Origin of the sequence: Streptomyces sp. NRRL B-1347 (genome assembly GCF_000720325.1) — a bacterium.
Lineage (GTDB): Bacteria > Actinomycetota > Actinomycetes > Streptomycetales > Streptomycetaceae > Streptomyces.
Map to the genome: position 1 here is coordinate 170333 of NZ_JOJM01000007.1, position 57671 is coordinate 228003.

Below are 57671 nucleotides of genomic sequence, written 5' to 3' on the forward strand. Positions count from 1 at the left end.
CGACGCTCACCGTGCCGGTGGCCACGCAGGCGGTGGCACTGCTCGGCCTGTACGCGGCGGGCGACTCGCGGGCGGTCGCCACCGTGATGCTCGTGTTCCTCGGCGCGTCGCTCGGCCCGATCTTCATGGCCACACAGAGCCAGGTCATGTACGTCGCGCCGGGCCGCACCGAGACGGCCATCGCGGCGAACAGCGCCGCGTACAACTCCGGGGTGGCCGCGGGCGCCCTCGCAGGCGGTCTGCTGCTTCCCCTCGTCGGCGTCCGGGGCACGTTCCTCGTCGGCGGTCTGATGACGCTGGCCGCGCTCGCGCTGCTCCTGGAGGAGCACCTGCCGCGCGCGGCGCCACAGGCGGCAGTCCCTGCGCACGAGCACGAGGACGCCGACGCACGGCCCTGAACGCCGGGGCCCGGGGCGCCAGGTGCCGCCCCGGGCCTTGTACTCAGGCTCCCGCCGGCACCCGCCGGCCCCACCCGTCGCGGTGGATCGGCACCCGCGTGCCGGTCAGCGACACGCCCGTGCCGCCGCGCCGTACCGCCACCACCTCGGCGGCGATGGACAACGCGGTCTCCTCGGGGGTGCGGGCGCCGAGGTCGAGGCCGATCGGCGAGTGGAGCAGGGCCAGTTCGGCGTCCGTGACGCCCGCCGCGCGCAGTCGGCGCATGCGGTCGTCGTGGGTCCGCCGCGACCCCATCGCGCCGACGAACGCGACCGGGAGCCGCAGGGCCACCTCCAGGACGGGCACGTCGAACTTGGCGTCGTGCGTGAGCACGCACACCACCGTGCGGGCGTCCGTCCCGGTGCTCCGCAGATAGCGGTGCGGCCAGTCCGCGACCACCTCGTCGGCCTCGGGGAAGCGCGCCGGGGTGGCGAAGACGGGCCGGGCGTCGCACACCGTCACGTGGTAGCCGAGCAGCTTGCCGGTGCGGACGAGGGCCGCCGCGAAGTCCACCGCGCCGAACACGATCATGCGCGGGGGCTCCACGCTCACCTCGACGAGCAGCGTCACCCCGCCCGGGCAGCGCGAGCCGTCCTCGGACACCTCGACGGTCCCGGTGCGCCCTGCGTCGAGCAGCGCGCTGGCCTCCGCCGCCGCCGTGCGGTCCAGGGCCGCGCCGCCGCCCGTGCCGCCCGCGGACGTGCCGTCGGCGCGCACGAGCAGGGCGTGGCCGAGCAGTCCCGCCGGGCCCCGGGCCACCCGGACCAGTGCCGTGGGCTCGCCGTCGCCGACCCGGGCGAGTGCCTCCGCCGCGACCGCGCGGTCCCGGGACTCCGCGGCGTACGGCGTGACCAGGATCTGGAGGGTGCCGCCGCAGGTGAGGCCGACGGCGAAGGCGTCCTCGTCGCTGTAGCCGAACTCCTCCACCACCGCCTCGCCCTCCTGGAGGGCGCGCAGGCACAGGTCGTACACCGCTCCCTCGACGCAGCCGCCGGAGACCGAGCCGACGGCGGTGCCCTCGCTGTCGACGGCGAGCGCGGCACCGGGGCCGCGCGGGGCGCTGCCGCCGACGGCCACCACGGTGGCGACGGCGAAGGCGCGGCCCTCGTCGGTCCAACGCCGCAGCTCGTCGGCGACGTCAAGCACGGCCGTGCCCGTTCCCGTCCGGGGCGGCACCGGCTGCCGCCAGGAGGACGCGGTCGGGCCGGATCGGCAGGTCCCGGTGGCGCACCCCGGTCGCGTGCCACACGGCGTTGGCGATCGCCGCCGCCACGCCCACGATCCCGATCTCGCCGACGCCCTTGATGCCGACGGGGTCGTCCTCGTCCACGTCCTCGACCCAGTCCACCTCGATGTGCGGTACGTCGGCGTGCGCGGCGTAGTGGTAGCCCGCCAGGTCGGCGCCCACCTGGGTGCCCGACGCGGCGTCCCTGCCCGCCTCCTCGTGCAGCGCCATCGACAGGCCCCACGTCATGCCGCCGACCAGCTGGCTGCGCGCGGTCAGCGGGTTGACGATCCGGCCCGCGGCGAACATGCCGAGCATCCTGCGGACCCGTACCTCACCGGTGGTGACGTCCACGGCGACCTCGGCGAACTGCGCGCCGTAGGAGTGGCGTTCCTTCCGGGCGAGGGCCGCGAGCACGTCGCTGGTGTCGGAGCGCGCCGTGAGGCCCTCCGGCGGTACGGCGCCGCCGAGCGCGAGGCGTTCCCGCAGCTCGCGCGCCGCGAGGGAGACGGCCCAGCCCCAGGAGCGCGTGCCCATGGAGCCGCCCGCGAGCCACGCCAGGCCGAAGTCGCTGTCCGCGATGCGCACCCGCACCCGGTCCAGCGGCACCTCCAGGGCGTCCGCGGCGATCTGGGTCAGCGCGGTCCTGGCGCCGGTGCCGACGTCCGCGGCGGTGATCCGCACGGTGAAGGTGCCGTCGGGCTCCGCCGTCACGGCCGCCGTGGAGGGGGCGGCCCCCGCGGCGTACGTGGCCGACGCCGTGCCGGTGCCGATCAGCCAGCGCCCGTCGCGGCGGACGCCCGGGCGCGGGTCGCGCTCCGCCCAGCCGAAGCGCCGGGCGCCCTCGCGGAAGCAGGCGACGAGGTTGCGGCTGCCGAAGGGCAGTCCGGAGACGGGCCCGACGGCGGGTTCGTTGCGCGCGCGCAGCGCGATCGGGTCGACGCCGCACTTCTCGGCCAGCTCGTCCAGGGCGCTCTCCAGGGCGAACGAGCCGGGCGCCTCACCGGGCGCGCGCATGAACGTGGGCGTGGGCACGTCCAGGGGCACCACGCGGCTGACGGAGTGGTGGGCGTCGGCCGCGTACATCACGCGTCCGTACGAGGCGCTCGGCTCGACGAACTCGAACAGCGTCGACGTGGCGCTGTGCCCCTCGTGCCCGAGGGCCCGCAGCCGCCCGTCGGGGTCCGCGCCGAGCCGCACGCGCTGGGTCGTCGCGCTGCGGTAGCCGATCACCGAGAACATCTGCCGCCGGGTCAGGACGACGCGCACGGGCCGGTCGAGGACCGTCGCCGCCATCGCGGCGGCCACCTGGTGCGGCCGCAGGCCCTTGCAGCCGAAGGCGCCGCCGACGTGCTCGGACCTGACCCGCACCGAGTCCAGGTCGAGCGAGAACAGCCGGGCCAGCTCCTCGGCGATCCAGCGGCTGCCCTGGTTGGAGTCGACGACTTCGAGCCTGCCGCCCTCCCAGCGGGCGGTCGCCGCGTGCGGCTCCATCGGGTTGTGGTGCTCTTCCGGCGTGGTGTACCGCTCGTCCACCACGACGGCGGACGCCGCGAGTTCGGCCTCCACGTCACCCTTGGTGACCTCGTTGGGCCCGCCGAGCACGCTCTGGGGCGTGTAGGCGTCGGCGTGCCCCGCGTGGAAGCCGATGTCGTGCGGCTCCTCGGCGTAGCGCACCTGGAGGGTCTCGGCGGCCTCGCGCGCCTGCTCGGAGGTCTCGGCGACGACGAGGGCGACCGGCCAGCCCGCGTACGGCACGCGGTCGTGCTGGAAGAGTCCGACGACGGGGTCGGGCGGCCCGATCGTGCCCACGTACCCGGCGTCGACGCGCGGGGCGTCGCCGTGGTGCAGGACCGCGAGGACGCCGGGCAGCCGCAGGACCGGCTCGGTGTCCACGCCGAGGACGCGGCCCCGGGCGACGGTGGACAGGACGAGCCAGCCGTGGGCGAGTTCGCCGAACGGCAGCTCGGCGGCGAAGCGGGCGGCTCCGGTGACCTTGTCGCGGCCCTCGACGCGGGTGTGGCCGGTGCCGACGGCCCCCGTGGCCGCCGTGGCGCGGGTCGCGGTGGTCATCGGCCCGCCTCCTCGGCGAGTTCGGTCAGGACGGCGACGACGAGGTTGCGCATCAAGGTCACCTTGTATCCGTTGTGGGGCAGGGGCTCGGCGGCCGCGAGTTCGGCGTCGGCCGCGGCGGCGAAGGCCTCGGCGCTCGCCGGGCCGCCGGTCAGCGCCCGCTCGGCGGCGTGCGCCCGCCAGGGCCGCGACGCGACCGCGCCGAAGGCGAGCCGCACCTCGCGGACGAGGCCGTCCCGCACGTCGAGCGCGGCGGCGAGCGAGCCGATCGCGAAGGCGTACGAGGCGCGTTCGCGCACCTTGCGGTAGCGGGAGTGCGCGGCGACCGGGGCGGGCGGCAGCGTGACGCCCGTGATCAGGGCGCCGGGCGGCAGGGCGGTCTCCTGGTGCGGCGTGTCCGCCACCGGCAGGTAGAAGTCCGCGAGCGGCAACTCGCCGGGACCGTCCAGGGTTTCGTACGCGACGACGGCGTCGAAGGCGGCGAGCGCGACGCCCATGTCCGAGGGGTGCACCGCGACGCAGTGCTCGGTGGCGCCGAGGACGGCGTGGTTACGGTGCTCGCCGCGGACGGCCGGGCAGCCGCTGCCGGGCGTCCGCTTGTTGCAGGGCTGCGCCAGGTCGGTGAAGTAGGCGCAGCGGGTGCGCTGCAGGAGGTTGCCGCCGACCGTGGCCATGTTCCGCAGCTGGCCGGAGGCGCCGGCGAGCACGGCCTGGCTCAACGCCGGGTACCGGCGGCGCACTTCGGGGTGGGCGGCGAGGTCGCTGTTGCTGACGGTGGCGCCGATCCGCAGGCCGCCGTCGGCGGTCGGCTCGATCCCGCCCAGGGGCAGTTCGGTGACGTCCACGAGGCGCTCGGGGCGCTCCACGCCCGCCTTCATGAGGTCGACGAGGTTGGTGCCGCCCGCGAGGAAGCGCGTGCCGCTGTCGGCGCCGTGCAGGGCGACGGCGCCGGGCACGTCCGGGGCGCGCAGATAGCCGAACTCCCTCATGCCACGGCCTCCTTGTCCGCGCCGACGCTCTCGGCGGGGGCGTCCTGCGCCTCGGCCCCTGCGGCCTCGGCCGCGCGCTCGACGGCCCGCACGATGGACACGTAGGCGCCGCACCGGCACAGGTTGCCGCTCATCCGCTCCCGGATCTCCTCGGGGGTCAGCGGCGGCACGGCCACGTCGGGCCGCACGTCGGCGGTCACGGCGCTCGGCCAGCCCGCCGCGTGCTCGTCGAGCACCGCGAGGGCCGAACAGATCTGCCCGGGCGTGCAGTACCCGCACTGGAAGCCGTCGAGGTCGAGGAACGCCTGCTGCACCGGGTGCAGTCGGCCGTCCTGCGCCACGCCTTCGATGGTGGTGACCTCGCGCCCCTCCGCGGCCACCGCGAGCTGCAGGCAGGAGACGGTGCGGCGGCCCTCGACCAGCACGGTGCAGGCGCCGCACTGGCCCTGGTCGCAGCCCTTCTTGGTGCCGGTCAGGTCGAGGCGCTCGCGCAGCACGTCGAGCAGGGTGGCGCGGTGGTCGACGGGCAGCGTGTGCTTCGCGCCGTTGACGGTGAGCGTGATGACGCTGGACGTCGCGGAGGGTGCCGAAGGGGGTGGAGCCATGGTCAAGCCTTCTTTCGCGTACGCGGTGGTGGCGCGCGCTCGCGGCCGGGGCGTGCCCCGGCCGACGGGACGTGCTTGAGCTGGTGCGGCCTGCGGGAGAAGCGGTGGTGCGGGGGCGCCGGGCCGGTCCTCGGCCCGGTCGAACGGCGGGGCGGGCGCTGGCAGCGGACGACATGAGGGCATACATCCAGCCACTCTGCCGCTATGGTGAGCACAAGCGGACAACTGTCCGTTGCCTCCGAACCTAACGGACAGCTGTCCGCTTAGCAAGGGCTGTCCCCACGGCAGTCCCGGACGGCCGGGATCCCGGAAGGACGAGGGGTGCACGAGAGGAAGAACGCGCCGCTGCGCTCGGACGCGCAGCGCAATCGCGCACGCATCCTGGAAGTGGCCCTGACGGAGCTGACGCGGGCGGCGGACACCCCGCTCAGCGCGATCGCGAAGAAGGCCGGCGTCGGGCAGGGCACCTTCTACCGCAACTTCCCGAGCCGCGAGGCGCTCGTCCTGGAGGTGTACCGCTACGAGGTGGAGCAAGTCGCCGACACCGCCGCCCAGTTGCTGGAGACCCGACCCCCCGACCAGGCCCTGCGGGAGTGGATGACCCGCCTCGCCCGGTACTCCATGACGAAGGCGGGCCTGGCCCAGGCGATGGGCAAGGCCACCGCCTACGGCAGCTTCGCCGCCCTCGGCCACGGCCCGCTCACCTCCGCGATCGCCCTGCTCCTGACCGCCAACGACGCGGCGGGCACCATCCGTCCCGGCCTGACCCCCGACGACTTCCTGCTCGCCATCGCGGGCCTGTGGCACATCGATCCGGACAGCGACTGGCAGGCGCGCGTGGACCAGCTCCTCGACATCGTCATGGACGGCCTGCGCGCGGGGGCGCCGGGCCGCTGAGGACACCCGTCGGCACCACCCGCTATCCCAGGAAGCTCAGCCGCACCTGGCGGTCGGGGTTGTCCTTGTTCGTGTCGACCAGACAGACGGACTGCCAGGTGCCGAGCTCCAGGCTGCCGCCGATCACGGGGAGCGTGGCGTGCGGGGCCACCAGGGCGGGCAGGACGTGGTCGCGGCCGTGGCCCGGGCTGCCGTGGCGGTGCTGCCAGCGGTCGTCGGCCGGCAGCAGGGTGTGCAGCGCGGCGAGCAGGTCCCTGTCGCTGCCCGCGCCGGTCTCCAGAACCGCGATTCCGGCGGTGGCGTGCGGGACGAAGACGTTGAGGAGGCCGTCGCGGCCGCGGGCCGCCTCGCGCAGGAAGCTCGCGCACTCGTGGGTGAGGTCGACGACCGTCTCGTCCGAGCCGGTCGCGACGTGCAGGATGCGGGTGGTGAAGGCGTCGGGCATGCCTCCCATCCTGCACCAGCACCCGGCCACGGCACCGTCGGACACCACGCGGACTTTCCGTCAGGTGATACGGCGCGTCCGGTCCGCGAGACACCATTGACCGTGTGCGGCCGAGATCGCTACGTTCGGCCGCATGCGTTCAGCTCTGCTCACTTCGCGCGGTCACATCGACCTGCTGCGGGTGGCCTCCTCCGCGTGTCGCCGCGACTGCTGACGCCTTCTCACCTCCGCTCGCCCGCGCACGCTCCGTCCGCCGTCGCCGCGTTCTCCCCGACCGCGTGACCCTGGTGACCGCGTGACCGTGCGTCGCGTCGCCGCCGCGTCCTGACGCGCCCCGACCCCGCTCCCCGCCGCTGCCCCGCACGCGCCGAGCCGGGTCACCGGGCCGCGCCGCGCCCCTCCCCCGCCCTGGAGCGCCATGAGCATCAGTCACGCCCCGCCGCCCCCGACACCTGACATATCCGGAAAGTCCCCGCACGAGAGTGCGGAGTCCGCTTCCGGGGCCCTGCCGGACCTCGTCGCCCTCGTCCCCTCCTCCGCCCGCCGCACCCGCGTCCCCCGCTGGCTGCGCCGCACCACCGGGCCCGTGCTGCTGCTCGCCCTGTGGCAACTCCTCAGCGCGACCGGGGCGTTGAGCCCCGACGTGCTCGCCTCGCCGGGAACCATCGCCCGGGTCGCGGGCGACCTCGTCGAGGACGGGTCGCTGACCTCCGCCATGGGGGTCTCCTTGCAGCGCGTCGCGATCGGCCTGCTGCTCGGCACGGCGGTCGGGACCGGACTGGCGCTGGTCTCCGGGCTCTTCCGGATCGGCGAGGACCTCGTGGACGCGAGCGTGCAGATGCTGCGGACCGTGCCGTTCGTCGGCCTGATCCCGCTGTTCATCATCTGGTTCGGGATCGGCGAGACCCCGAAGATCGCCATCATCACGCTCGGCGTCTCCTTCCCGCTGTACCTGAACGTGTACGCGGGCATCCGGGGCGTCGACGCCCAGCTCATCGAGGCCGGCGAGTCGCTGGGGCTCTCCCGGTGGGGGCTCGTGCGGCACGTGATCCTGCCGGGCGCCCTGCCCGGCGCCATGACGGGCCTGCGCTACTCCCTCGGCATCGCCTGGCTCGCCCTGGTCTTCGCCGAGCAGATCAACGCCGACGCGGGCATCGGCTTCCTCATGGTCCAGGCCCGGGACTTCCTGCGGACCGACGTGATCGTCGTCTGCCTGATCGTCTACGCCTTCCTCGGCCTCCTCGCCGACTTCGTGGTCCGCACACTCGAAAGGCTGCTGCTGCAATGGCGACCGACGTTCACCGGCCGGTGACCCCCGCCGTGCCCGCCCCCGCCGCCGTCCGCGTCGAGGGCCTCACCCGCACCTTCGACGGCCGCCCCGTCATCGACGGCCTGCGCCTCGACGTGCGGCCCGGCGAATTCGTGGCGCTGCTCGGGCGCAGCGGCTGCGGCAAGTCCACGCTCCTGCGCGTCCTCGCCGGGCTCGACCGGGACATCGAGGGCACCGTCCTCGTGCCGCGCCGCAAGGCCGTGGCGTTCCAGGCGCCGCGCCTCATGCCCTGGAAGCGGGTGTGGCGCAACGTCGTCCTCGGCCTGCCCGGCAGGCCCGACCGGGCCGTCGCCGAGCGCGCCCTGGCCGAGGTGGGGCTCGGCCACCGCTCCCAGGCCTGGCCCAAGACGCTGTCCGGCGGCGAGGCGCAGCGCGCTTCGCTGGCCCGCGCCCTGGTGCGCGAGCCCGATCTGCTGCTCCTCGACGAGCCGTTCGGCGCCCTGGACGCGCTGACCCGGGTCACGGCCCAGCGCCTGGTCGCCGAGCTGTGGCAGCGGCGCGGCTGCGCCGTCCTGCTGGTCACCCACGACGTGGAGGAGGCGGTGCTGCTCGCCGACCGCGTCCTCGTCATGGACGAGGGCGTCATCGCGCACGAGCAGCTTGTCGACCTGGACCGGCCGCGCGACATCGCCGACCCCCGGTTCGCCGCGCTGCGCGCCTCCCTCCTGGAGCGCCTCGGCGTGGACGCGCACACCGCGCTCGCCGCCTGACCGCCCGCCACCCCGGCCGCGGCCCCTCCGCCGCACCGCCCCTCCCCCCCTCGCGCCGCTCCGGCGCGCCCCGCGACGTACTCGTAGAAGGGACCCCCTGCCCATGCGACGCCGACGCCTCGCCCCTGCCCTGCTCCTTCCCCTGGCGCTGGCCCTCGCCGCCTGCTCCGGGTCGTCGTCCGCCAGTTCGTCGACCGGCGGCCTCGGCGGGGGCAACACCGACGGCAAGGGGTCGCTCACCCTCAACGTCGGTGACCAGAGGGGCGGTTCGGAGGCCGTCCTGCGCGCCGCCGGTGAGCTCGACGACCTCACGTACAAGATCAAGTGGTCGACGTTCACCTCGGGCCCGCCGCTCCTCGAAGCCGTCAACGCCAAGGCCGTGGACCTCGGCGCGGTCGGCAACACGCCGCCGGTGTTCGCGGCGGGCGCGGGCTCGAAGATCACCGTGGTGGCCGCGAGCCACGGCACGGCGCACGGCGAGGCCGTCGTCGTGCCGAAGGACTCGGGCCTGAAGCGCGCGGCCGACCTCAAGGGGAAGTCCGTGGCGGTGGCCCAGGGGTCGTCCGCGCACTACCAGCTGATCGCCTCCCTGAAGAAGGCCGGGCTCTCCCTGGCGGACGTCCACGTCAAGTACCTCCAACCGGCCGACGCGCTCGCCGCGTTCACCGGCGGCAAGGTGGACGCCTGGGCGGTGTGGGACCCGTACACCTCGCAGGTCCTGCGCGCCGGCAAGGGGCGGATTCTCACCGACGGCGACGGCCTCGTCAACGGCCTCAGCTTCCAGGTGGCCGCGCCCGGCGCGCTTCAGGACGAGAAGAAGGCCGCCGCCGTCGCCGACTACCTCAAGCGGCTGCGCAAGGCGCAGAACTGGGTCTTCGAGCACCCCGAGGCATGGGCGAAGGTCTGGGCGAAGGACACGGGCCTGCCGTACGAGGTCGCCCTCGACTCGGTGAAGCGCACGCACGGCACGCGCGTCCCGGTCGCCGTCGACCGCAACGTCATCACGACCGAGCAGGCCATCGTCGACACCTTCGCCGATCTGAAGCTCGTCCCGCGCCGCGTCGACTTCCGCGACTTCACCGACACCCGGTTCAACGGCTCGCTGCCGCCCTCGACCACCGAGCCCCGCACGTACAAGGAGTCCTGACCATGACCGTCCACCTGCACTGGTTCCTGCCGACCGGCGGCGACGGCCGCACCCTCGTCGACCGGCACGCCTACACCGACGGCGGCATCACCCGCTCCCGCGTCACCCCGGTGAGCGGCGTGCGGGCCCCCGACATCGAGTACCTGGCCCAGATCGCCAAGGCCGCCGAGCAGCTGGGCTTCGAGGCCGTGCTCACGCCTACCGGCACCTGGTGCGAGGACGCCTGGCTGACCACAGTGGCGCTCGCCAAGGACACGGAGCGGCTGAAGTTCCTGGTGGCATTCCGGCCGGGCGTCCTGTCCCCCGTGCTCGCCGCGCAGATGGCGGCGACGTACCAGCGCATCACCCGCGGCCGGCTGCTCCTGAACGTGGTGACCGGCGGCGACTCGACCGAACAGCGGCGCTTCGGCGACCACTTGGACCACGACCGCCGCTACGCCCGCACCGACGAGTTCCTCTCGGTGGTGCGCGGGGTGTGGAGCGGCAAGCCGTACGACTTCGACGGCACGCACTACCAGGTCGAGGGCGGGCTCACCGCGCTGCCGCCGGACCCGCTGCCGGAGATCTTCTTCGGCGGCTCGTCGGCCGCGGCGGGCCCGGTCGCGGCGCGCCACACCGATGTCTATCTGACCTGGGGCGAGCCGCCCGAGCAGGTGAAGAAGAAGATCGACTGGATCCGTGGTCTCGCCGAGGCGGAGGGGCGCACGGTCCGCTTCGGCATCCGCCTGCACACCATCTCCCGCGACTCGCCCAAGGAGGCGTGGGCCACCGCGCACCGCCTGCTCGACGACCTCGACGCGGACACCGTGGCCGCCGCGCAGGAGGCGCTCGGCCGCAGCGAGTCCGTGGGCCAGCAGCGCATGCTCGCGCTGCACGGCGGCTCCCGCGACGACCTGGTGGTCGCGCCCAACCTGTGGGCGGGGGTCGGCCTGGTGCGCGGCGGCGCGGGCACCGCGCTCGTGGGCAGCCACGCGGAGGTCGCCGACCGCATCGAGGAGTACCACGCGCTCGGCGTCGAGCACTTCGTCTTCTCCGGCTATCCGCACCTGGAGGAGGCGTACTGGTTCGGCGAGGGCGTCATCCCCGACCTGGCGGCCCGCGGCCTGCTCTCCCGCATCCCGGCCTCGCCCCTGGCCGGGGTCCCCGCCGCCAACGGCCGCCCGGCGTCGGCGCCGGGCGGGGCTCCGCTCCTGGTGGCCGGGGGCCGCTGACCCCGCGGGAAGATCCAGGACCCGGCCAGGGTTAGTAGAAGCGTGAACGACATCGGGGTGCGAGACGCGGACGTGACGGACGTCGACGTGGTGGTCGTGGGCGCGGGGCAGGCGGGCCTGTCCAGCGCCTACCACCTGCGGCGCAGGGGGTTCGAGCCGGAGCGGGACTTCGTCGTGCTCGACCACGCGCCCCGGCCGGGCGGCGCCTGGCAGTTCCGCTGGCCGTCGCTTACGTACGGCAAGGTGCACGGCATGCACGCGCTGCCGGGCATGGAGCTGACCGGCGCGGACCCCGCGCGCCCTTCGTCGGAGGTCATCGGCGCGTACTTCACCGCCTACGAGCAGCGCTTCGACCTGCGGGTGCGGCGCCCCGTCGACGTGCGCCGCGTCAGCGAGGGCGACGGCGGCCGGCTCCTGGTCGAGACCTCGGCCGGGACCTGGTCGACGCGCGCGCTCATCAACGCGACCGGCACCTGGGACAAGCCGTTCTGGCCGCGCTACCCGGGGCAGGAGACCTTCCTCGGGCGGCAGCTGCACACGGCCGTCTACCCCGGCCCCGAGGCGTTCCGCGGGCAGCGCGTCGTCGTCGTGGGCGGCGGCGCATCGGGCACCCAGCACCTGATGGAGATCGCCCCGTACGCCGCCGGGACCTGGTGGGTGACGCGGCGGCCGCCCGTGTTCGCCGACGGCCCCTTCGACGAGGGGCGCGGGCGCGCCGCCGTCGCCCTGGTGGAGGACCGGGTCCGGCAGGGCCTGCCGCCCCAGAGCGTGGTGTCGGTGACCGGTCTCGCCGTCACGGACGCGGTGCGCGAGGCGCGTGCGAACGGCGTGCTCGACCGCCTTCCGATGTTCGACCGGATCACACCGACGGGCGTGGAGTGGGACGACGGTCGGACCGTCGAGGCCGACGTCATCCTGTGGGCGACCGGCTTCCGGGCGGCCGTCGACCACCTGGCGCCGCTCCGGCTGCGCGAGCCCGGCGGCGGCATCCGCATGGACGGCACGCGGGCGGCCGCCGACCCGCGCGTGCACCTCGTCGGCTACGGCCCGTCGGCCAGCACCATCGGCGCGAACCGTGCGGGGCGCGCGGCGGTGCGGGACATCGTGCGGCTGCTCGAACGGGAGCCGGTGCCGGCCTGACCCGCGCTCAGCCCCCCCCTTCGGCCGCCCTCAGCCGTCAGCCGTGCTCAGGCGTGTGAGGGGGTCGGCGGCCGGTGTCCATGCGTGTCGCCCGGCGGGACGGCGAGCGCGTCGCTCAAGTGCAGGGCGACGTCGAACGATTCGACCACGCCCGCCAGGCGCAGCACCTTGCGATGGAAGGGGTCTTCCAGAACGACGGTGAGCCGCAGCTCCCTGCGCCGCGTCGCGGCCCGCGCCTGGCAGAGCAGCGAGAGGCCGCCGCAGTCCAGGAACGTCACCTCGCTGAGGTCCAGGATCACGTCGTGACGGCAGGTGAGGGTCAGCTCGGCCAGACGGCCGGTGAGCCGCTCGGTGGCGTAGATGTCCAGCTCTCCCCAGAGCGCGATGACCAGCCGCTCCCGCCGCACGTGGGAGCGGAGGCCGAAGGGAAGGCTGTCGTCGTGCATCGTTCCCCCTCGTGGCGCCCTTGAGCGCGGATACGGGGTGTGGTGGCCTCCGCCTCCGGGCCACGGACGAACGGCCTGGAGCGAGGACCAGCCACATCGATTGCGGTTTGTGCGGTGAGCTGGCGCCACCGGGTGCACGGGCGGCGCGGTGGTGCCTATGGCATACCCGACAGGCGCAAGATAATGCAACTCCCCTGCATTAAACCTGTGTTGGCCGAGATGGCCGAGCCCCGGCGCGTGCGGCCACGCCGGGGCTCGGTGGAAGCAGAGCGTCCGCCAGGGGGCGAGCGCGATCCGCCAGGTCAGCGCCCGAGGGCCGGGCGCGGCTCAGTGCCCGCCGCTCGCCCGGAAGCCGCGCGGCACCAGCCACACGACGAGCAGGGCGACCGCCGTCACGATGCCGACACTGACGTACGCCGTGGTCGTCAGGGCGGACTCGAACGCCGCCCGGGCCGCGTCCAGGAGGCGGTCGCCCGCCGTGCCGCCCAGCGTCCCGGCGGCCTCGACGGCGCCGCCGATGGATTCCCGCGCGGCGGTGGGACGGCCGTCCATGTGCCCGGCGTAGGCGGTCGCGTGCAGCGAGCCGAGCAGCGCGACGCCGAGCCCGATGCCCAGTTCGTACGCGGTCTCCGACACGGCACCGGCCTGCCCGGCGCGTTCGGCGGGGACGGCGGACACGAGGACGGCGGCGGACGCGGTGACGGCGAGTCCGTCGCCGAGGCCGAGGGCGACGAACACGACGGCCACCACGCCGTAGGGCGTGGGTTCCGGTGACAGGGCGAGCACCAGGAAGCCGACGACGAGGCCGCCGAGGCCTAGCGCCATCACGGCCCGCACGCCGCAGCGCTCCATGAGCCACGGTGTGATCAGCGAGCCGACGAGCATCGCGCCGGCCGCGGGCAGCGTCCGCAGCCCGGCACCGAACGGCGAGTACCCGTGGACGTACTGGAGCCAGAGCGACATCAGGAACAGGGCCGCGCCGATCGCGAGCATGGCGAGGAAGATGGCGAGCGCCGCGGCCGTGAACGCGCGGCGCGTGAACAGGCGCACGTCCAGGAGCGGATCGGTGAGCCTCAGTTGGCGCCGGGTGAACACGGCGAGGAGGAGCACGCCCAGGGCCAGGATGGCCAGGTCACCGACGGCGAGACCGCCCTTGGCGACGTGCTTGATGCCCCAGGCGAGCGCGATCACGCCGACGACGGAGAGCGCGGCACCGGGCCAGTCGAGCGAGCCGTTGCCCACGCTGCGGAACTCGGGCAGGAGCTTGATGCCGGCGACCACGGTCACGACGACGATGGGCACGTTCACCCAGAACGCCGCCGACCAGCCGTGCGTCTCCACGAGCAGCCCGCCGACGAGCGGGCCGACGGCGGCTCCCGCGCCCGCGACCGCGGCCCAGATGCCGATGGCGAGGGTCCGTTCGCGTGGGTCGGTGAAGACGCCACGGATCAGCGACAGCGTCGACGGCATGACCATCGCGCCGCCGATGCCGAGCAGCACGCGCCCGGCGATGAGTTGCGCGGGTGTCGCGGCGGTCGCGGCGACGACGGAGGCGAGGCCGAACAGCACGAGGCCGGTCAGGAAGAGGCGTTTGCGGCCGAACCGGTCGCTGACCGCGCCGGAGGTCACGAGCAGTCCGCCGAGGACCAGGCCGTAGATGTCGATGATCCACAGCTGTTGCACGGCGGTCGGCCGCATGTCGTCGATCAGTGACGGGAGCGCCACGTTGAGGATGGTGGCGTCCATGGCCACCAGGAGCAGACTGGCGCACAGCACAGCGAGTGCGGCCCAACGTCCCGGAGCGGGCGTCGGGCGGCTTTCCGCGGCGGGGCCTGAGGAGTTCAGGTCACGGGCCACGGGATATCTCATCCCTTCGGGCCCCGCGCACACGTGTGGCGGGCGGGGCAGATGTGGTGCGAGCGCCGGTGTGGCGCTCGTAGCCGAGTATGAACTATTCCCCTTATAGCCGCATATGCGGGGTGGCCGTACAGGCCGAGCGTCACAGGACGAGGGCCATAAGCAGACGTGCTGGCTCGCAGCAGATCCAGCTGTTGGACTTCTGTACCGGCGCCCCCGACCGTGGAAGGACACGACATCAGCCGCACGAAGCGTCAGCGGCACCTCACTTCACGGGAGCGAAGCCCATGAACAGCCATGTCCTCATCGCGGGCGCGGGCATCGGCGGCCTCACCGCCGCCCTGAGCCTGCACGCCGTCGGGATCGGCGTCACCGTCGTCGACAGCGTCCGCGAGATACGGCCGCTCGGCGTCGGCATCAACCTCCAGCCGCAGGCCGTGGGGGTCCTCACCGAGCTGGGCCTGGGGGACGCCCTCGCCGCCGTCGCGATCCCGACCGCCGAGCACCGGTACGCCGACTCGCGGGGCGAGCCGATGTTCGCGGACCCGCGAGGGCTCGCGCGGGGGTACCGCTGGCCCCAGTACTCCATCCACCGCGGCGAGTTGCAGATGCTGCTGCTCGACGCCGTGCGCGAGCGGCTCGGCGCGGACGCGGTACGCACCGGCAACCGAGTAGAACGCTTTATCCAGACCGAGGAGGAGGTACGCGTCCGGGTCACCGACCGGGCCACGGGGGCCGCCTCGGTCCTGAGCGCCGGGCTGCTGGTCGGCGCGGACGGGCTGCACTCGACGGTCCGTGCCGCTCTCCACCCCGAGCAGGGCCCGCTGCTGTGGTCGGGGGTGCGGATGTGGCGGGGCGTCCTGGAGACCGAGCGCTTCGTGACGGGCCGCTCGGCGGTCATCGCCACGGACGGCCCGCGCCCCGACGGGAAACACGACGCGCAGTTCCTGGCGTACCCGATCTCCCGCCCGGCCGACGACCGCGGCCGGTCCCTGCTCAACTGGGTGGCCCTGGTGATCGTGGCCGAGCCGGGGCCGCTGGACCCGGCGGCCGCGGACTGGAACGCGCCGGCGCGCCCCGAGGACGTCCTGCCGCACTTCGAGGGCTGGCGGATCGGCGGCCGCTCCGTCCACGACCTGGTCACCGGCAGCGAGTTGCTCCTGCGCTACCCCATGGTGGACCGCGACCCGCTGCCGCGCTGGGGCGAGGGCCGGGTGACGCTGCTCGGGGACGCCGCGCACCCCATGTACCCCGTGGGCGCCAACGGAGCGACGCAGGCCGTCATCGACGCGGGCGTCCTCGCCGAGCGCCTGGCCGCCGCCGACGACCCGCGTACGGCGCTCGCCGCGTACGAGACGGAGCGCCGGGAGGCCACGACCCGCATCGTGGAGGCCAGCCGCCACATGCACGCGTCCGCACACTCCGGCGAGAGGGCCATCGACGCCATCACCTCGGCCTACCGCGCGGCCACGGGCGGCTGACCGGTTCGCTCACGCGTGTCGAGCGCCCGTGCCGCCGCCGGCGCCACGTGGCGCAGCGCCTTCTGCACCTGCTCGACGCCCGCGGTCTGCGAGAGCTGGTCCTGGGAGAGCGCGACGACGTCCAGGAGGCGGCCGTCGACCTGGACGCGGCCGATGCTGTTGATGATCCACAGGCCGGTCCGGCTGCGCGGCAGCCAGCCGTCCTTGGCAGGGTAGGTGGTGCCGGGGTCGGCGATGGTGTGCACGCCGCCCTCTATCTGCTCCTTGTCGAGGGTGCTCATCAGGTGCAGCTGGTACGTCCGCGACGGGCGCGAAAGGGGCGAGTCGGTTCGGTGCAGCACGTCCAGGAAGCGGAGCTGGTCGCCGACCGTGGTGGTGGTGAGGCCCCACAGGCCGTCCTCGCCGGGCGTGGTGTCCTTCATGCCGAGCCGCTGGTAGACCGCCGCCATGCCGGAGCTGCCGCCGACCAGCGGCCACAGCGCGGTGGCGGGCTCGTTCTCGCTCTGCCGGATCATCGGCGTGACCAGGGCGGTCTCGCGCTCGGTCAGGGGCCGCCGCTCGTCCTGGGACCTGAGCAGGAGCGCGGCCAGGATGTGCGACTTGACGACGCTCGCGGTGTGGAAGCGGAAGCCGGTGTCCCCGACGGTGGCGACGGCGCCCGTGGTCACGTCCCGGACGCCGATGGCGACCTGCCCTTCGGGGCGGGGCAGCGCGGTGGCGTACGCGGAGGAGACGGCGTCGCGCAGGACGGCCTGCGCCGTGGGGCGCCGGGGCTCGGCGGTCACCGGGGCGTCCGCCGTGTCGGCGGACGCCGTCGTGGTGGGGCTGAAGGCGCCCCAGGCCGCCCAGGCGAGGACGGCCGCGGCCCCGGCCGCCCCGACGGGGACGTACCACCGCCGACGGCGGTGACGTCGCTGGTCGGGGGCGTGCTGGGGTACGGGCATGACGCGAGGGCTCCTGCTTCGGGGGGAAGAGGAGCACTTTAACCGGACAGATCAGATATGGGAAAAACTCATACGATATGTCCCGATCAGGGCAGATACAGGGTGTACAGGAGCTTGTTCGGCACCACGGGCGGGGTGCCCTGGAGCACGCCCGTGGTCGCGTTGTCGACGAGGCCGCGCTTCACCTGCGCCGGGGTGTCCCCGGGGCGGAAGGCGAGGTGCAGGGCCGCCGCTCCCGTCACGTGGGCGGTCGCCATGGACGTCCCGCTGATGGTGTTGGTCGAGCTGTCGCTGTCCTTCCAGGCCGACGGGATCTGCACACCGGGCGCGAAGAGGGACACGCACTGGCCGTAGTTGGACGAGGAGGCCCGGCGGTCGGCGCGGTCGCTCGCGCCCACGGTGATGGCCTCGGGCAGCCGCGCGGGCGAGGTGGAGCAGGCGCCCGTGGACGAGCCCGCGCTGCCCGCCGAGACCGCGTACGTGACGCCGGAGCGGATGGAGTTGCGCACGGCGTTGTCGAGGACGTCGCTCGGCTGGCCGCCGATGCTCATGTTCGCCACGGCGGGCCTGGCCTTCTGGGCCGTCACCCAGTCGACGCCCGCGACGACGCCCGCCGTGGTGGCCGAGCCCTGGCAGTTCAGGACCCGCACGGCCACCACCTTGGCCTGCTTGGCGACGCCGTAGGTCCGGCCGGCGGCGATGCCGCCGACGTGGGTGCCGTGGCCGTGGCAGTCGTTGCCGTTCTGGCCGTCGCCCACGGTGTCGACGCCGACCGAGGCCCGCCCGCCGAACTCCTGGTGCGTGGTGCGAAGGCCGGTGTCGATGACGTACACGCTGACGTCGGGAGCGGTGGTGCGGTACGTGTACGTGCCGGACAGGGGAAGGCGGCGCTGGTCGATCCGGTCGAGGCCCCACGGGGCGTCCGGCTGCGTTTCGTCGAGGGCAGTGGCGCCGAGGCGCACGCGCGTGTCCTGGCGGACGTACGAGACCCGCGGGTCGGCGGCCACGCGCTCGGCCCGCGCGCGGCTCATCGTCGCGGAGAAGCCGTGCAGGGCGGCCCGGTACACGTGCCCGAGCCGCGCCCCGCCGGCCCGCCCGACGAGGTCGCGCGCCACGTCGGGCACGGCGCTCCCCCGCGTGTCCTTCAGGACCACGAGCCAGCCGTCCGGCACGGCCGTCTCCCCGGCCCCGGCGAGGCGCAGATCGCCCGGCGTCGCCGGGGTTCCGGGCGGGGCGGCCCCGGTAGCGGACGCGGCACCGAGCTGAAGGCCCGCGGCGAGCGTCGCGGCGGACAGGACGGCCGCCGCACGGCGGCGCGTGGTTCTCTTCATGATCGTGCACCTGAACCTTTCGTGGGGGGGGGGGCGGAACTGGACCTCAGGAACACGTACCTGTCGGCCGCGTGCGCGTCACGACCTCGCTGATGCCGGTGGTCGCGTCGATCCACACCACCTGGCTGCCGGGGCCCGCGGCGGCGGACAGCTGCTCGCCGCGGTTGCAGGAGACGCGGCCCTTGCGCGTGGCCGGGTCCTTCGGGTCGCCGCTCGCGGCGAACTGCCAGAGCTTGGCCAGCGTCTCGTTGCGCCACGTCGTGTCGGGCAGCCGGGCGCCGACCGTCACCGCCTCGTCGGAGGCCGTCAGGTCGTACGCGTTCAGCGCGCCGGGCGCGTCCTCGGAGCTGAGGTCGACGATGTGCGAGCCGTCGATGTCCGCGCGGCGCACGGCGGTCGTCCCGTCGCCGCGGACGGCGTCCCGCAGCCAGAACACGTGCCGGGCGGTGACGGCCGTCGGGCCGAGGCCGGTGCTGCCCGGCACCTGCTCGACCACCTTGTTCTCGCCGGTGGCGACGTCGACGAGCCGCGTGGTGTACGCGTACTCGGCGCGCACCCGGCGCCGCTCCTGGTAGGCGACCTTGCCGTTGCTCACCGACGGGAAGGAGGCGCGGTGGTAGGTTCCGCCACCGATGCTGCCGCCGTTCTGCGGGTCCTTGAGGCTGAAGTACTTCACGCCCTGGCGGCCGCCGTGGTTGTAGTAGGAGAAGGTCACGACGTCGCCGTCGACGTCCACGGCGTCGGCGACGCCCCGGCTGTTGTGCCAGAGCTTCTTGACCGGGCCGCCCGCGAACGGCCGGGCGAGGATGTCCACGCCGGTGGGGCCGTGCGCCTGCCACACCACCGTCCGGCCGTCGGTGGCCGGATTGACGTGGTAGCGGCCGTCGTTGGGGCTCATCAGCTTGGCCTGGCCACGGCCGTCCGCGCGCCCGGCCCACACCGAGTACGGCTCGGAGCCCGCCTCGTCGGACTGGGACGCGGTCCACAGGCCGCCGCCCGAACCGAGGCGGGTGTCCTGGGTGTTGACCCGGTCGAGCAGCGTGTCGGAGTCCACGCCGAGGGCCAGCTCCCAGCCGGGCACGATGCCGTGGGCGTTGAAGGCGCGCTGGAGGGCCTTCAGCTGTCCCGCGTCGGCGTTGAGGTCCCCGGCGGCGGCGAGCACCGCGGCCCGGCCCTCGGTGAAGCCGTCGAGGGGGGTCAGGTACTGGGCGAGCGCCCGGTACACGATCTTGTCGGTGAGGGTGTCGCCGAGGTCCTCGCGGGCGTCCCAGAGCGCGCCGCCGAAGATGGTGGAGTTGAGGTGCACGCCGCCGTTGTCGGTGCCGAAGCCGACGCCGAGGAAGTGCTTGGCGGTGTTCCGGCCGTCGCCCAGGTCGCGGAAGGCGCACGCGCGCGGGGACTTGGTGCGGCACAGGCGATCGCCGACCAGGCCCGAGTCGGGGTGGCCGGTGGGGATGCCGTAGGCGTCGGCCTCGATGGCGTTGCCGAAGTAGTCGGCCATCGCCTCGTTCAGGGCGCCGGACTGGCCCGCGTACACCAGCGCCGCGGTGTGCTCCACGACGCCGTGGGTCATCTCGTGGCCGACGACGTCCAGGCCCGCGGACAGCGGCCGGTACTCCTCGTCGCCGTTGCCGTAGACCATCTTCTCGCCGTCCCAGAAGGCGTTGACGTACGGGTGTCCGCCGTTCGTCACGCCCACCAGGGAGTTGACGGTCATGCCGTGCCCGTCGAGGCTGACGCGGCCGTGCTTGTTCTTGAAGTAGTCGAAGACCCGCGCGCCGCTCCAGTGCGCGTCCACGGCGCCCGCGTCGGTCGCGTCCCTGCCGAAGGCGGTGGTGGGCGAGCCGAACTCCTGGATCCCCGGCGGCCACTGGCCGATCACCTCGCCGACGGACTTGTCGCGCGCGTCCCAGGTGGACAGGGTGCGGCCCCAGCCCTCGTCGTCCGGGATGCGGGTGGTGTCGCGCAGCACGTACTGCTCACGCCAGGTGTCGCGCTCCACGTCCAGGGCGACGGACGTGCCGTCCAGCTTGACGCCGGAGCCCTGCTCGCGCGGCTCCGCCCGCGCCCGTACCGCGGGGCGCGCCGCGGGCACCCCGCCCGCCGCGCCCGGTGCCGTGCGGCCCCCGAACGTCTTGATACCGCTGTACTGGAGGACGGGGTACCCGGCGCGCGCGTCGACGTAGACCTCGCGCAGCACGGGTTCGCCGGTGGCCGGGTCGGTGCCGCGCACGGTGACGTGGTGGGTGAGGACGCCCTCCCCCTTCGGCAGCACGACGAGGCCGCGGGCCGTGCCCTTGAGGGGTGTCTCGCCGTCGTCGGCCGCGTCCGTCCCGGCCTTGCGGGTGAAGTTCCCCGTGGTCAGGTCCGTGAGCACGCGGTCGACGGCCCGCTCGACGGCGACCTCCGCACTGACCTCGGGCGTCGTGTTCGTCCGCAGCCCGGTGAAGTACTTGCCGGAGGTGCCGGTGACGACGCGTTCGCCGCCCTCGTTCTCCATCCGCACGACGTACTGGCCGCCCAGGACGGCCACGCCCCGGTGCTTCTGGTGGAGCCGCACGGTCTCCTGGCCGCCCGCCGCCCTGCTGGTCCGCGCGGACTTCAGGTCGCGGTCGGGGTCGGCGATCCGGTAGCGGCTCTCCTTCTGCTCCAGGTGCGCACGGGCGGCGTCCGCCGCGCTCGCCGCCCTGGGCGCCTTCTCCCTGATGCCGTCCACCAGGGCCGGAGTCTTCGTCTCCTGCCCCGGAATCACCTCACCGGGGCTCGGCGGCGTCCTCCCTCCGGGCGCCGCCCCGGCGGGAGCCGTCGAAACCACGAGTGCGGCGGCGCTGATCAGCGCCGCCGCACCGGATAAACCACCCCGCCGCGCCCTGGATCTCCTGGCTCTCCCCACGCGGACGCTGCGCTCGCGCATCCTTCCCCATCCCCCTCGCCGACCGGACCGGCGGCGTGTGCGCCGTCAGGAGGGCCATGGAAGCGGCGATGCGACGAGCCATCAATGGGGCGCGGGGGCGCGAGGACGACTTCCGGCCTACGCGAACGCACCTCCCCCGCCGGTCATCGGTTCCTGTTGAACTCCGCCACGTTGCGCTGCTGCTCCTCGTAGTTCGCGGTGAACCGGGTGTCCCCCGGCTTCACCGTCACGAAGTACAGCCAGTCCCCGGGGGTCGGGTTCGTCGCGGCGCGCATCGCGGCCTCGCCGGGGTTGCCGATCGGGGTGGGGGGCAGGCCCATGCGGGCGTAGGTGTTGTAGGGGCTGTTGAGCTTGGTGTCGCGGGTGGTGGTGTTGAGCGTGGAGCGGTTGAGGGCGTAGTTGATCGTGGAGTCCATCTGCAGCGGCATGCCCCGGTCGAGGCGGTTGTAGATGACGCGGGCGACCTTGCCCATCTCCTCCTTGGAACCCGCCTCGGCCTCGATCATGCTCGCGATGGTGACGGTCTGGTAGACGTTCACCGCGTTCCGGTCGGCGCCCGCGGTGACGTGTCCGCCGCTGAACCGCTTGTTCGCGGTGTCCACCATGTACGACAGGACGGACGCCGGGGTCGACTGGGAGCTGATGGGGTACGTGGCCGGGAACAGATATCCCTCGGGGTTGCCGCCCGCGTCGCCGGGCAGTTTCAGGCCCGCCCGGTCGACGGCCTTCTTCGTGGTGCCCTTGGAGACCTTCAGGGCCGTGTCGACGGCCTCGTACACCTGGCTGGAGCGCCAGCCCTCGGGGATCGTCAGCGTCCTGGGCCGCGCTTCTACTTCGTCGTCCGGGAGCAGCAGCGGGACCGCCACGGCGGTGGCCGCCGCGACGGCTCCGGTCGCGATCAGGGCGATCCGGCCCCGGCGCGTCAGCCGGAGCGCTCCGCGTTTCGTGCCCCGTGGCGGGGTGGTGGTGTGCATGCGGGCACGGTAACCCGCCTTTTGTCATATTTCCGGCATATCTCTACGTCGCCGGCTCCAGCCGGGCGTCCCTGCGGACGAGGGCGGCGTAACGCCCGTCCCGTTCGAGCAGCTCCTCGTGGGTGCCGCGCTCCACGGCGCGTCCGGCGTCGAGCACCACGATCTGGTCGGCGCCGCGCACGGTGGACAGGCGGTGGGCGATGGTGAGCGTCGTCCTGTTGGCCGACAGGGCGTCGATGGCCTGCTGCACGGCGTGTTCCGTACGGGTGTCGAGGGCGCTCGTGGCCTCGTCCAGGATCAGGACGGGCGGGTCCCGCAGGATCGTGCGGGCGATGGCGAGGCGCTGCTTCTCGCCGCCGGAGAAGCGGTGGCCGCGCTCGCCGACGACGGTGTCGTAGCCGTCGGGCAGGGCCGCGATGTGGTCGTGGATCTGGGCGGCCCGCGCGGCCTCGTGCAGCTCCTCGTCGGTGGCGTCCGGCTTGGCGAAGCGGAGGTTGTCCGCGACCGAGGCGTGGAAGAGGTACGTCTCCTGGGAGACGACGCCGATGGTGCGCGCGAGGGTGTCGAAGTCCAGGTCGCGCACGTCGACGCCGTCGAGCGTGACGCGTCCGCCCGTCACGTCGTACAGGCGCGGCAGCAGATAGCTGAGGGTGGACTTGCCGGAGCCCGTCGGGCCGACGACGGCGAGGCTGCCGCCCGCGGGCACGGTGATGTCGATGCCTTCGAGGACGGCGGCGCCCTGCGGGTCGTAGCGGAACTCCACGTCCTCGAACCGGACCTCGCCCTTGACGCGGTCCAGGTGCACGGGGCGGTCGCGCTCGGTGATGTCGATGGGCAGGTCCAGGTACTCGAAGATGCGCTGGAAGAGCGCGAGCGAGGTCTGGATCTGCACACCGGTGGAGAGCAGGCTGACCGTCGGCCGGAACAGCCCCTGCTGGAGCGAGACGAAGGCGACGAGCGTGCCGATGGAGACGGTGGGCCCGCCCATCTGGAAGGTGAGGCCAGCGCTCCAGTAGAGGACGGCGGGCATCGCGGCCATGACGATGGTGATCACGGCCATGCGCCAGCGCCCGGCCATGTTGGAGCGCACCTCCAGGCTCACGAGGTCGGCGGACTCGTCGGCGAAGGAGCGCGTGAGCGAGTCGGCGCGGCCCATCGTGCGGCCGAGCAGGATGCCGCTGACCGAGAGGGACTCGGTGACGGTGGCGGCCATCGCGGCCATCTGCTTCTGCCGCTCGGTGGCGATCTTCTTGCGCTCGCGGCCGACGCGGCGGCTGATCCACGCGAACAGCGGGAGCAGCAGCAGGGAGACGACGGTCAGGCGCCAGTCGAGGGCGAGCATGGCGACGACCGTCGCGATGACGCTCGTCAGGTTCGAGACGAGGGAGGTCGCCGTGGAGGTGACGGTCGCCTGCATGCCGCCGATGTCGTTGGCGATGCGGGACTGGACCTCGCCGGTGCGGGTGCGGGTGAAGAAGGCGAGGGACATGCGCTGGAGGCGGCCGTACACGGCGGTGCGCAGATCGTGCATGACCTGCTGGCCGACGGTCGTGGAGATCAGCGTCTGCAGGACGCCGAAGACGCTGGTGACGACCGCGCTGAGGATCATGCCGAGGGCGAGCAGGCTCAGCAGCCCGGTGCGGCCCTGCGGGATCGCGGTGTCGAGGATCTCCTTGAGGAGGAAGGGCGTCACCACCGAGACCAGGGACGCGGCGCACACCAGCAGGCCGACGACGGCGAGGCGGGCGCGGTACGGGCGGAAGAGGCGCAGGATGCGGCGCAGCTGGTGGGACTCTTCCGGCTCGCCGGAGCGCGGGCTCCGGGCGGGTTCTTCGTGAGGCATGGGCTCCTACGGGACGTAGCGGGACGTCGGCGGCGGTGCGCCGGCGGGGACGGGACGCGCCCACGAGCACGCGACGCGTTCGGCGGGAAGCCGGTGGCGCGTCGGCGGGGACGCCGGGCACGGCTGACGCTCCGGCGGGACGCCGGGCGCGGATGGCACGTCGGCGAGGTCGCCGGACGCGGGTCGTGGGCCGCGCACGGACGGGATCACCGGACGCGGGTCGCGCACGGACGGGATCGCCCGACGCGCGTCGCGCGCGGATGACATCGCCGGGCGCGGGTGGCGCACAGTCGAGATCGCCGGCTGCGGGTGACGCGCCGGCGAGGGCGACCTTGGGAGCATAGCTCACTGTTACCTATACTCACAATGCACTAGGTCCTGTACTGTTTCGGCATGAGCACATCGGACACCGACGGACTCCTCGCCGAGCAGCTGCTGCGGCTGACCCGTCGGCTGCACCGCATCCAGAAGCGCCATCTGGAGCCCATCGGCATCACGCCCGCGCAGTCCCGCCTGCTGCGCACCCTCGCGCACTACGACACGCCGCCGCGCATGGCCGACCTCGCCCAGCGCCTCGAAGTCGTGCCGCGCGCCGTCACCAGCCTGGTCGACGCCCTGGAGGCGAGCGGCCGGGTGCGCCGCGCCCCGGACCCGACCAACCGCCGGGTCATCCGCATCGAGCTCACCGACGGCGGGCACGAGGCCCTGCGGGAGCTGCGCGGCGCGCGCCGGGCCGCCGCCGAGGACATCCTGGCTCCACTGGACGCCGCCCAGCGCACCCAGCTGGGCGGGCTGCTCGACGCGCTGTTCGAGGTGCCCGAGAGCCGCCCCTGCTGACATCCGGGCCGGTGTGCCGCCGCTGACCGGCCATGACCGGTGGGTGGCCGCAGCCGACGACGCCGAGGAGAGGCCATGCCCCTGCTGGAGCCCGATCCCGAAGCACTGCGCCCCGCCCCGAACGGCCGCACGCCGTCACCCGACCGGGTCCCGGAGGAGCGGGCGGGCGGCACCCCGGAGCCGCTGCGCGGCGACCTCGTCGCGCTCCTGGGCGCCGACAAGGTCCTCACGCACGTCTCCGACCTCGTCCGGTACGCGTCGGACGCCAGCCCCTACCGCTTCGTGCCGCGCGTCGTGGTCATCGCCGAGGACATCGACGACGTGTCCACCGTCCTGTCGTACGCCCACGGCAAGGGCCGCGAGGTCGTCTTCCGGGCGGCCGGCACCTCGCTCAACGGACAGGCGCAGGGCGAGGACATCCTCGTCGACGTGCGCAGGCACTGGGCGGGGATCGAGGTGCTCGACGGCGGGGCGCGGGCACGGATCGGCCCCGGCACGACAGTGGTGCGCGCCAACGCCACGCTCGCGCGCCACGGCCGCGTCCTCGGCCCGGACCCGGCGAGCGCGATCGCCTGCACCATCGGCGGCGTGGTGGCGAACAACGCCTCCGGCATGACGGCGGGCACCACCCGCAACTCCTACCGCACGGTGGCGTCCCTGGCCTTCGTCCTGCCGTCCGGCACCGCCGTCGACACCGCGGAGCCGGACGCCGACGCGCTCCTCGCGCACGCCGAACCGGCCCTGTGCGCGGGCCTGCTCGACATCAAGCGCGAGATCGAGGCGGATCCCGCGCTCACGGCCCGCATCCGGGCCAAGTACGAGATCAAGAACACCAACGGCTACCGCCTGGACGCGTTCCTCGACGGCGCGACGCCCGTGCAGATCCTGCGCGGCCTCATGGTCGGCTCCGAGGGCACCTTCGGGTTCATCTCCGAGGTCGTCTTCGACACACTGCCCCTCGACCGATGCGTGTCGAGCGCCCTGCTGTTCTTCCCCACGCTGCCCGCCGCTGCCGCCGCCGTGCCGCTGTTCAACGACGCCGGGGCGCGGGCCGTGGAGCTGATGGACGGCAACACGCTGCGCGCGTCCGTGCGCGTGCCGGGCGTCCCGGCCGACTGGGCGGGACTGGCCAAGGACACGGCGGCGCTCCTGGTGGAGTTCCGCGCTCCGGACGAGGCGCGCCAGGAGGCGTACGAGACGGCGGCCGCCGAGGTGATGAAGGGCCTCGCACTCGTCGCCCCGGTCGCGTCGGTGACGAACGCGTTCACGCGGGACCCGGGGGTGATCGCCGGCTACTGGAAGGCCCGCAAGGCGTTCGTGACGGCCGTCGGCGGTTCGCGGCCCGCCGGGACCACGCTCATCACCGAGGACTTCGCGGTGCCGCCCGCGCGTCTCGCGGACGCCTGCGAGGCGCTGCTCGACCTGCAGACGCGGCACGGCTTCGACGCGGCCGTCGCCGGGCACGCCGCGCACGGCAATCTGCACTTCCTGCTCGCCTTCGACGCGGCGGAGCCCGCGGACGTGGCGCGGTACGCCGCGTTCATGGACGACTTCTGCCGCCTCACCGTGGAGCGCTTCGACGGCTCCCTCAAGGCCGAGCACGCCACGGGCCGAAACATCGCCCCGTTCCTGGAGCTCGAATGGGGGCCGAAGGCAACGGAGTTGATGTGGCGCACCAAGCAGGTCATCGACCCGGACGGCGTCCTTGCGCCGCGCGTCGTCCTGGACCGTGACCCCAAAGCACATCTGCGGGGCCTGAAGACGATCCCCAAGGTGGAGCTGATCGCCGACCCCTGCATCGAGTGCGGCTTCTGCGAACCGACCTGCCCGAGCGAGGACCTGACGACCACGCCGCGCCAGCGCATCGTGCTGCGCCGGGAGATGATGCGCCAGCCCCCGGGCTCCGGCGTCGAGGACGGCCTCGTCGCGGCGTACGGGTACGACGCGGTCGACACCTGCGCGGGCGACTCGACGTGCAAGCTGGCCTGCCCCGTCGGCATCGACACCGGCGCCCTGATGAAGTCCTTCCGGCACGCCCGCCACTCGCCGCGCGAGGAGCGCGTCGCGGCGCTCACCGCGCGCCGGTTCAAGGAGGTCGAGGCGTCGGCGCGGCTCGCGCTCGCCGCCGCCGCGACGGTCCGCGCGGTGGCCGGCGAGCGGACCGGCGACCGGCTCCTGACCGCCGTGACCCGCGCCGCCCGCAGGGCCGTGCGCCCCGATCTGGTGCCCGAGTGGCTGCCCCGCCTGCCGGGCGCGGCCGCCCGGCGCCTCCCGCGCACCGCGCGCGTGGGCGCCGCCGCCGTCTACTACCCGGCGTGTGTGAACCGCATCTTCGCCGGGCCCGGCGCGGTGCCCCTGGCGCAGGCCGTCGTCGCCGTGTCGGCGCGCGCGGGCAGGCCCGTGTGGATTCCGGACGACGTGGCCGGGACGTGCTGCGCGACGATCTGGCACTCCAAGGGCTACGAGACCGGGAACCGCGTGATGGCGAACCGCGTCGTCGAAGCCGCCTGGGGCTGGACGGCGGGCGGCGCGCTGCCGCTCGTGGTGGACGCCTCGTCCTGCACGCTCGGCATCGCCCACGAGGTGGTGCCGTATCTGACGGCCGACAACCGCGCCCTGCACGAGGAGCTGACCGTCGTCGACTCCGTCGTCTGGGCCGCCGAGGAGCTGCTCCCGCACCTGACCGTCCACCGGACCGTGGGCTCCGCCGTGCTCCACCCCACCTGCTCCATGCGGCACTTGGGCGACGAGCCGCAGCTGCGGGCCGTCGCCGAGGCCTGCGCGGACGAGGTGGTCGTGCCGGACGACGCGGGCTGCTGCGCCTTCGCCGGGGACCGGGGCATGCTGCACCCCGAGCTGAGCGAGTCCGCCACCCGCGCGGAGGCTGCGGAGGTCGCCTCCCGGCCCTACGACGCGTACCTCTCGGCCAACCGGATGTGCGAGGTGGGCATGGAACAGGCCACGGGCCGGGCGTACCGCTCGGTCCTGCTGGACCTGGAGCGGGCCACGCGGCCCTGACCGCGCCCCTTCGTCGCCCCGGCCCCTCCGTCGCCCCGGTGGAGAAAAGTCCAAGCCCTCGGCCACCGCTGCCCCTTGCGTCCCGTGCGCACCGCCATCAAGGTGGGCCCCGCCCAGTGACATGGCACTGTGACGACGGAGGTCCGATGCACGACGAGAACGCGACACCGGCACCTGACGAATCCACCGACGGTCACTCCCGGCGCGCGGTCCTGCGCACGGCCGGAATCGCGGGGGCCGGGCTCGGGCTCGGCACGTTCGCGGGCGGCGGTACCGCCCAGGCAGGTACGCGCGAGGCGGCCGAAGGCCCGGCCGCCGCGCCCACGCCCGCCCGCAAGGGCAAGACCATGATCGGCGTCCCCTTCGAGGGACGGTCCACCGTCCGCGTCGGCATCGTCGGCCTCGGCAACCGCGGCGGCGGCATGATCGACCTGTTCCTCGCGCAGCCGGGCGTGCGGGTCGTCGCGCTCTGCGACCCGGCCAAGGACAAGACCGCGGCGGCCGCGAAGAAGGTCGTCGCCGCGGGCCAGCCCGCCCCGGCGACGTACACCAACGGAGACAACGACTTCGAGAAGCTCTGCGCGCGCGGCGACGTCGACTTCGTGTACGTGGCGACGCCGTGGGACTGGCACTACGAAATGGCCAAGGCGGCCATGCTCAACGGCAAGCACGTCGGCGTCGAGTGTCCGCTCGCGCTGCGCCTCGATCACCTGTGGGAACTCGTCGACCTGTCCGAACGCACCCGCAGACACTGCATGCAGCTGGAGAACTGCTGTTACGGCAAGAACGAGATGCGCGTGCTGCGCATGGCGCACGCGGGCAAGTTCGGCGACCTGCTGCACGCGGCGGGCGCCTACAACCACGACCTGCGCCAGCTGATGTTCGACCCCACCTACTACGAGGGCCCGTGGCGGCGCCTGTGGCACACGCGGCTGCGCGGCGACCTGTACCCCAACCACGGCTTCGGCCCCACCGCCAACTACATGGACGTCAACCGCGGCGACCGCGCCACGCACATCTCCAGCTTCGGCACGCCCGCCCTCGGCCTCGCCGAGTACCGCAAGGCGCACATGCCGCCGGGCGACCCGAGCTGGAAGGAGACGTACATCGAGAGCGACCGGACCATCAGCCTGGTGCAGACTGCCAAGGGCCGGGTCATCCGCCTGGAGCACGACGTCTCGACCCCGCACCCCTACAGCCGCGTCAACAGCCTCGGCGGCACCAAGGGTGTCTTCGAGGACTACCCGGCCCGCATCTACATCGAGCCGGACCACACCGACGACCGGTGGGGCGACTTCTCCAAGTACGCCGCGGAGTTCGACCACTGGCTGTGGAAGGAACACGCCAACCCGCCGGGCGGGCACGGCGGCATGGACTACCTCCTGGTGTTCCGCCTGATGCAGTGCATGCGGCTCGGCCTCGTCCCCGACTTCGACGTGTACGACGCGGCGACGTGGACCGCGCCGGTGCCGCTGAGCCACGCCTCCATCAAGGCGAAGGGCGCGCCGCAGGAGATCCCGGACTTCACCCGGGGCCTGTGGCGGAAGGCGCGGCCGGGCCTGGACTCGGAGAAGCCGAAGGAGGCGTGAGCGGGGCCTTGTAGCGGGGCCTCGTAGCGGGGCCTTGTAAGGGCGGCTCTCAGGACTTGAGGGCCGCCCTGTCCCCCATCACCACCACCGGGTGCCGCTGCGGGTCCAGGGTGCGCAGCAGGTGCTCCATGCCGGACTTCGACAGGCTCACACAGCCCGACGTGCCGCTGCCGTGGTCCATGTGCAGCCAGATGCTGCCGCCCTTGGACTGGCCCTGCGGGCGCGTCGGGTCGTTCGGCGGGGTGCCCTTGACGCGGTTGTAGTCGATCGCGATGACGTAGTCGAAGTCGTGCCAGTGCGTCTTGGGCCAGTAGTGCGGGGCCTGGAGGGACGCCGTCCGCGTGTACGGGAGCCGCGCGCCGGGGTCGGCGAGGACACCGCCCGCGTCGCTGAGCGTGAACACGCCCACCGGGCTGCGCTTGTCGCCCTCGCGGTGGTCCGGGGTCCAGCCCTTCTTGCCGTTGTGGGCGGGCCAGCTCCGCGCCTTCTTCCAGGTGGCTCCCGCCTTGGTGTACAGGACGACGGTGGCCTTCGCCGAGTCCTTGTCCTCGCCGTAGACGGCGACGACCTGGCGGGCGTTCTTCGGGATGCGGGACTGCAGCCGGTCGCCGACGTCGGGGATGCGCTTGAGCTCGGCGGCGTCCTTGGCCGCACCACGGCCGCCACCCTGCGCGGAGTGCGCCGCGTCGCCTCCGTCGCCCCCGTCGTCGCCCGAGCCGCCGCAGGACGTCAGGACGACTGAGCAGGCGGCGGCCGCGGCCACCGTTCGCACCACACCGGCTATACGCATGCGCTCCATGGTCGCACCGGCTTCCGGAGCACCTCGACGACGCCCCCGTCCCGCCCGCAGGAATGGCCGACTCTTTGCCGGACACCGGAAAATCGTTTGCTTCGGGCCACCGTGCGAGGCGAACCTTGCACGGTTTGTTACCGCGTTCGCCACGTCCTCCGGCACGTGTCAGTCATCGCCACGCGTACCGCACCGAAGCTGGGATCCCATGCACATTCGCGATCTTCCGTACGCCGATCCGGGCGAACCCGACGCCCGCTCCGGCCCTCGCTTCCTGCTGTGGCTCGGCCGCAACCAGCTGGGCGGCCAGCTGAAGTCCCTGGGCTGGGGTCTGCTGCACTTCCTCGGCATCGCCGCGCTGCCCTACATGGTCGGCCTCGCCGTGCAGGCGGTGATCGACGGCTCGGGCGCACGGCTCGCCCTCGCCGGCGGCGGCATCCTGCTCGCGGGGCTCGCCGTCGCGGGCGGCGACACGATGCTCCACCGCACCGCCGTCACCAACTGGATCACCGCGGCGGCCCGTGTGCAGCAGCTGCTCGCCCGTAGGACCGCACGGCTCGGCGCGGCCCTCACCCGGCGGGTCGCCGCCGGTGAGGTCGTCGCGGTGTCCACCGGGGACGTGGAGAAGATCGGCTGGTTCGTGGAGGCCCTGTCGCGGTTCGCGGCGGCGGCCGTGGCCGTCCTCGTCGTCTGCGTGGGCCTGGTCGTCTACCAGCCCGCGCTCGGCGTCGTCGTCGCCGTCGGCATCCCGGTGCTCGCGCTCGCCGTGCTGCCGCTGCTGCCCCGCGCCACCCGCCGCGCCGACCACCAGCGCGAGAAGGCCGGACGGGCCACCGAGCTCGCGTCGGACACCGTCGCCGGGCTCCGGGTGCTGCGCGGCATCGGCGGCGAGGAGCTCTTCCTGGAGCGCTACCGCCACGCCTCGCAGGAGGTGCGGGTCGCCGCCGTGCGCAGCGCGCGCATGTGGGCGGTGATCTCCGCCGTCCAGGTCCTGCTGCCCGGCCTCCTGCTGATCGGGCTCGTCTGGCACGGCGTGCACCTGGCCCGCGAGGGCCGCGTCACGGTCGGCGAACTCGTCACCGTCTACAGCGCGGTGATGCTGCTCAACTACCCGCTGCGGCACTTCGAGGAGATCGCCATGGCGTACTCCTTCTCGCGGCCCTCCGCGAAGCGGGCGGCCCGGGTGCTGTCGCTGGAGCGTACGACGGGGGCCGAGGGGACGGAAAAGGGCTCGTCCGCGACGTCCACCGGAGAGGCGGCGGACCCTGCCGGAGAGCCAATGGCACCCGCCGGAGAACCGGTGGCACCCGCCGGAGAACCCGTGGCACCCGCCGGAGACCTCTACGACCCGGCCACGGGCCTGCTCGCCCCGGCCGGACGGTTCACGGCCGTCGTCTGCGGCGACCCGGACGCGGCCGGGCGGCTCGCCGAACGCCTCGGCGGGCACCCGGCCTTCGAGACGGACCTGCCGTCGGTGCGCCTCGGCGGCGTACCCCTCGACGGTCTGCCGCTCGACACCGCCCGCACCGCCGTCCTCGTCCAGGACAAGGACCCGGTGCTGCTCTCCGGAACGCTGCGGTCGCTGCTGGACGTACCGTCGTCCGGGGCGGTCGGTCCGGGGCGGGCGCTCGCCGCCGCGCAGTGCGCCGACGTCCTCGACGCGCTGGTGCAGGGCTCCGTGGCCGACGATCCGATGGCCGCGCACCTCACCGAGCGCGGCCGGTCCCTGTCCGGCGGCCAGCGCCAGCGCCTGGCGCTCGCGCGGTCGCTGGTCACCGACCCGGAGGCGCTGGTCCTCGACGAGCCGACGTCCGCCGTCGACTCCCACACCGAGGCCCGGATCGCGGACGGCCTGCGCGAGCTGCGCGCGGGCCGTACGACGGTGGTCCTCACCTCGTCGCCGCTGCTCCTGGACCGCGCCGACCGCGTCGTGTTCCTGCACGAAGGCGAGGTCGCCGCCGTCGGCGTGCACCGCGAACTCGTGGTCACGCAGCCGAAGTACCGGGCGGTCGTGACACGGGAGACGGACGAGGAGACGGCCGAAGGAGCGGCGGCCGTGCGGGCCGGGCACCGTCCGGCCGACGACGGCTCGGGCCCCGCCGCGCCGCGAGCCCGCGTGAACACCATCGACATCGAGGAGACGGCATGATCGGCCTGGCGCCGCCGGAGTACGACCCGGCGGCCCCGACCACGGCGGAGACGCTGCCCGTCGGCGCCCCCGCGACCGTACGCACCTATGTGCGCGAGCTGCTGCGCAGGCACCGCAAGGCCTTCGTCCTGCTGGTCGTGGTGAACACGCTCGCCGTAACCGCTTCGATGGTGGGCCCCTATCTGCTCGGCGGCCTCGTCGAGGGCGTGTCGGACGACGCGCGGGAGCTCCATCTGGAGCGCACCGTGGGCCTGTTCGTGCTCGCGCTCGTCGTGCAGGCCGTCTTCGTGCACCAGGTGCGGCTGCGCGGCGCGATGCTCGGCGAGCGGATGCTCGCGGACCTGCGGGAGGACTTCCTCGTCCGGTCCGTCGGACTGCCGCCGGGCGTCCTGGAGCGGGCGGGGACCGGTGACCTGCTGTCACGCATCACCACGGACGTCGACCGGCTCGCCAACGCCATGCGCGAGGCCGTGCCGCAACTGGCCATCGGCGTGGTCTGGCTGGTGCTGCTCGTCGGCGGGCTCACCGTGGCCGCGCCGCCGCTCGCACCCGCGCTGCTCTTCGCCGTGCCGCTGCTCGTCGTCGGCTGCCGCTGGTACTTCAAGCGGGCGCCGTCCGCGTACCGTTCGGAGGCCGCGGGGTACGCCGCCGTGGCCACCGCGCTCGCCGAGACCGTCGACGCGGGCCGCACCGTGGAGGCGCACCGGCTCGGCGCGCGCCGCGTCGAGCAGTCGGAGCGGCGCATCAAGGAGTGGACGGCCTGGGAGCGCTACACGCTCTATCTGCGGTCGGTCCTCTTCCCCGTCGTCAGCGCCACGCACGTCACCGTCCTCTTCTCGGTGCTGATGATCGGCGGCTGGTTCGTGCTGCAGGGCTGGATCGGCGTGGGCCAGCTGACGACCGGCACGCTGATCGCGCAGATGCTCGTCGACCCGATCGGCATCGTCCTGCGCTGGTACGACGAGCTTCAGGTGGCGGGGGTCTCGCTGGCCCGGCTCGTGGGCGTGCGCGACATCGAGCCGGACGCCGGTGACGCGGGCGTGGTGCCCGACGGGCGCGAGGTCCTCGCGGACGACGTGCACTTCGGCTACCGCAAGGACGTCGACGTGCTGCGCGAGGTGTCGCTGGCCGTCGCGCCCGGCTCGCGGGTGGCGCTCGTCGGCCCGTCCGGCGCGGGCAAGTCCACGCTCGGCAGGCTGCTCGCCGGGATCTACGGTCCGCGTACGGGCCGGGTGACGCTCGGCGGCGCCGAACTGGCGCGGATGCCCGCGGAGGGCGTACGCGCGCACGTGGCGCTCGTCAACCAGGAGCACCACGTGTTCGTGGGCTCCCTGCGCGACAACCTGCTCCTCGCCAGGGCGGGCGCCGAGGACGCCGAGCTGTGGGCGGCCCTCGGCGCGGTCGACGCGCACACCTGGGCCGGGGACCTCGACCAGGGCCTGGACACGGAGGTCGGCTCGGGCGGTCTGAGCCTGACGCCCGCGCAGGCGCAGCAGGTCGCCCTGGCCCGGCTCGTCCTCGCCGACCCGCACACGCTGGTCCTTGACGAGGCGACCTCGCTCCTCGACCCGCGGGCGGCCCGGCACCTGGAGCGCTCGCTGTCCCGGGTCCTGGAGGGCCGCACGGTGGTCGCCATCGCGCACCGCCTGCACACCGCGCACGACGCCGACGTCATCGCGGTGGTGGAGAGCGGCCGCATCAGCGAACTCGGCAGCCACGACGAGCTGGTGCGCGCCCAGGGGGCGTACGCGGCGCTGTGGAAGTCCTGGCACGGGTGACGGGGGCGCGGCGGCGACGGCTGGGCGGGGGCCCGGTGCGCACCGGGCCCCCGTCCTCCCCTCCTCGGCCGTGCCGCGCGCGGCACGGCCCCTCGACATGGTCATGGGAGTCGCCGACCCGTACGCGGTCACCGGGGCCGCTGTCGCGGCGGGGGTCCGCCCGCTCCTCCCGGGGGAGGTAGAGGAGCGGGCGGACCGGTCTCAGGCCGTCGTGCCCGCGTCCGCGGGCCGCCGCACGAAGCCACGGGCCGTCGCGTTCGCGACCCGCGGAAGCGTTTGTTCCGCAGCACCCGCCACGGCCTCGCGGCCAGCGCGGGTTCCTGCGCTTTCAACGACATCACATCCGCCCGGTCCGGTGGGGAGAAGTGCGAGAACTTCCTGTGTCGAGGATCATTTCGGAGGTCGGCCGCGGATTCGTCGCGCTCGTGCGCCATAGCGGTGTCGCACCGACTGGAACCATTCCGGAAGTCCGCTACCGGAACCCTTCGACAGGCGCGCGAGAAACGCCCGACAACCACCCCTCTTATGCGGCATGAAAGTACTAACAGGAGGTCGAACAGCAGCCAACACCCCGGGGTCCGATTCAGGCCGCCGGGCCGATGAGGTGGAATCCTCCGGCTTGCCGCCGCAATATCCCAGGCCCGGCCGGGTACGGGCGGCACGTACGCGGCCCGTCGTCACGCCCGCCGTCACGCGTGGCCAGGTGCCGGTCGCGGGCCTCGGCGACGGTGCACCCCATGGCTTCGACGGCCGTCGGCCCTTCCTTCGCGATCCCGCATTTGATGGCCGAATCGTGGCCTTCGCGATACGGGGGATGTCGATTTGCGCCGATTCCGTGGATGTGTGACCGCATACACGAAGGGGTTGGCAAGTGAATCCTTGTCAGTTACGGTGATGCTGCTTCAGTCGTTCGTTCGAGCGACTCCAGAGGGCGGCGGCTCCCCTTTCGGCGCCCGCGCCGCTCTTTCAGCGCCTGCGCGCCTTTCACCGGCTCTTGGATTCTCCGGCTCTTGGATTCTCCGGCTCTCAGGTTCTCCACTCCTCGGTTTCTTCACTCCTCGGGTTCTCCAACGCTCCGGTTCTGCAGCGCTCCAGCTCTCGGCCTTTCCGGATTCACCTTTTCCGGATTCACCTTTGCACCGGTCCTTCGGCGCCTGGTCTCCGATTCACCGGGTATTCCATTCCCCGAGTCTCCGATTCCCTGGTTCTGCCGCGCTCCGCATCTGCGGTTCTCAGGATCTCCAGCAGCGGCGCCCTGTCGCGGGGGCGCTCTCCGGCTGCGCCAACTCCCCTTCCGCAAGCAGCGGTTTCACCGCCGTACGTCCGTACGGCGGTGTCCACGACGGGCGACGCGCGGCAAGCAGCGAGCAGCGGGCGGCGCTTTCGCAGGAGGGCGGGAAGCATGGCGGCATCGGTCGGAGAGCGCAGGCAGGCTCTCCTCGCCCTGTCCGTGGGTGTCTTCTGCATCCAGCTCGATTCGTTCGGCCTGAACCTCGCGCTGGCGCGGATCGGCCGCGATCTGAACGCCGACGGGTCCGGACTCCAGTGGGTGATCAGCGCGTACCTGCTGTCCACCGGCACGCTGATGCTCGGCACCGGACGCCTCGGCGACCTCTACGGGCGACGGCGGCTCCTGGTCGCAGGCCTCGCCCTGTTCGGCGCCGCCTCCCTGGCGTGCGCGCTGGCCGCGACGCTGCCCGTCCTCGTCGGCGCCCGGGTGGCGCAGGGCGCGGGAGCGGCACTGATCATGCCGGTCGGTCTGTCACTCCTTACCAACGTCTACCCGAGCGACCTGCGCGGCCGCGCCACCGGCTGGGCCCTCGGCATCGGCGGCATCGCCACCGCCTGCGGGCCGTTCGTCGGCGGCGCCCTCACCGAGGCGGTGTCCTGGCGGGCGCTCTTCTGGCTCAACGTCCCGCTCGCCGCCCTCGGCGCGCTCTGCGCGTCACGCACCGCTGAGAGCACATCCGCGAGCAGGTCCGTCAGCACGGCCGAGAGCAGGTCCGTGAGCCCGCCCGCGAGCACACCCGCGAGCACACCCGCGAGCACGTCGGAGACCACGTCCGAGAGCCGCGACGTCGGCGCGGCCCGCATCGTCGACCTGCGGGGTCTGCTCACTGCGACCGCCGCGCTCGCGGCGCTCGGCGTCCTCATCGACCGCGGCCCGGCCCTGCCCCGCCCCGTGGCCCTCGGCGGGGTCCTGGCCGTGGCGGGTCTGCTGTTCCTGTTCATACGGCACGAAAGGGCCGCCCCGCAGCCGCTGGTGCGGCTCAGCCTGTTCCGCAACGGACCGTACGTGGCGCTCACGCTCGCCGGGGCCGCCGCCAACACCGCGACCGTCCTGTTCCTCTACGTCGTCCCCCTCACGCTCCAGGGGCAGTGGGGCCTCTCGGTGGCCTCGGCGGGCGTGGCCTTCCTCGCCCCGGCCCTCGCCCTGGCGCTCGCGGGCCCGCTTGCCGGGCACGCACCGGCGCAGGCCGCGGTGCCGCTCGTGCTGAGCTGTCTGGGCGCGGGGGCGCTCGCCCTCGGCTCGCTGTCCGTGGCCTCCTCGCTGCCGACGTTCCTCGCCACCGCCACCGCGTGCGGCGCGGTCCTCGGCGTCGCCAACTCGCTGACCCTGATCGCCACCCAGGCCGTCATCAGCCCCGACCGCGCCGGGGAGGCCTCCGGCGTCACCAAGACCGCCCTCACCGTCGCCGCCGGCCTCGGCGTGGGCCTCGCCGGAACCGCCACGGATCAGACCGACACGCTGCTACGGATCACGGCGGCGGGCTGTGGCGCGGTGTGCCTGCTGATCGGAGTGTGGCGGGCACACGGAGCATGGACGGCGAGAGCACACCCCGGGAGCACACCGTCGGACAGGCCGGCGGCTAGCACCGAGCCGGGACCTGGACCTGAGCCGTGAGCCCACAGTCAGGCCCTGCCCCAGATCGCGCACAGCCGCAGCGCGGGACGCCCGGCGAACCGGACGCCCGACGACACCGCTGTCGGCGCCTGGGCCGGGCCGCCGCGCCGTCGGCCCCGTCTCAGATGAAGTTCATCGCGACCGCGCCGCCCGCTCCCCCGAGCAGCATGAACACCGGCATCAGCACCTTCAGCTCGATCCAGCTCCCCGCGCGGAACCGCAGCGCCCGCGGCGGCCCGATCGGGTACCAGCGCTTCCTGCCGATCGGGATGGGCCACAGGATCGGGCAGCCGGACACGGTCAGCGCGTCCCCGATGTCGTGCACCAGGGCGCCGAGCACCACCGGAAGCCCCAGCCAGAGATATTCCTGGCCGTCCCCGGTGAACAGCCAGTCCGAACCATTGCCCGGTTTGTCCAGAACTCCGGCCATGATCCAGGCACTGGTCGCGGCGAGCAGCCACACCAGCACGTCGCTGCTGGACCCGCGCGCCGCCCGCCACAGCAGTCCTTCGATGGCGAGCACCATGTGCACGAAGAGCAGGGCGAGCACCGCCCACCGGCCGCCGAAGACCGCGAGCGCCGACGAACCCGCGCCGATCAGGACGGCCCACACCCAGGTGTGGGTGAGCGTCCGGTGCCCGCCGGAGCGGCGCGGATCGCCGGGCTTGCGCGTGGCGCGGTAGACGGAGTACGAGAGCTTGTCGACGATCTCGCACAGGCCGCGGGAGACCGGACCGAAGGCGCGCGAGATGGTCGCCGACCTGTGGTCGAGGTCCGGGGCGAGCGCCGCCCCGGCACAGATCAGGGCGCCGACGAGCAGAACCGGCCAGGGCATCGAGTGCCCGGCGGCGGTGGCGGCCGCGCCGACCCCCAGCCAGGCCGCCGCCCCCGACAGTGAGTGTGCCGGTCCCATCATTGCTGCCGCCCGCCCCATTTCCGTTGTCCCGATGCCCCGTTGACGACCCAGCGTAGCGTTCATGATCTTCGTGCGGTCGTCCGGTTCCCTGATCCGGGCAGCGGGGAGGCAAGATGGGGGTGTGACCCTTATCGATCAGCTGCCGCAGGACGCCGACCCCGATGCCCTCTACGAAGCCTTTGAAGGCTGGGCCCAGGAGCGCGGCATCACCCTCTATCCCCACCAGGAGGAGGCTCTGATCGAGGTCGTGTCCGGCGCGAACGTGATCGTGTCGACACCCACCGGCTCCGGCAAGAGCATGATCGCGGCGGGTGCGCACTTCGCGGCCCTCGCGCGCGACGAGGTCACCTTCTACACCGCCCCGATCAAGGCCCTGGTGTCGGAGAAGTTCTTCGAGCTGTGCAAGCTCTTCGGCACCGAGAACGTCGGCATGCTCACCGGCGACGCCTCCGTGAACGCCGACGCGCCCGTCATCTGCTGCACCGCCGAGGTCCTCGCCTCCATCGCGCTGCGCGACGGCAAGGACGCCGACATCGGCCAGGTCGTCATGGACGAGTTCCACTTCTACGCCGAGCCCGACCGGGGCTGGGCCTGGCAGATCCCGCTGCTCGAACTGCCTCAGGCGCAGTTCATCCTCATGTCCGCGACGCTCGGCGACGTCGCCATGTTCGAGAAGGACCTCACCCGTCGCACCGGCCGTCCCACCTCGGTCGTCCGCTCCGCGACGCGCCCGGTCCCGCTGTCGTACGAGTACCGCCTCACGCCCATCACCGAGACGCTCACCGAGCTGCTCGACACCAAGCAGGCCCCGGTCTACATCGTGCACTTCACGCAGGCCCAGGCCGTGGAGCGGGCGCAGTCGCTGATGAGCATCAACATGTGCACGCGCGCCGAGAAGGACCAGATCGCCGAGCTGATCGGCAATTTCCGCTTCACCACCAAGTTCGGCCGCAACCTCTCGCGGTACGTGCGGCACGGCATCGGCGTCCACCACGCGGGGATGCTGCCCAAGTACCGGCGTCTCGTGGAGAAGCTCGCCCAGGCGGGCCTCCTGAAGGTCATCTGCGGCACCGACACGCTCGGCGTCGGGGTGAACGTGCCGATTCGCACCGTGCTGTTCACCGCGCTCACCAAGTACGACGGCAGTCGTGTGCGCACCCTGCGCGCCCGTGAGTTCCACCAGATCGCGGGCCGCGCCGGGCGGGCGGGATTCGACACGGCGGGCTTCGTGGTGGCGCAGGCGCCCGAGCACGTCATCGAGAACGAGAAGGCGCTCGCAAAGGCGGGCGACGACGCGAAGAAGCGGCGCAAGGTGGTGCGCAAGAAGGCGCCCGAGGGCTTCGTGGGCTGGACGGAGAACACCTTCGAGAAGCTCATCGGCTCCGATCCCGAGCCGCTGACCTCCCGCTTCCGCGTCACCCACACCATGCTCCTCGCGGTGATCGCCCGGCCAGGCAACGCCTTCGAGGCGATGCGCCGCCTCCTCGAGGACAACCACGAGCCGCGCAAGCAGCAGCTGCGCCACATCCGCCGCGCCATCGCCATCTACCGCTCGCTGCTCGACGGCGGTGTCGTGGAGAAGCTCGACGAGCCGGACGCCACCGGCCGCATCGTGCGCCTGACCGTCGACCTCCAGCAGGACTTCGCCCTCAACCAGCCGCTGTCCACCTTCGCCCTCGCCGCCTTCGAGCTCCTCGACCCCGAGTCGCCGTCGTACGCCCTCGACATGGTGTCCGTCGTCGAGTCCACGCTCGACGACCCGCGCCAGATCCTCGCCGCCCAGCAGAACAAGGCCCGCGGTGAGGCCGTGGCACTGATGAAGGCCGACGGCGTCGAGTACGAGGACCGGATGGAGCGGCTGCAGGACATCACCTACCCCAAGCCGCTGGAGGAGCTCCTCTTCCACGCGTACAACACCTACCGCACCAGCCACCCGTGGGTCGGCGACCATCCCCTGTCCCCGAAGTCCGTGATCCGGGACATGTACGAGCGGGCGCTGTCCTTCACCGAATTCACCTCCTTCTATGAGCTCGCCCGCACCGAGGGCATCGTGCTCCGCTATCTGGCGAGCGCGTACAAGGCCCTGGAGCACACCATCCCGGACGACCTGAAGTCCGAGGACCTCGAGGACCTGATCGCCTGGCTCGGCGAGATGGTCCGCCAGGTGGACTCCAGCCTCCTGGACGAGTGGGAGCAGCTCGCCAACCCGGAGGTCATGACGGCCGAGGAGGCGCAGGAGAAGGCCGACGAGGTCAAGCCGGTCACGGCCAACGCCCGCGCCTTCCGCGTGCTCGTGCGCAACGCGCTCTTCCGCCGCGTCGAGCTCGCCGCCCTCGACCAGGTGGACGAGCTGGGCGAGATGGACGCCGAGTCCGGCTGGGATGCGGACGCGTGGGGCGAGGCCATGGACAAGTACTGGGACGAGTACGAGGACCTGGGCACCGGCCCGGACGCACGCGGCCCCAAGCTGTTGCGCATCGAGGAGGATCCCGAGCACGGTCTGTGGCGCGTCCGCCAGACGTTCGCCGACCCCAACGGCGACCATGACTGGGGTATCAGCGCCGAGGTCGATCTCGCGGCCTCGGACGCGGAGGGCCGCGCCGTCGTCCGGGTCACGGACGTCGGCCAGCTCTGAGCTCCCCACGTTCCCGGACAGAAGTCGAGGACTTCCCATGAACAACCCCGCGGACCGACTGGTCGACCTGCTGGACCTCGAGCAGATCGAGGTGAACATCTTCCGCGGGCGCAGTCCCCAGGAGTCCTTGCAGCGTGTCTTCGGCGGGCAGGTCGCCGGGCAGGCGCTGGTCGCGGCCGGGCGCACCACGGAGGGCGACAGGCCGGTGCACTCGCTGCACGCGTACTTCCTGCGCCCGGGCCACCCGGGCGTGCCCATCGTGTACCAGGTCGAGCGGGTCCGTGACGGGCGCTCCTTCACCACGCGCCGCGTCACGGCCGTCCAGCAGGGCCGCACGATCTTCAACCTCACCGCCTCCTTCCACAAGGCCGAACAGGGCGCTTTCGAACACCAGCTGCCGCCGCGCATCGACGCCCCCGACCCGGAGTCGCTGCCGACGGTCGCCGAGGAGATCAAGGAGCATCTGGGCGCGCTCCCCGAGCAGCTGGAGCGCATGGCCCGGCGCCAGCCCTTCGACATCCGCTACGTGGACCGGCTGCGCTGGACCGCCGAGGAGGTCAAGGACGCCGAACCGCGCAGCGCGGTGTGGATGCGTGCCGTCGGCCCGCTGGGCGACGACCCGCTCGTGCACACCTGCGCGCTCACGTACGCGAGCGACATGACGCTCCTGGACGCCGTCCGCATTCCGGTGGAGCCGCTGTGGGGCCCGCGCGGCTTCGACATGGCCTCGCTGGACCACGCCATGTGGTTCCACCGTCCCTTCCGGGCCGACGAGTGGTTCCTGTACGACCAGGAGTCGCCGATCGCGACGGGGGGCCGCGGCCTGGCGCGCGGGCGGATCTACGATCGTGACGGACGGCTGCTCGTATCGGTCGTCCAGGAAGGTCTGTTCCGCCCGCACGCGCCCCGCCACCTGGGTGGCCGGTCGGACGGCTGAGTCCGGCAGCGGGCCCCGCCCCCGAGGGGCAGGAGGGTCGGTTCGGGCGACGGGACACAGGTGCCTCCTCAAGCGGGGGGACGGTGCCGGGGACGGGAGCGCGACATGATCGACAGCAGCGGCGCGGGCCAGGTCGGTGGCACGGACGGCCAGGCGGGCAGCGGCCGGGACGAGACACTCGCCCGGGCCGTGCGGCTACGGGAGAGCGGCAGCCGTGAGGAGGCCCGCGCCCTCCTGCTCGCGCTGAGCGAGCGCCACCCCGACGACCCCGAAGTCGCCTACCAGACGGCCTGGGTGCACGACACGCTCGGCCTCGAAGCCGAGGCGCTGCCGCACTACGTGCGCGCGATCCGGCGCCCCGGCCTGTCCGACGAGGACCGCCGCGGTGCGCTCCTCGGCCTCGGCAGTACGTACCGCGTGCTCGGCAAGTACCCGGAGGCCGTGGCCACGCTGCGGGACGCGGTGGCGGAGTACCCCGACGACGCGGCGCTGCGGACCTTCCTCGCCATGGCGCTGTACAACACCGGCCAGGCCCATGACGCCATGACGATCCTGCTGAACCTGCTCGCCGCCACCAGCCCGGACCCGGACGTCGCCGCATACCGTCCCGCCATCGAGCACTACGCCAAGGACCTCGACGCGACCGTCTAGCGCCACGGCCCGCCCTCGCACCGCCGCTGTGCGGTCAGCCTTCCGGCCGGCCGCGCCTGCGGCGCAGCCACCTCAGCAGCCCGCGAGGCTCCTCCTTCCCGTCCGCTCCCGACACGTCTTCGGTGACGGCGGGTGCCGGTGGCTGCTCCGACGCGCGGTGCGGGCGCGCGGTGGGGGTGATCGGCGGACGGCCCGGCCGCGGTGCGGGCCGGTGCCGCCGCGCTTCCGCAAGACCCAGGCTCAGATTGGCCCGCAGCCAGCAGATCTCATCGGGGTCGTCGGCGGTGGTGATCCGCTCGACGATGTGGGTCGTCGGGGATTCGGGGGCGGCCTGGGTGAGCGGCTGGGGCCTGAGGCGGTGCAGATAGGCCCGCTCGTACGGATCCCTGACGAGTTGCGCGAAGCTCATCGGGTCCAGGAAGGAGGCCGTCACGGCGACGCGCTCCCACGGGTCCTCCGACTGCCGCAGCAGAAAGCCCACCTGCCGACGGCGCCAGTTGCGCGCCCGCAGGTCCAGGCCGCTCGTCAGCTGTGCCCGCATCGCGTCCGGCGCACGGCCGGTGAGCAGCGGGGCGTTGGCCTCGCAGGCGGCGAACTCGCGCAGCTCTTCCGCCAGATAGAGCCAGACGACGGCTCGATAGCGGTTCAAGTAGAACTTCACCGGCGTCAGCACCCCCGTGCGGGCGAGCCGGGTGAAGCGGGCCTGGGTGATGTCCAGCAGGGCCGCGCCCTCGGCGGTCCCCACGGCCTTGACGCCCTCGCGCAGGGACTCCGGGAAGCCGGGTGTCTCGCGGACGCGGTCGATCTCCTCGCGGCTGACCCGGCGGCGCACGCCCGCGGGGTCGGCGACCGTACGGACCCGGCCCAGCATCACGGCCAGCTCGAACTCGCCCCGCTTGAGGCCCAGTTCCCGCGCGGCGCGGCTGCGCGCCAGCGGCGCCGACCGGCCGGCCGGAGTCGTCGGTGGCGCGGCCGCTTCCGTGGGTGTGGTGGACGCGGGTTGCGGAATGGTCTGCGTGTCGCCAGTCATGGCGGTTCTCCCCCGTGCTTGGTCACTGCTTCTGGGAAAAACCGTAGCCCGCGCGGCCCATCTCCCGCTCGGCCTGTGGATAACTCTGCCCGCGCCCGTGTTCGCGCAGGTCAGACACTGGTCAGCCGCAATTCACGTGCAGGTCAGAGGTCTACGACCGGTGTCCGCTCCGGATGCCGGGCGTCTACGCCCAGGTGCTCCCCCACGCGGTTCACCAGCAGTGTCATCTCGTACGCGACCTGGCCTATGTCGGCCTGCGCCGAGCTGAGGACGCACAGACAGCTGCCCTCACCCGCCGCGGTCACGAACAGGACGGCGTCGTCGAACTCGATCATCGTCTGGCGTACGTTGCCCGCGTGGAAGTGGCGGCCTGAGCCCTTCGCCAGGCTGTGCAGGCCGGACGACACCGCCGCCAGGTGCTCGGCGTCCTCGCGCGGCAGGTCCGAGCTCGCCCCCGTCACCAGGCCGTCGTTGGACAGCACCAGCGCGTGCCGCACGTGTTCCACGCGCTTCGTCAGGTCGTCGAGCAGCCAGCCCAGGCCCGTGTTCTGCGCCATGGTCCCTTCTCCCCGTGTGTCGCTCCCCCTGGCTGGAGGATCTGACCTGCCAGCCTTCACCACCTCCGGCGTCCCGGCAAGCATGATGGGGACATGGCACAGAAGATGACTGACGAGCAGTGGCGGGCCTTCGTCTCGCAGGGCACCCGCACGGCCAAGCTGTCCACCGTCCGTGCGGACGGCAGCCCGCACGTGGCCCCGATCTGGTTCCTCCTCGACGGCGACGACCTGGTGTTCAACACCGGGAAGGACACTGTCAAGGGGCGCAATCTCGCACGCGACGGGCGTGTGGCACTGTGCGTCGACGACGACGCGCCTCCGTTCGCCTTCGTCGTCCTGCAGGGCAGGGCCGAGCTGTCCGAGGACCTGGAGCAGGTGCGGCACTGGGCGGCCCGCATCGGCGGGCGCTACATGGGCGAGGACCGGGCCGAGGAGTTCGGCGCGCGCAACGGCGTGCCCGGCGAGCTCCTCGTCCGGGTGAGGATCGACAAGGTGCTCGCTCAAGGGGCCGTCGCCGACTGACGGCGTGCGCCGTCCGCGGCGTTGCCGGTGTGCTGCGGCACGACCCCGCCGCCTCACCTGCCCGGCGGGCGGCCCGTCAGCCCACCGAGTCGAGCAGCCGGGCGGTATGCCGCCGCCCGGCGTACTCGACAAGCCGGATCAGCACCTCCTTTCCCGAGTCCCGGTCCCGGGCGTCGCACAGCACCACGGGCGTGCCGCGGTCGAGGTCCAGGGCCCGTGACACTTCGTGCGCGCCGTACGTCCGGGCGTTCGCGAAGCAGTTGACCGCCACGACGAAAGGGATGTCGCGGTGCTCGAAGTAGTCCACGGCGGGGAAGCAGTCCTCGAGCCGCCGGGTGTCCGCGAGGACCACGGCGCCGAGGGCTCCCTGTGACAGCTCGTCCCACAGGAACCAGAAGCGGTCCTGTCCCGGGGTGCCGAAGAGGTACAGCGAGAGCCCGGATCTGATGGTGATGCGGCCGAAGTCCATCGCGACCGTGGTCGTGACCTTGCGGTCCACGCCGTCGGTGTCGTCCACCGACTGCCCCGCCTCGCTAAGGAGTTCCTCCGTCCGCAGGGGCCGGATCTCGCTGACGGCACCGACCAGGGTGGTCTTGCCCACGCCGAAGCCTCCGGCGACCAGGATCTTCAACGCCAGGGCCGTGTCGTCAACGGTCTCGTCGGGCGTGGCGTCAGAGCGCTCGGAGCCCATCGATCACCTCTCGCAGAATCGTCTCGTCAGGTAGCTGGGCGGGCGGCACGGGCCGTCGCACCTGAACGCGGCCCCCCTCCAGGAGGTCGCCGAGCAGCACCCTGACCACGCCCACGGGCAGGTCGGCACCGGCGGCGAGTTCGGCGACGGACTGGGTTTCGGCGCGGCACAGGTCGAGCAGCACCCGGTGTTCGGGGCCGAGCGCCACGTCGTCGTCCGGCTGTGTGGCGTCCTGGGTGAGGCTGACCAGGGCGATCAGGTCGAACCGCACCCCGCTGGACGCGGGTCGGGTGCGTCCACCCGTCATCGCGTACGGACGGACCAGGGGCCCCGCCTCGCTGTCGTACCACTGGCTGCCGTGCCGTCGCTCGGTGCCGTCGCTGTTGTCGGTCATCGCTTCTCGCCGCCTCGGTCATCCGGTGCTCGGTGGCGGCTCGGAGAAGCGCGCGGGGGTCGTCAGATGCGCCCCCACGCGCTTGACCATGCGCGCCATCTCGTACGCGACGAGGCCGATGTCGGCGGTGACCGTGCTGAGGACGGCGAGGCAGGAGCCGTCGCCCGCCGCGGCCACGAACAAGAAGGCGTCGTCCATCTCGACCATCGTCTGGCGCACGCCGCCCGCTCCGAAGTGCCGTCCCGCACCCTTCGCGAGGCTGTGGAACCCCGAGGCGACGGCGGCCAGGTGCTCGGCGTCCTCGCGGGTGAGGGCCGTCGAGGCGCCGACCGCGAGTCCGTCGTTGGACAGCACGACCGCGTGCCGCACGTCGCCGACGCGTGCCACCAGGTCGTCGAGGAGCCAGTCGAGTTCGCCGGACCGGTTCGCGGTGAGGCCGGTTTCCTGGATCATGCGGGGTCTCCTTCGCTGCTGTCGCTGCCGGGTGGGCGCCCGCCGCCGCGGGCCCAGCCGGCCCGGTAGGCGGCCAGTTGACTCCGTACGTGCTCGGGGCTGCGGTCGTCGGCGGATCCGGGGCTCTCGGTCGCGGGCGGGCGCTTCCGCAGCTGTGGGGCGAGGCTCGCCTGGCGTACGCGGCGCGGCAGTTCGTCCGACGGATGCGGGGCGGGCTCAGGGGCGGGCGCGTCCCCGGCGGGTGCCGTGTCCGCGGGCCTGCGCAGGCGCAGTGCCGTGACGCCGGGAGGGGACGGCGCGGGCCGCTCGGCGGGCGACGGGCTCAGAGCTGGATGGTCGCCCTGCGGGGCACTGTGCAGCGTCGGCGCTGCGGGCATGCGGGCGGACGCGAACACCTCTTGCCGCTCTCCTTGTTCACGCTTCGGCGTGCGGGCGGATTCGTCGTCCTGGAGCAGTGCGGTGGGCAGCAGGACCACGGCGGTCGTGCCGCCGTACGGGGAGGTGAGCAGGCGCACCTTGATGCCGTGTCGTGCGGCGAGCCTGCTCACTACGAAGAGGCCCAGTTGGTCGCTGTCGAACAGGTCGAGCGCCTCGGACTCCTCGACCCGGCGGTTGGCCTCAGCGAGGGCGTCGGGGCTCATGCCGAGGCCCCTGTCCTCGACCTCCAGGGCGTAGCCGTTGCCCACGGGTTCGCCCGTGACCCGCACCTTGGTGTGCGGGGGCGAGAACTGGGCGGCGTTCTCGACCAGTTCGGCCAGCAGATGGGTGAGGTCGGCGACGGCACCTCCCACGACGGAGGCCTCGGGCAGTGGGCGTACCTCCACGCGCGCGTAGTCCTCGATTTCGGAGACCGCGGCGCGGACGACGTTCGTCAGGGGCACCGGCACGCGCCAGGCGCGGCCCGGCGCGGCCCCGGAGAGGATGATCAAGCTCTCGGCGTGGCGGCGCATGCGGGTCGTGAGGTGGTCGAGCCGGAAGAGGTCGCCGAGCTCGTTCGGGTCGTCGGCCCGTCTCTCCATCGTGTCCAGGAGGCTGAGCTGCCGGTGGACGAGCACCTGGCTGCGCCGTGCGAGGTTCACGAAGACTCCGGAGATGCCGCTCGCCAGCTCCGCGCGCTCCACGGCGGCACGCAGCGCGGCGCGGTGCACCGTGCCGAGGGCCTCCGCGACCTGTCCCGCCTCGTCCTCCGCGGACGGCCCTTCGGGGGCTTCGGCTTCGACGTCGACCTCCTCGCCCGCGCGCAGTCTCCGCATGGCGTGCGGGAGTTGGCGGCGCGCGATCTCCAGGGCGCGGTTGCGCAGTCCGACGAGCTCGACGACGAGGCCCCGGCCGATGCGTACGGAGATCACGAGCGAGGCCACGACGGCGGCGAGACCGCAGAGCACGGCGGCGCCCGCGACGGTGAACACGCCGCGTGTCAGCGGGTCGGCACGGTCCGCTGCGTCGCGTGCCGCGCGCTCCGCGAGGGTGCGCTGGGTGTCCCGCACGGTCGCGTGGGCGGCCTCCCAGGTGCGGGCGGGCGCGGCCTCCAGGGCCTTCTTGCCGGGCGGGGCGGCGAGCACCTTGTCCTCGACGGCACGGACGTCGGCGTACGCGCGTTCCCTGGCGAGGCGCTGCCAGGCCGCACGTTCGGGTCCGCGCAGATCCGCCACGGCCGCCTCCGTGAGGGTCTGCCGGGTGTCCACGGCCCCGGTGAACCGGCGCAGGCGTTCTCCGTCGAGAGTGCCCGCGAGACGGGCACCGGCCAGCAACACGTCCTCGCGCGCCAGCATTTCGCCCGCCCTGGAGAATTCGAGCAGCACGCGCGCGTGGGAGCCCGATTCGGCGCCTTGGAGGCCGGACAGCGCACCGTGGACTCCGAAGGCCGCCGTGATGGTCTTCGTGTACTGCCCGAAGGCGTCGTCCCACCCGGTGCGGCGGTCGAGGACGGACGCGCGCACGGTACGCAGCCCCTCGGCGCCGGTGGCGAACTGTTCGAGCCGCTTCCCTACCCCCGCGGGCAGGCCCGCTCCGTCGGCGACCGTGTGGTCCTTGCCGAGGCGCAGCTTCGCCACGGCCCGGTCGGTCCGGTCCGCCTGTCTCCGCAGGGCGGCGGCCCGGTCGGCGGTGGGTTTCGTCGCGTGGCGCACGGCCGCGGCCCGTTCGGCCTGGAGCGCGGTGACGGCCGCGGCGACCGGGGCCCGCACGGCGGTGTCGACGTGCTGGGTCTGCCGCAGCGAGGCGACGTGCTGGGCGGTGCTGACGGTCGCGTACGCCCACAGGGCGAGGAGGGACACGACCGGCACCATCAGCAGGCACACGACCTTGGCGCGCACGGTGCGGGGGCGGAACCATCGCAGCCGCCCGCGCGGGAGTCCGTTGTCGGTGGGCACTGTTCCGGTGGGAGGGGTCTCGCCCTCCGTGGTCGCGCTTTCGTCGGCGGGCGGGCCCGCGTGCGCTCGGCGGCCGCGGGCCGCAGGGGTGGCCCGGGCCGGTGTGCCGGTGTCGGGGGTGTTCCGGGGTATGCGCATGGCCTCCTCGCTCGGAAGGGTTGGGGACGCGTACCGCCCGCTCGTCGCCGGATCGCGGGCGCCGCTACGGAGCGGTGCGCTCGGCGGGGCGTTGAGCCGACGCGGAGGCCGCGCGTTCGCCCGCGCTGGGGGACAGTGCGACGAACGCCGAGGTCAGGAACAGATAGGAGCCCAGGCCCACGGCGAGGGGGAAGATGAACTGCATCGTCGTGGCCCCGGGCAGTGCCGCCCCTGAGGGTGCGACACGCACGCTCACGGCGAGCATGCCGGTGTAGTGCATGCTGCTCACCGCGCCGCCCATGACGAGGGAGGCGACGGCCACCGCGAGCGTCGACTTGATGTTCAGCGCCGCCCAGAGAGCGGCGGTCGCCGCGACCACGGCGATGACCACGGACAGGGCGACGACGGCCGGGTCGTAGTCGACGTCTCCGTGGAGGCGCAGCGCGGCCATGCCCAGGTAGTGCATGCTCGCGACGCCGAGCCCCGTGGTGAGGCCGCCGAGGGCGAGCGAGCGCCCGCGGTCGCGGCCGTAGCCGACGGCGAAGACTCCGGCGCCGACGACGGCCATGGCGACGAGCAGGCTCAGGAGCGTCAGCGGCACGTCGTAGTGGATCTCTGTGCCGGTGACTCCGAAGCCGAGCATCGCGACGAAGTGCATCGTCCAGATGCCGGTGCCGATCGCCGATGCCGCGGTGAGGAGCCAGTTGCGCCGCGAGCGTCCCGTCGTGCGCAGGGCACGCACGGTGCACTGCAGGCCGAGCGCGGCGCCGACGCACGCCATCGCGTACGACAGCGTGGGCGTCAGCCAGCCGAAGGTGGCGTGGTCCAGGTGTCCCATGGCCCAGGGACGCTAGACCCGCGGGGGGCGCGCGGTGGGGGCGCATTTCGAAAGCTGCTGGGTTCTGGCAGGGAGATGTCCCTGAACGATCGCGCCACGCTCGAACGTGCGCGCCCTGGTTCCCCCTTGAGGAGGCGCCGGACCGGCGGGACCGGTCCGGCGCCGACGTCACGTACGGACGGGAACGTCGCGGACCGACAGGTCGCCAACCGGCAGGTCGTCGACTGGCAGGTCGCGGACCGGCAGGTCGTAGCTGCGCCGGATGCTGGTCCCCCGCGCCGCGACGTTCGCTCCGTAGATGTGCAGGGACACCACCTTGTGGGTCGTTCCGTTGCGTACGAGGTGGACGTCGCCGGGCGGGCAGACGGACGTCACGGAGCCCTCGGCGTTCACGCTGCGGGCCACCCGGACGAGATGGGGCCCGTGGTCGTCGGTGGCGACGCGGAAGTGCTCCTCGACCTCCTCGCCGCGGTGCACGCCCACCACGCACCAGGCCACGTGGTCATGCACCGGGGTCTCCTGGCCCGGCAGCCAGACCAGCGCCACCACGGAGAAGGAACCGTCCGGTTCGGCGTGCAGCAGGTGCTGCCGATAGGCGTGCGGGTCGGCTTCCCACTGCTCCGGGGTCAGCAGGTCGGGGTCGTCGAGGAAGGCGGCCAGGACGTCCCCCGCGGTGGTCCACGGCTCCGGGTCCCCGGCGTCGGCCAGGGCCGGGGCGCCGATCCGGTTCCGCAGTTCGGACACCATCTCCGCCATCCGGGCGGTGACTGTCGTCATCACCGGCGCTCACTCCCCACGGAGTGCGCGTCGACCGTGTCGAACAGGCCCCTGATGGAGTCGAGGGCCGCGTCGTGGGATCCGTCCACCCGCACCCGGAGATGGGGCTCGGCCTGCCGCACCGCATGGTCACGGGCCATGCGGGCCCGGCCGCCGCCCGTGACGTTCAGGAGCACGGAGGCATCCCTCGGAATCCTGCCTTCCGCGACGGCGGTGAAGAGCGAGGCCGCCGCCACCGCCGCGGCCGGTTCGAGGTCGATCGACTCCAGTTCGTCGAAGACCTCCCGGGCCGCCACGGCGGCCTCCCGGTCGACGGTGACCACATCGCCGCCGCTCTCGGAGAGCACGTCGAAGACGCCCGAGTGCACCGCGTAGGGCGGTCGCCTGTTGGTCAGCTCGTCCGCGAACACGTCGCGGAGGGCGTTCTGGTCCTCTCCCGTGGGGGTGAAGGCCCGCGTCCGCCCCTGCCAGGCCCGGTGGATCGGCGCGAACCCGGCGTTCTGCGAGAGCACGAGGCGGGGCAGGGCGGCCGTGGGCGCGGACGTCGTCTCCCGTACGCGCTTGGCGGCCTCGTGCACGGCGATGGCACCCGCGGCGCTGCCGACCGCCTGGAAGTAGTACTCGGGCAGCTCGCCCGTCTCTTCGGCCGCCGCGTACATCACGGTGCCGAGGCCGTCGCGGCGGGCGACGTTGCGCACGCCGCCCTCCAGGACGAACCCCGGCCACTTCGCGGCCTCTTCGGAGAGGGCGATCGCGTCCGCGTAGTCGGCGTCCTCCACCACGACCAGACGCACCGCGGGGTGCAGGTCCGCGCGCAGCTTGAGCCGGTCGAGCCCCGTCTCGGGAATGATCAGGAGGCACGGGACGGCGTACCGGGAGCAGACCGCGGCGAACGCGGCCGCGGTGTTGCCCGCGGACGCGACGACGAGGACCGGCGACTTCTCCGGCATTCGGCCGAGGACCGTGTACGCCTCCAGCTCCTTGAAGGTGCCGGTCTCCAGGAATCCGCCCCGCTCCGGCCAGTAGCCGTTGAAGGCGATGCGCAGACCGGGCATGCCGAGGAAGCGGCACAGGCGTTCGCTGCGCAGCACCGTCGTGCGCCCGGCGCCCTCGAAGGTGCGGACGACCGGGAGCCACGGGCGGTACCGGAAGATCCCGTCGACGTCCCGCAGCGGCTCGAACGTCCGCGCCTCGTACTCCGTCTGCAACAGCGCCGGCGCGTGGTCGCTGGCGCAGGACAGCGTCAGCCCGTCATCCACCTGCTTCAGCCCGCATACCGGACAGACCAGAGAATAATGGCGCATCTCTGATTTTCTCACTCTATTCCAATTCCGTGGGATGGCGGGTTCACTGCCCCTGGGTCGGGCGCGCGTGCTCCGTGGTGGGGCGCGCGTGCTCTTGGGTCGGGCGGGTCGGGTGGATGGGGCGGGTCGGGCCCGCGTGCTCCGTCACGGCGTCCCAGACCTGCCGCAGCATGTCCGGGTGTGCCATGTCGTCGTGCCGGCAGGGCACTTCGGTCTCGGCCGTCGCGCCGGAGACGTGGGGGGCCCACAGTCCGGCGTCGGCACCGCTCTCCTCGCGGTCCGCGGCCGCCACGACGACGAGCGCGTCGCCGTCGAAGACGCCTGGCACGTGGGCGCGCTGGATGCGCGCGTTGTTGTCGATGACCCGCGCGAAGCGGTCGATCTCCTCCGGCGTCAGCTCGGCCCCGAACCGGCCCGCGCCCTGCACCACGACCTCCGTGAGGTCCACCGGCTCGGCGCTGTCGTCGGCACGCTCTTCTTCCGGCATGGGATAGGCGTCCATGATCACCAGGGAGGCGACTTCGTGGCCGTCGGCCCGGAGCAGTACGGCCATCTCGTGCGCGACGATGCCGCCGAAGGACCAGCCCAGGAGGTGGTACGGCCCCGTCTCCTGGACCGCGCGGATCTGTGCGACGTAGTCCGCCGCCATGTCCCGCACCGAGGCGGGCAGTTCCTCCGGGACCGGGCCGAGGCCGCGCGCCTGAAGCGCGTACAGCGGCTGGTCCTGGGGCATGTGACGCGTCAGCGGGACGTAGCACCAGCTGGCCCCGCCCGCGGGGTGGACGCAGAAGTACGGCGGCCTGCTGCCCTTGGCGCGGATCGGGAGGAGGCCCCCGAGCGCTTCCTGGGTCATCCCCGCGTCCGTGAGGCGGGCGGCGAGGGCTTCGGGGGTCGGCGCCTCGAACAGGTCGCGGATGCCGATCTCGACGCCGAGCACGGACCGGATCCGGTCGGCGAGGCGCACTCCGAGGAGGGAGTGGCCGCCGAGTTCGAAGAAGTTGCCGTCGACGCCGGCTTGGGGCAGTCCGAGGACCTCGGCGAAGACTCCGCAGAGGACCTCTTCCTGCACCGACGCGGGGGCCCGCCCGGCCACGCCGGGGGTGTGGTCGGGCGCGGGCAGGGCCCGCCGGTCCAGTTTGCCGTTGGCCGTCTGCGGCAGGGCGTCGAGCACTACGAAGGCCGCGGGCACCATGTACTCGGGCAGCCGGTCGCGCAGGTGGTCGCGGAGCGTGCCGGTCAGGGCCGCCGCGCTCCGGCTCCTGGCGACGGGGTTGTTGGTGTACGAGGCGAGGTCGGCCCGGCTGGGTCCCGCGGGCCGGTACGCGAACGCCGGAGCTTCTCGCCGGACTCCGGGCTCCGGTGCTTCGCGCCCGGCTCCGGACTCCGGCGTCTCGAAGACGGCGTCCATGGAGCCGTCGTCGGCGGCACCCGTCAGGGTGACCGCGGTCCGGTAGCCGAGGCGCTCGCCCAACTGGTGGAGGTCCTCGGCGTCCAGCGCCCCGGCCGCCGAGCCGTCGCCGCCGAGCGCGGCGAGCGCCGTGTCCACGGGCTCGCCCGCGTCCAGGAGGCGCAGCGCGGCGATCTCACCGGCGAGCCCGCGATGGGGTACGCGGGCCACGCGGAGCACCGCGGGCCGTTCGGTGCGCAGCAGGTCGGCGAGCCCGGCGAGGTCGGTCACGTCCGTGCCCCAGCGCAGCGTCGTCTCCTCGGCGCGTACGACGGGCTGCGCGGAGGGCTCTCCGGAGAGCCGGGCAGAGGACTCCCTCGAGGACTGTCCAGAGGACTTCTTGTGCAGGACCACGTCGTAGCGGTGCCGGGACATCTCGTGGTGGTGCACACCCCGCTTGACCAGGACGTCGGCGTGCTCCAGCTCCTTCGACGCGGCGCACAGCGCGGGGAAGAAGTCGGGGTCGACGAGCAGTTCCTGCTCGCTCAGGAGCATCTGCTCGACGGCCCGGCGCACCGCGTCCGCCTCGCTGTCCGGCCCGTGCCTGCGCAGCGCGACCGCGGCGGTCAGGTAGCGGTGCAGACGCAGGTTGCGCACGTCACCGACGAAGATCCGCCCGCCGGGGGCGAGGAGGTCCACGGCGTTGCGCAGGACCTCCAGGAGGTACTCCGTGTTCGGGAAGTACTGGACGACGGAGTTGAGCACGATGGTGTCGAAGTAGTCCCGCGGCAGGCCGTCGGTGACGTCGGCTCCCTGCGCGCGCAGGTGGACCCGGTCGCGCAGTTCCGGCTGCTGCGCCACTCCTCGGCGGAGCACCTCGATGCCTTCGGCCGAGAGGTCGGTGCCCCAGTACTCCTCGCAGCGGGGTGCGACGCGGGCCAGGAGCGGGCCGTTGCCGACGCCGAGTTCGAGGATGCGGCGGGGTTCGAGGTCGAGGATGCGGTCCACGATGACGGACCGCCACTCCTGGAGGTGGCTCTCCGGGATGCGGCTGCCGTCGTAGACGCTGACCCAGACGTCGAAGTTCTCGCCGAGTTCGGTGCCGTCGTCCGGAGCCATGTCCCGGTACAGGGAGTCGTACACGCTCTGCCAGTCCTCGACCTGGCGGTCCTCGCGCTCCTGGTTCCGTTCCTCCGCACGGGAGCCCGGCACTACGTAGGCGACGAGTTGCCGCGAGCCGTGGGCGTCGTCGCGGGCGACCACCGCGGCCCGGGCCACCTCGGGGTGGGCCGTGAGCCCCGCCTCGATCTCGCCGAGCTCGATCCGGAACCCGCGGATCTTGACCTGGTCGTCGACGCGGGTGAGGTACTCCAGGGTGCCGTCGGCGCTCCAGCGCACGAGGTCGCCCGTGCGGTACATGCGCTCGCCGGGAGCCCCGAACGGGCATGCCACGAAGCGCTCGGCCGTCAGCTCAGGGCGGCCCTGGTAGCCGCGTGCCAGCTGCTCTCCGGCCAGGTACAGCTCGCCCGCGACGCCCGCGTGCACCGGCTGCATCCTGTCGTCGAGGACGTATGCCCGGGTGTTCCACAAGGGGCGCCCGATCGAGGGGGCGGAGCCCTGTTCGCCCGCGGTCAGCTCGGCGGTGGTCGCCCACACGGTGGCCTCGGTCGGGCCGTACAGGTTGGTGGCCTTTCCGGTGGTCGTCAGCATCCGGTCGGCGAGGGAGGACGGCAGCGCCTCGCCGCCCACCAGGATGCGTGCGCCCTTCAGGGCCGTGGCGTCCTCGTCGAGCACGGCCTGCCACAGCGTCGGCGTGGCCTGCATGACGGTGACGTCGAGGCGTTCGGCAAGGGCCACGAGCAGGCGCGGGTCCCGTACCGCCGTGCGCGGCGCGACCACCACGGACGCGCCCGCGAGCAGCGGCAGGTAGATCTCGAGGACGTGGATGTCGAAGGCCACGGTGGTGACCGCGAGCAGGCGGTCCCGCTCGTCCAGCGGGCAGCGGTCGTCCATCGCCGCGAGGAAGTTCGTCACGGCCCGGTGCGGCACGGCGACGCCCTTGGGGCGGCCCGTGGAGCCCGAGGTGTAGATGACGTACGCGGGGTGGGTCGGCAGCAGCGCGGACGTGCGCTCCTTGTCGTCGATCGCCCCGGCGTCGAGGCCGGCCAGCGCGGACACGGTCCGCGGCCCGTCGACGACGATCCGGTCGGTGCCGTTGCCCGGGTCCAGTGCCGCGTCGGTGGCACGGCTGGTGAGGACCACAGCGGGCCGTGCGTCCTCCAGGACGTGGGCGATGCGGTCGGCCGGGTACTCCGGGTCGATCGGTACGTACGCGCCACCGGCCTTGAGGACCGCGAGCAGCGTCACGACGAGGTCCGGCGAACGCTCCATGCAGACGGCGACGAGCGTCTCCGGCCCCACGCCGTGCGCCATGAGCAGCCGTGCGAGGCGGTTGGCCCTGTCGTGCAGCTGTGCGTAGGTGAGTTCGTCGCGGTCGTGTCCGACGCCGTCCCCGTCGTCCCCGCTGCCCCTGCCGTCCCCGCTGACCTCGCCGATCTCGCCGTCCTGGAAGAGCACGGCGACCGCGTCAGGGGTGTGTTCCGCCTGGCGCTGCAACAGCTCCGGGAGGCTCTGCTCGGGGACGCGGTGCTCGGTGTCGTTCCACTCCTCGAGGATCGTCTTGCGCTCGGTCTCCTCCAGGATCTCCACCCGGCTGAGCGGCGTCGAAGGGTCGGCCGTCACGGCGTCCAGGACCCTGGCGTAGAGCTTGGCCATCCATTCGGCTGTCGCGGGGTCGAACAGGTCCGTCGCGTAGATGATGCTGCCGTGCAGCCCGATGGGCTCGCCGCCGGGGCCGAACCGCTCGCTGAGGCCGATCTCCAGGTCGAACTTGGCCGACACGTGGCCCGCGGGTACGGCCTCGGCCTGAAGGCCGGGGAAGTCCAGGTCGGCCTGGGCGTTGTTCTGCAGGGCCAGCATGATCTGGAAGAGGGGGTGGCGTGCCATGGACCGCGTCGGCGCCAGTTCCTCCACGAGCCGCTCGAACGGGATGTCCTGATGCGCGTAGGCACCCAGACCGGTCTCCCGTACTCGCTCCAAGAGCTCCGCGAACGACGGGTCCCCGCTCACGTCGGTGCGGATCACCAGCGTGTTCACGAAGAAGCCGACCAGCTCCTCCAGGGCCTCGTCCGAACGCCCCGCCACCGGAACACCGAACGGGATATCGCGGCCCGCACCCAGACGGCTCAGCAGCGCCGCCATGCCCGCCTGCAACACCATGAACAGGGTGACGCCGTGCGCCCGTGCGACTTCCAGCAGCCGCGCGTGGACGTCCGGCTCCACGCCGAGGTCCACGATGCCGCCCTGGTGCGTAGCGACTGCGGGGCGCGGCCGGTCGACGGGCAGCACCAGCTCGTCCGGTACGTCCGCCAGCGTCTGGCGCCAGTAGGCCAGTTGGCGTGCCATAAGGCTCTCGGGGTCGTTCTCCTCGCCGAGGAGTTCCCGCTGCCACAACGCGTAGTCCGCGTACTGCACTGGGGAACACGGTACGCAGCACCTCGTGCCGCGCCACCACATCGTTGAGCGCCGCACCCAGCGCCTCCACGTCCAGCTCCCCGCGCAGACGGATACCCGCGGGAATGTTGTACGTGGCGTTCGGGCCCTCCAACTCACCCAGGAACCACAGTCGTTGCTGAGCGAACGACAACGGGACCGACTCCGGACGCACCCGCGCGGACAGTGCCGGTCGCGCCTGCTCGGCACCCTCCAGCCGCTCCACGAGCAGGCCCACCGACGGTGCCTCGAACACCGCCCGCACACCCAGCTCCACGCCCAGCACCGACCGCACCCGACTCACCAGACGCACCGCGAGCAGGGAGTGGCCGCCCAGCTCGAAGAAGTTGTCGTCGACACCCACACTCGGCACGCCGAGCACCTCGGCGAACACCGCGCACAGGATCTCCTCCTGGAGCCCAGGGCCACGACCGTCGACGGAACCATGTACTCCGGCAGCATCCGGCCCACATGCGCCCGCAGCACGGCGGCCTCCACCGCGCCATCGGCCAGGACCACGTACGCGACCAGACGTTTGTCCCCCGGCGCGTCCTCACGCACCAGCACCGCGGCCTGCGCGACATCCGCATGCGATGCCAGCGCCGTCTCGACTTCGCCGAGCTCGATCCGGAAGCCCCGGATCTTGACCTGGTCGTCGGCGCGACCGAGGAACTCCAAGTTCCCGTCCGCACGCCAGCGCACCACGTCACCCGTGCGGTACATCCGCTCACCGGCAGCCCCGAACGGGCAGGCGACGAAGCGCTCCGCGGTCAGTCCCGGACGGCCCAGGTACCCACGCGCCAGCTGAGCGCCCGCGACGTACAGCTCGCCCGCGACACCCACCGGCACCGGCCGCAGGCCCGCGTCCAGCACGAGGACACGTGTGTTCGGCGTGGGGCCGCCGATCGGCGGGGCCTGGCCGTGGGACGGGGGAAGACATCGCATGAGCGTGACGGCGACGGTCGTCTCCGTCGGTCCGTATCCGTTCCAGAACTCCCGTCCGGGGCGAGCCCATTCGTCGACGAGTCGGCCTGCGGGCAGCTCGCCGCCCGTGGACACCAGACGCAGCGCGGGCAGCCCGTCGGGGCGCAGCAGCGGCATCAGCGCGGGCGGCAGCTCGGCGACGGTCACGTCCTGCTCGGCCATGAGGGTTTGCAGCCGGTCGGCGTTGAGCCGGTCCTCGTCGCCCGCCAGGACCAGCGTGGCCCCGACGAGCAGGGTGGTGAACACCTCGAAGACGGACACGTCGAAGGTGAAGGCCGCGAAGCCGAGGACCCGGTCCTGTGCGTCGATCCCATAGGCCGAAGCGATGCCGGTGGAGAACTCGGCGGCGGACCCGTGGCTGACGACGACGCCCTTGGGGCGGCCCGTCGAGCCTGAGGTGTAGATGACGTACGCGGGGTGGGACGGCAGGACTTCCGCTGCCCGGGGCGCACGGCCGACGGACGGCT

44 protein-coding genes and 1 pseudogene (2 of these 45 running past the window's edge) are annotated in these 57671 nt (G+C 73.1%); 19 read left to right on the forward strand and 26 right to left on the reverse strand.

Features of this window, described 5'->3' with window-relative positions; all coding sequences use genetic code 11:
• Nucleotides 1-398, forward strand: the final stretch of a protein-coding gene (locus IG74_RS0110245) for an MFS transporter (RefSeq protein WP_234334288.1). Its footprint begins 811 nt before the window's first position; 398 of the gene's 1209 nt are visible here — the last part of the coding sequence; its start codon lies off the left edge, out of view; it ends in the stop codon at nt 396-398.
• A gap of 43 nt (nt 399-441) precedes the next feature.
• Here IG74_RS0110245 and IG74_RS0110250 read toward each other — a convergent pair whose 3' ends face one another.
• The 4 genes from IG74_RS0110250 to IG74_RS0110265 are packed head-to-tail and all read right to left on the reverse strand — an operon-like array spanning nt 442 to nt 5330.
• Nucleotides 442-1584 carry an XdhC family protein gene (locus IG74_RS0110250; RefSeq protein WP_030673216.1) on the reverse strand — a complete coding sequence of 381 codons (1143 nt, stop codon included), beginning with the start codon at nt 1582-1584 and terminating at the stop codon, nt 442-444.
• Complete coding sequence (locus tag IG74_RS0110255; protein ID WP_030673219.1) at nt 1577-3736, reverse strand: xanthine dehydrogenase family protein molybdopterin-binding subunit; 2160 nt, start codon at nt 3734-3736, stop codon at nt 1577-1579. Before IG74_RS0110255 ends, IG74_RS0110250 begins: the two co-directional genes overlap by 8 nt.
• Nucleotides 3733-4725, reverse strand: a complete 993-nt coding sequence (locus IG74_RS0110260) for an FAD binding domain-containing protein (protein ID WP_030673222.1) — start codon at nt 4723-4725, stop codon at nt 3733-3735. Before IG74_RS0110260 ends, IG74_RS0110255 begins: the two co-directional genes overlap by 4 nt.
• A complete protein-coding gene (locus IG74_RS0110265; RefSeq protein WP_030673226.1) occupies nt 4722-5330 on the reverse strand; it encodes a 2Fe-2S iron-sulfur cluster-binding protein in 609 nt (202 codons plus the stop codon). The genes IG74_RS0110260 and IG74_RS0110265 overlap by 4 nt, the downstream gene beginning before the upstream one ends.
• A gap of 321 nt (nt 5331-5651) precedes the next feature.
• Between IG74_RS0110265 and IG74_RS0110270 the strand changes: the two genes are divergently transcribed.
• Nucleotides 5652-6227: a TetR/AcrR family transcriptional regulator gene (locus IG74_RS0110270; protein ID WP_030673230.1), complete on the forward strand. Its 576-nt coding sequence runs from the start codon at nt 5652-5654 to the stop codon at nt 6225-6227.
• Nucleotides 6228-6249: 22 nt separating this feature from the next.
• On the opposite strand, the gene IG74_RS0110275 is transcribed toward IG74_RS0110270, so the two are convergent.
• Nucleotides 6250-6672, reverse strand: coding sequence for a secondary thiamine-phosphate synthase enzyme YjbQ (locus IG74_RS0110275; protein WP_030673233.1), 423 nt, complete (start codon nt 6670-6672; stop codon nt 6250-6252).
• A 133-nt stretch (nt 6673-6805) separates the two neighbouring features.
• On the opposite strand from IG74_RS0110275, the gene IG74_RS54665 reads away from it, so the two are divergent.
• From IG74_RS54665 to IG74_RS0110300, 6 genes are all read left to right on the forward strand, one after another.
• Complete coding sequence (locus IG74_RS54665) at nt 6806-6886, forward strand: putative leader peptide (protein WP_420709877.1); 81 nt, start codon at nt 6806-6808, stop codon at nt 6884-6886.
• A gap of 204 nt (nt 6887-7090) precedes the next feature.
• Complete coding sequence (locus tag IG74_RS0110280) at nt 7091-7984, forward strand: ABC transporter permease (protein ID WP_030673237.1); 894 nt, start codon at nt 7091-7093, stop codon at nt 7982-7984.
• Nucleotides 7957-8712, forward strand: coding sequence for an ABC transporter ATP-binding protein (locus IG74_RS0110285; RefSeq protein ID WP_030673240.1), 756 nt, complete (start codon nt 7957-7959; stop codon nt 8710-8712). The genes IG74_RS0110280 and IG74_RS0110285 overlap by 28 nt, the downstream gene beginning before the upstream one ends.
• A 103-nt stretch (nt 8713-8815) precedes the next feature.
• Entirely contained in the window at nt 8816-9859 is a 1044-nt protein-coding gene (locus tag IG74_RS0110290; protein ID WP_030673243.1) for an ABC transporter substrate-binding protein, read from the forward strand.
• A gap of 2 nt (nt 9860-9861) precedes the next feature.
• Nucleotides 9862-11070 carry an LLM class flavin-dependent oxidoreductase gene (locus IG74_RS0110295; protein ID WP_030673245.1) on the forward strand — a complete coding sequence of 403 codons (1209 nt, stop codon included), beginning with the start codon at nt 9862-9864 and terminating at the stop codon, nt 11068-11070.
• Between the two features lie 42 nt (nt 11071-11112).
• Nucleotides 11113-12210, forward strand: coding sequence for an NAD(P)-binding domain-containing protein (locus IG74_RS0110300; RefSeq protein WP_199818809.1), 1098 nt, complete (start codon nt 11113-11115; stop codon nt 12208-12210).
• 47 nt (nt 12211-12257) lie between these two features.
• On the opposite strand, the gene IG74_RS0110305 is transcribed toward IG74_RS0110300, so the two are convergent.
• Both IG74_RS0110305 and IG74_RS0110310 read right to left on the reverse strand, forming a co-directional pair.
• A complete protein-coding gene (locus IG74_RS0110305; protein WP_051854754.1) occupies nt 12258-12656 on the reverse strand; it encodes an STAS domain-containing protein in 399 nt (132 codons plus the stop codon).
• 327 nt (nt 12657-12983) lie between these two features.
• Nucleotides 12984-14513 (reverse strand): MFS transporter, encoded by a 1530-nt coding sequence (locus IG74_RS0110310; protein ID WP_234334289.1) that lies wholly within the window; start codon nt 14511-14513, stop codon nt 12984-12986.
• Between the two features lie 287 nt (nt 14514-14800).
• On the opposite strand from IG74_RS0110310, the gene IG74_RS0110315 reads away from it, so the two are divergent.
• Nucleotides 14801-15994: an FAD-dependent monooxygenase gene (locus IG74_RS0110315; RefSeq protein WP_051854755.1), complete on the forward strand. Its 1194-nt coding sequence runs from the start codon at nt 14801-14803 to the stop codon at nt 15992-15994.
• Here IG74_RS0110315 and IG74_RS45745 read toward each other — a convergent pair.
• From IG74_RS45745 to IG74_RS0110340, 5 genes are all read right to left on the reverse strand, one after another.
• Nucleotides 15970-16938: a serine hydrolase gene (locus IG74_RS45745; protein ID WP_051854756.1), complete on the reverse strand. Its 969-nt coding sequence runs from the start codon at nt 16936-16938 to the stop codon at nt 15970-15972. The genes IG74_RS0110315 and IG74_RS45745 overlap by 25 nt on opposite strands.
• An 86-nt stretch (nt 16939-17024) precedes the next feature.
• Entirely contained in the window at nt 17025-18269 is a 1245-nt protein-coding gene (locus IG74_RS0110325) for a S8 family peptidase (RefSeq protein WP_030673262.1), read from the reverse strand.
• Between the two features lie 46 nt (nt 18270-18315).
• The gene (locus tag IG74_RS0110330; RefSeq protein ID WP_078868696.1) at nt 18316-21183 is read right to left on the reverse strand and encodes a M4 family metallopeptidase; all 2868 of its coding nucleotides are present in this window, start codon (nt 21181-21183) and stop codon (nt 18316-18318) included.
• A gap of 143 nt (nt 21184-21326) precedes the next feature.
• Nucleotides 21327-22157 carry an endolytic transglycosylase MltG gene (mltG, locus tag IG74_RS0110335; RefSeq protein WP_030673269.1) on the reverse strand — a complete coding sequence of 277 codons (831 nt, stop codon included), beginning with the start codon at nt 22155-22157 and terminating at the stop codon, nt 21327-21329.
• A 43-nt stretch (nt 22158-22200) separates the two neighbouring features.
• Entirely contained in the window at nt 22201-24000 is a 1800-nt protein-coding gene (locus IG74_RS0110340) for an ABC transporter ATP-binding protein (protein WP_030673271.1), read from the reverse strand.
• Between the two features lie 393 nt (nt 24001-24393).
• Here IG74_RS0110340 and IG74_RS0110345 point away from each other — a divergent pair, with 393 nt between their 5' ends.
• The 3 genes from IG74_RS0110345 to IG74_RS0110355 all read left to right on the forward strand — a co-directional run bounded on the left by IG74_RS0110345 (nt 24394) and on the right by IG74_RS0110355 (nt 29444).
• Complete coding sequence (locus IG74_RS0110345) at nt 24394-24837, forward strand: MarR family winged helix-turn-helix transcriptional regulator (RefSeq protein ID WP_030673274.1); 444 nt, start codon at nt 24394-24396, stop codon at nt 24835-24837.
• Nucleotides 24838-24912: 75 nt separating this feature from the next.
• Nucleotides 24913-27855, forward strand: a complete 2943-nt coding sequence (locus tag IG74_RS0110350) for an FAD-binding and (Fe-S)-binding domain-containing protein (RefSeq protein ID WP_030673277.1) — start codon at nt 24913-24915, stop codon at nt 27853-27855.
• Between the two features lie 146 nt (nt 27856-28001).
• A complete protein-coding gene (locus IG74_RS0110355; RefSeq protein ID WP_030673280.1) occupies nt 28002-29444 on the forward strand; it encodes a Gfo/Idh/MocA family protein in 1443 nt (480 codons plus the stop codon).
• 49 nt (nt 29445-29493) lie between these two features.
• On the opposite strand, the gene IG74_RS0110360 is transcribed toward IG74_RS0110355, so the two are convergent.
• On the reverse strand, nt 29494-30234 hold the full coding sequence (locus IG74_RS0110360) for a L,D-transpeptidase family protein (RefSeq protein ID WP_030673282.1): 741 nt from the start codon (nt 30232-30234) through the stop codon (nt 29494-29496).
• A 208-nt stretch (nt 30235-30442) separates the two neighbouring features.
• Here IG74_RS0110360 and IG74_RS0110365 point away from each other — a divergent pair, with 208 nt between their 5' ends.
• The 3 genes from IG74_RS0110365 to IG74_RS45750 all read left to right on the forward strand — a co-directional run bounded on the left by IG74_RS0110365 (nt 30443) and on the right by IG74_RS45750 (nt 37066).
• Entirely contained in the window at nt 30443-32383 is a 1941-nt protein-coding gene (locus tag IG74_RS0110365) for an ABC transporter transmembrane domain-containing protein (RefSeq protein WP_030673284.1), read from the forward strand.
• Entirely contained in the window at nt 32380-34161 is a 1782-nt protein-coding gene (locus IG74_RS0110370) for an ABC transporter ATP-binding protein (RefSeq protein WP_030673286.1), read from the forward strand. The genes IG74_RS0110365 and IG74_RS0110370 overlap by 4 nt, the downstream gene beginning before the upstream one ends.
• 1402 nt (nt 34162-35563) lie before the next feature.
• Nucleotides 35564-37066 carry an MFS transporter gene (locus IG74_RS45750; RefSeq protein ID WP_051854757.1) on the forward strand — a complete coding sequence of 501 codons (1503 nt, stop codon included), beginning with the start codon at nt 35564-35566 and terminating at the stop codon, nt 37064-37066.
• Between the two features lie 121 nt (nt 37067-37187).
• Here the strand turns inward: IG74_RS45750 and IG74_RS0110385 are convergent, their stop codons facing one another.
• The gene (locus IG74_RS0110385) at nt 37188-37982 is read right to left on the reverse strand and encodes a metal-dependent hydrolase (RefSeq protein WP_030673288.1); all 795 of its coding nucleotides are present in this window, start codon (nt 37980-37982) and stop codon (nt 37188-37190) included.
• Nucleotides 37983-38103: 121 nt separating this feature from the next.
• On the opposite strand from IG74_RS0110385, the gene IG74_RS0110390 reads away from it, so the two are divergent.
• The 3 genes from IG74_RS0110390 (at nt 38104) to IG74_RS0110400 (ending at nt 42205) form a co-directional block, all read left to right on the forward strand.
• Nucleotides 38104-40617: a DEAD/DEAH box helicase gene (locus tag IG74_RS0110390; protein WP_030673290.1), complete on the forward strand. Its 2514-nt coding sequence runs from the start codon at nt 38104-38106 to the stop codon at nt 40615-40617.
• Between the two features lie 37 nt (nt 40618-40654).
• On the forward strand, nt 40655-41554 hold the full coding sequence (locus IG74_RS0110395; RefSeq protein WP_030673292.1) for an acyl-CoA thioesterase: 900 nt from the start codon (nt 40655-40657) through the stop codon (nt 41552-41554).
• Between the two features lie 105 nt (nt 41555-41659).
• On the forward strand, nt 41660-42205 hold the full coding sequence (locus IG74_RS0110400) for a tetratricopeptide repeat protein (protein WP_030673300.1): 546 nt from the start codon (nt 41660-41662) through the stop codon (nt 42203-42205).
• Between the two features lie 34 nt (nt 42206-42239).
• On the opposite strand, the gene IG74_RS0110405 is transcribed toward IG74_RS0110400, so the two are convergent.
• Together IG74_RS0110405 and IG74_RS0110410 are read right to left on the reverse strand one after the other, a co-directional pair.
• Complete coding sequence (locus IG74_RS0110405) at nt 42240-43235, reverse strand: DUF6397 family protein (RefSeq protein ID WP_030673301.1); 996 nt, start codon at nt 43233-43235, stop codon at nt 42240-42242.
• A gap of 143 nt (nt 43236-43378) precedes the next feature.
• On the reverse strand, nt 43379-43792 hold the full coding sequence (locus IG74_RS0110410; protein WP_030673304.1) for a roadblock/LC7 domain-containing protein: 414 nt from the start codon (nt 43790-43792) through the stop codon (nt 43379-43381).
• Nucleotides 43793-43885: 93 nt separating this feature from the next.
• Here IG74_RS0110410 and IG74_RS0110415 point away from each other — a divergent pair, with 93 nt between their 5' ends.
• Nucleotides 43886-44314 (forward strand): PPOX class F420-dependent oxidoreductase, encoded by a 429-nt coding sequence (locus IG74_RS0110415; protein WP_030673307.1) that lies wholly within the window; start codon nt 43886-43888, stop codon nt 44312-44314.
• Nucleotides 44315-44390: 76 nt separating this feature from the next.
• Here the strand turns inward: IG74_RS0110415 and IG74_RS0110420 are convergent, their stop codons facing one another.
• The 10 genes and pseudogenes from IG74_RS0110420 to IG74_RS53365 form a co-directional block, all read right to left on the reverse strand.
• A complete protein-coding gene (locus IG74_RS0110420) occupies nt 44391-45005 on the reverse strand; it encodes a GTP-binding protein (protein ID WP_030673312.1) in 615 nt (204 codons plus the stop codon).
• Complete coding sequence (locus tag IG74_RS0110425; protein WP_030673315.1) at nt 44986-45399, reverse strand: DUF742 domain-containing protein; 414 nt, start codon at nt 45397-45399, stop codon at nt 44986-44988. Before IG74_RS0110425 ends, IG74_RS0110420 begins: the two co-directional genes overlap by 20 nt.
• Before the next feature lie 18 nt (nt 45400-45417).
• A complete protein-coding gene (locus IG74_RS0110430) occupies nt 45418-45852 on the reverse strand; it encodes a roadblock/LC7 domain-containing protein (protein WP_030673318.1) in 435 nt (144 codons plus the stop codon).
• Nucleotides 45849-48362: a sensor histidine kinase gene (locus tag IG74_RS0110435; RefSeq protein ID WP_030673321.1), complete on the reverse strand. Its 2514-nt coding sequence runs from the start codon at nt 48360-48362 to the stop codon at nt 45849-45851. Before IG74_RS0110435 ends, IG74_RS0110430 begins: the two co-directional genes overlap by 4 nt.
• 64 nt (nt 48363-48426) lie before the next feature.
• The gene (locus IG74_RS0110440; RefSeq protein ID WP_030673323.1) at nt 48427-49200 is read right to left on the reverse strand and encodes an MHYT domain-containing protein; all 774 of its coding nucleotides are present in this window, start codon (nt 49198-49200) and stop codon (nt 48427-48429) included.
• A gap of 168 nt (nt 49201-49368) precedes the next feature.
• Nucleotides 49369-49977, reverse strand: coding sequence for a cysteine dioxygenase family protein (locus IG74_RS0110445; RefSeq protein WP_030673326.1), 609 nt, complete (start codon nt 49975-49977; stop codon nt 49369-49371).
• Nucleotides 49977-51281 (reverse strand): cysteate synthase, encoded by a 1305-nt coding sequence (locus tag IG74_RS0110450; protein WP_030673328.1) that lies wholly within the window; start codon nt 51279-51281, stop codon nt 49977-49979. Before IG74_RS0110450 ends, IG74_RS0110445 begins: the two co-directional genes overlap by 1 nt.
• Before the next feature lie 43 nt (nt 51282-51324).
• Nucleotides 51325-56202, reverse strand: a complete 4878-nt coding sequence (locus IG74_RS47850; protein ID WP_051854758.1) for a non-ribosomal peptide synthetase — start codon at nt 56200-56202, stop codon at nt 51325-51327.
• Nucleotides 56203-56263: 61 nt separating this feature from the next.
• Nucleotides 56264-56614, reverse strand: a pseudogene (locus IG74_RS54670) (phosphopantetheine-binding protein); the annotation flags it as partial.
• Nucleotides 56521-57671, reverse strand: partial view of a non-ribosomal peptide synthetase gene (locus IG74_RS53365; protein ID WP_420709878.1) — the end only. Its footprint extends 1873 nt past the window's final position; only the last 1151 of its 3024 coding nucleotides appear in the window; its start codon lies beyond the right edge, outside the window — the gene reads right to left on this strand; it ends in the stop codon at nt 56521-56523. The pseudogene IG74_RS54670 and the gene IG74_RS53365, both read right to left, overlap by 94 nt.

What these genes read in the sequence shown, in the direction of transcription:
- IG74_RS0110280 (WP_030673237.1), top strand. Translation starts at nt 7,091, where the DNA reads ATGAGCATCAGTCACGCCCCGCCGCCCCCGACACCTGACATATCCGGA.
- IG74_RS0110285 (WP_030673240.1), top strand. Translation starts at nt 7,957, where the DNA reads ATGGCGACCGACGTTCACCGGCCGGTGACCCCCGCCGTGCCCGCCCCC.
- IG74_RS0110385 (WP_030673288.1), bottom strand. Translation starts at nt 37,982, where the DNA reads ATGATGGGACCGGCACACTCACTGTCGGGGGCGGCGGCCTGGCTGGGG.
- IG74_RS0110360 (WP_030673282.1), bottom strand. Translation starts at nt 30,234, where the DNA reads ATGCGTATAGCCGGTGTGGTGCGAACGGTGGCCGCGGCCGCCGCCTGC.
- IG74_RS0110350 (WP_030673277.1), top strand. Translation starts at nt 24,913, where the DNA reads ATGCCCCTGCTGGAGCCCGATCCCGAAGCACTGCGCCCCGCCCCGAAC.
- IG74_RS45745 (WP_051854756.1), bottom strand. Translation starts at nt 16,938, where the DNA reads ATGCCCGTACCCCAGCACGCCCCCGACCAGCGACGTCACCGCCGTCGG.
- IG74_RS0110365 (WP_030673284.1), top strand. Translation starts at nt 30,443, where the DNA reads ATGCACATTCGCGATCTTCCGTACGCCGATCCGGGCGAACCCGACGCC.
- IG74_RS0110295 (WP_030673245.1), top strand. Translation starts at nt 9,862, where the DNA reads ATGACCGTCCACCTGCACTGGTTCCTGCCGACCGGCGGCGACGGCCGC.
- IG74_RS0110305 (WP_051854754.1), bottom strand. Translation starts at nt 12,656, where the DNA reads ATGCACGACGACAGCCTTCCCTTCGGCCTCCGCTCCCACGTGCGGCGG.
- IG74_RS0110405 (WP_030673301.1), bottom strand. Translation starts at nt 43,235, where the DNA reads ATGACTGGCGACACGCAGACCATTCCGCAACCCGCGTCCACCACACCC.
- IG74_RS0110355 (WP_030673280.1), top strand. Translation starts at nt 28,002, where the DNA reads ATGCACGACGAGAACGCGACACCGGCACCTGACGAATCCACCGACGGT.
- IG74_RS0110450 (WP_030673328.1), bottom strand. Translation starts at nt 51,281, where the DNA reads ATGCGCCATTATTCTCTGGTCTGTCCGGTATGCGGGCTGAAGCAGGTG.
- IG74_RS0110260 (WP_030673222.1), bottom strand. Translation starts at nt 4,725, where the DNA reads ATGAGGGAGTTCGGCTATCTGCGCGCCCCGGACGTGCCCGGCGCCGTC.
- IG74_RS0110415 (WP_030673307.1), top strand. Translation starts at nt 43,886, where the DNA reads ATGGCACAGAAGATGACTGACGAGCAGTGGCGGGCCTTCGTCTCGCAG.
- mltG (WP_030673269.1), bottom strand. Translation starts at nt 22,157, where the DNA reads ATGCACACCACCACCCCGCCACGGGGCACGAAACGCGGAGCGCTCCGG.
- IG74_RS0110345 (WP_030673274.1), top strand. Translation starts at nt 24,394, where the DNA reads ATGAGCACATCGGACACCGACGGACTCCTCGCCGAGCAGCTGCTGCGG.
- IG74_RS0110440 (WP_030673323.1), bottom strand. Translation starts at nt 49,200, where the DNA reads ATGGGACACCTGGACCACGCCACCTTCGGCTGGCTGACGCCCACGCTG.
- IG74_RS0110425 (WP_030673315.1), bottom strand. Translation starts at nt 45,399, where the DNA reads ATGACCGACAACAGCGACGGCACCGAGCGACGGCACGGCAGCCAGTGG.
- IG74_RS0110330 (WP_078868696.1), bottom strand. Translation starts at nt 21,183, where the DNA reads ATGCGCGAGCGCAGCGTCCGCGTGGGGAGAGCCAGGAGATCCAGGGCG.
- IG74_RS0110325 (WP_030673262.1), bottom strand. Translation starts at nt 18,269, where the DNA reads ATGAAGAGAACCACGCGCCGCCGTGCGGCGGCCGTCCTGTCCGCCGCG.
- IG74_RS0110445 (WP_030673326.1), bottom strand. Translation starts at nt 49,977, where the DNA reads ATGACGACAGTCACCGCCCGGATGGCGGAGATGGTGTCCGAACTGCGG.
- IG74_RS0110370 (WP_030673286.1), top strand. Translation starts at nt 32,380, where the DNA reads ATGATCGGCCTGGCGCCGCCGGAGTACGACCCGGCGGCCCCGACCACG.
- IG74_RS0110395 (WP_030673292.1), top strand. Translation starts at nt 40,655, where the DNA reads ATGAACAACCCCGCGGACCGACTGGTCGACCTGCTGGACCTCGAGCAG.
- IG74_RS0110315 (WP_051854755.1), top strand. Translation starts at nt 14,801, where the DNA reads ATGAACAGCCATGTCCTCATCGCGGGCGCGGGCATCGGCGGCCTCACC.
- IG74_RS0110255 (WP_030673219.1), bottom strand. Translation starts at nt 3,736, where the DNA reads ATGACCACCGCGACCCGCGCCACGGCGGCCACGGGGGCCGTCGGCACC.
- IG74_RS0110340 (WP_030673271.1), bottom strand. Translation starts at nt 24,000, where the DNA reads ATGCCTCACGAAGAACCCGCCCGGAGCCCGCGCTCCGGCGAGCCGGAA.
- IG74_RS54665 (WP_420709877.1), top strand. Translation starts at nt 6,806, where the DNA reads ATGCGTTCAGCTCTGCTCACTTCGCGCGGTCACATCGACCTGCTGCGG.
- IG74_RS0110275 (WP_030673233.1), bottom strand. Translation starts at nt 6,672, where the DNA reads ATGCCCGACGCCTTCACCACCCGCATCCTGCACGTCGCGACCGGCTCG.
- IG74_RS0110400 (WP_030673300.1), top strand. Translation starts at nt 41,660, where the DNA reads ATGATCGACAGCAGCGGCGCGGGCCAGGTCGGTGGCACGGACGGCCAG.
- IG74_RS45750 (WP_051854757.1), top strand. Translation starts at nt 35,564, where the DNA reads ATGGCGGCATCGGTCGGAGAGCGCAGGCAGGCTCTCCTCGCCCTGTCC.
- IG74_RS0110265 (WP_030673226.1), bottom strand. Translation starts at nt 5,330, where the DNA reads ATGGCTCCACCCCCTTCGGCACCCTCCGCGACGTCCAGCGTCATCACG.
- IG74_RS0110410 (WP_030673304.1), bottom strand. Translation starts at nt 43,792, where the DNA reads ATGGCGCAGAACACGGGCCTGGGCTGGCTGCTCGACGACCTGACGAAG.
- IG74_RS0110420 (WP_030673312.1), bottom strand. Translation starts at nt 45,005, where the DNA reads ATGGGCTCCGAGCGCTCTGACGCCACGCCCGACGAGACCGTTGACGAC.
- IG74_RS0110435 (WP_030673321.1), bottom strand. Translation starts at nt 48,362, where the DNA reads ATGCGCATACCCCGGAACACCCCCGACACCGGCACACCGGCCCGGGCC.
- IG74_RS0110290 (WP_030673243.1), top strand. Translation starts at nt 8,816, where the DNA reads ATGCGACGCCGACGCCTCGCCCCTGCCCTGCTCCTTCCCCTGGCGCTG.
- IG74_RS0110430 (WP_030673318.1), bottom strand. Translation starts at nt 45,852, where the DNA reads ATGATCCAGGAAACCGGCCTCACCGCGAACCGGTCCGGCGAACTCGAC.